The sequence below is a fragment of the Vibrio mytili genome (genome assembly GCF_000830505.1).
In the GTDB taxonomy this organism is placed as follows: domain Bacteria; phylum Pseudomonadota; class Gammaproteobacteria; order Enterobacterales; family Vibrionaceae; genus Vibrio; species Vibrio mytili.
Window position 1 is genome coordinate 1 of record NZ_JXOK01000042.1, and the last position, 57671, is coordinate 57671.

49 protein-coding genes and 7 pseudogenes (1 of these 56 running past the window's edge) are annotated in these 57671 nt (G+C 45.9%); 49 read left to right on the forward strand and 7 right to left on the reverse strand.

The genetic code is table 11. The features are described 5' to 3' along the window. Positions 1-300: 300 nt before the first annotated feature. From SU60_RS11600 to flhB, 23 genes and pseudogenes are all read left to right on the forward strand, one after another. A pseudogene (locus SU60_RS11600) lies at positions 301-1430 on the forward strand (flagellin). Between the two features lie 70 nt (positions 1431-1500). Beyond that, the gene (flaG, locus tag SU60_RS11605) at positions 1501-1935 is read left to right on the forward strand and encodes a flagellar protein FlaG (RefSeq protein ID WP_041155643.1); all 435 of its coding nucleotides are present in this window, start codon (positions 1501-1503) and stop codon (positions 1933-1935) included. Between the two features lie 20 nt (positions 1936-1955). Then, positions 1956-3943, forward strand: a pseudogene (gene fliD, locus SU60_RS11610) (flagellar filament capping protein FliD). Positions 3944-3946: 3 nt separating this feature from the next. Beyond that, the gene (locus SU60_RS11615; RefSeq protein ID WP_041155644.1) at positions 3947-4252 is read left to right on the forward strand and encodes a flagellar protein FliT; all 306 of its coding nucleotides are present in this window, start codon (positions 3947-3949) and stop codon (positions 4250-4252) included. A 12-nt stretch (positions 4253-4264) separates the two neighbouring features. Beyond that, positions 4265-4675 carry a flagellar export chaperone FliS gene (gene fliS / locus SU60_RS11620; protein WP_041155645.1) on the forward strand — a complete coding sequence of 137 codons (411 nt, stop codon included), beginning with the start codon at positions 4265-4267 and terminating at the stop codon, positions 4673-4675. 303 nt (positions 4676-4978) lie between these two features. Beyond that, entirely contained in the window at positions 4979-6445 is a 1467-nt protein-coding gene (locus tag SU60_RS11625) for a sigma-54 dependent transcriptional regulator (protein WP_041155646.1), read from the forward strand. A 138-nt stretch (positions 6446-6583) separates the two neighbouring features. Next, positions 6584-7615 carry a sensor histidine kinase gene (locus SU60_RS11630; protein WP_041155647.1) on the forward strand — a complete coding sequence of 344 codons (1032 nt, stop codon included), beginning with the start codon at positions 6584-6586 and terminating at the stop codon, positions 7613-7615. A 30-nt stretch (positions 7616-7645) separates the two neighbouring features. After that, positions 7646-9055 (forward strand): sigma-54-dependent transcriptional regulator, encoded by a 1410-nt coding sequence (locus SU60_RS11635; RefSeq protein ID WP_041155648.1) that lies wholly within the window; start codon positions 7646-7648, stop codon positions 9053-9055. Between the two features lie 126 nt (positions 9056-9181). After that, a complete protein-coding gene (gene fliE, locus SU60_RS11640; RefSeq protein WP_041155649.1) occupies positions 9182-9493 on the forward strand; it encodes a flagellar hook-basal body complex protein FliE in 312 nt (103 codons plus the stop codon). 16 nt (positions 9494-9509) lie between these two features. Then, positions 9510-11252 (forward strand): flagellar basal-body MS-ring/collar protein FliF, encoded by a 1743-nt coding sequence (fliF, locus tag SU60_RS11645; RefSeq protein WP_041155650.1) that lies wholly within the window; start codon positions 9510-9512, stop codon positions 11250-11252. Then, entirely contained in the window at positions 11245-12300 is a 1056-nt protein-coding gene (fliG, locus tag SU60_RS11650; protein ID WP_041155651.1) for a flagellar motor switch protein FliG, read from the forward strand. The genes fliF and fliG overlap by 8 nt, the downstream gene beginning before the upstream one ends. An 80-nt stretch (positions 12301-12380) precedes the next feature. Continuing rightward, positions 12381-13181, forward strand: a complete 801-nt coding sequence (gene fliH, locus SU60_RS11655; protein WP_041155652.1) for a flagellar assembly protein FliH — start codon at positions 12381-12383, stop codon at positions 13179-13181. A gap of 3 nt (positions 13182-13184) precedes the next feature. Next, positions 13185-14503, forward strand: a pseudogene (gene fliI, locus SU60_RS11660) (flagellar protein export ATPase FliI). A 30-nt stretch (positions 14504-14533) separates the two neighbouring features. Continuing rightward, a complete protein-coding gene (fliJ, locus tag SU60_RS11665) occupies positions 14534-14977 on the forward strand; it encodes a flagellar export protein FliJ (RefSeq protein WP_041155653.1) in 444 nt (147 codons plus the stop codon). 284 nt (positions 14978-15261) lie between these two features. Continuing rightward, a complete protein-coding gene (locus SU60_RS11670; RefSeq protein WP_041155654.1) occupies positions 15262-17334 on the forward strand; it encodes a flagellar hook-length control protein FliK in 2073 nt (690 codons plus the stop codon). 48 nt (positions 17335-17382) lie between these two features. Next, positions 17383-17883 (forward strand): flagellar basal body-associated protein FliL, encoded by a 501-nt coding sequence (fliL, locus tag SU60_RS11675; RefSeq protein WP_041155655.1) that lies wholly within the window; start codon positions 17383-17385, stop codon positions 17881-17883. 7 nt (positions 17884-17890) lie between these two features. Beyond that, on the forward strand, positions 17891-18937 hold the full coding sequence (gene fliM, locus SU60_RS11680) for a flagellar motor switch protein FliM (RefSeq protein ID WP_041155656.1): 1047 nt from the start codon (positions 17891-17893) through the stop codon (positions 18935-18937). A 45-nt stretch (positions 18938-18982) separates the two neighbouring features. Continuing rightward, positions 18983-19393 (forward strand): flagellar motor switch protein FliN, encoded by a 411-nt coding sequence (gene fliN, locus SU60_RS11685; RefSeq protein WP_005433003.1) that lies wholly within the window; start codon positions 18983-18985, stop codon positions 19391-19393. Positions 19394-19395: 2 nt separating this feature from the next. Further along, positions 19396-19826, forward strand: a pseudogene (gene fliO, locus SU60_RS11690) (flagellar biosynthetic protein FliO). Continuing rightward, on the forward strand, positions 19813-20682 hold the full coding sequence (fliP, locus tag SU60_RS11695; RefSeq protein WP_041155657.1) for a flagellar type III secretion system pore protein FliP: 870 nt from the start codon (positions 19813-19815) through the stop codon (positions 20680-20682). The pseudogene fliO and the gene fliP overlap by 14 nt, the downstream one beginning before the upstream one ends. 25 nt (positions 20683-20707) lie before the next feature. Then, complete coding sequence (gene fliQ / locus SU60_RS11700) at positions 20708-20977, forward strand: flagellar biosynthesis protein FliQ (RefSeq protein ID WP_041155658.1); 270 nt, start codon at positions 20708-20710, stop codon at positions 20975-20977. A gap of 8 nt (positions 20978-20985) precedes the next feature. Further along, a pseudogene (fliR, locus tag SU60_RS11705) lies at positions 20986-21767 on the forward strand (flagellar biosynthetic protein FliR). Between the two features lie 14 nt (positions 21768-21781). Next, a complete protein-coding gene (flhB, locus tag SU60_RS11710) occupies positions 21782-22912 on the forward strand; it encodes a flagellar biosynthesis protein FlhB (RefSeq protein ID WP_041155659.1) in 1131 nt (376 codons plus the stop codon). 152 nt (positions 22913-23064) lie between these two features. Here the strand turns inward: flhB and SU60_RS22380 are convergent, their stop codons facing one another. Then, on the reverse strand, positions 23065-23286 hold the full coding sequence (locus tag SU60_RS22380; protein ID WP_245228398.1) for a hypothetical protein: 222 nt from the start codon (positions 23284-23286) through the stop codon (positions 23065-23067). Here SU60_RS22380 and flhA point away from each other — a divergent pair. From flhA to SU60_RS11820, 22 genes and pseudogenes are all read left to right on the forward strand, one after another. After that, complete coding sequence (flhA, locus tag SU60_RS11715) at positions 23180-25249, forward strand: flagellar biosynthesis protein FlhA (RefSeq protein WP_280806717.1); 2070 nt, start codon at positions 23180-23182, stop codon at positions 25247-25249. The genes SU60_RS22380 and flhA overlap by 107 nt on opposite strands. A 73-nt stretch (positions 25250-25322) precedes the next feature. Continuing rightward, on the forward strand, positions 25323-26867 hold the full coding sequence (gene flhF / locus SU60_RS11720) for a flagellar biosynthesis GTPase FlhF (protein ID WP_041155661.1): 1545 nt from the start codon (positions 25323-25325) through the stop codon (positions 26865-26867). A 14-nt stretch (positions 26868-26881) separates the two neighbouring features. Beyond that, positions 26882-27768 (forward strand): annotated as a pseudogene (locus SU60_RS11725) (MinD/ParA family protein). Continuing rightward, a complete protein-coding gene (locus SU60_RS11730) occupies positions 27761-28495 on the forward strand; it encodes an RNA polymerase sigma factor FliA (RefSeq protein ID WP_041155662.1) in 735 nt (244 codons plus the stop codon). Before SU60_RS11725 ends, SU60_RS11730 begins: the two are co-directional and overlap by 8 nt. Positions 28496-28540: 45 nt before the next feature. After that, the gene (cheY, locus tag SU60_RS11735; RefSeq protein WP_017635949.1) at positions 28541-28909 is read left to right on the forward strand and encodes a chemotaxis response regulator CheY; all 369 of its coding nucleotides are present in this window, start codon (positions 28541-28543) and stop codon (positions 28907-28909) included. Positions 28910-29164: 255 nt separating this feature from the next. Beyond that, positions 29165-29908, forward strand: coding sequence for a protein phosphatase CheZ (locus SU60_RS11740; protein WP_041155663.1), 744 nt, complete (start codon positions 29165-29167; stop codon positions 29906-29908). A gap of 9 nt (positions 29909-29917) precedes the next feature. Beyond that, a pseudogene (locus tag SU60_RS11745) lies at positions 29918-32160 on the forward strand (chemotaxis protein CheA). Positions 32161-32252: 92 nt separating this feature from the next. Next, positions 32253-33371, forward strand: a complete 1119-nt coding sequence (locus tag SU60_RS11750; RefSeq protein ID WP_041155664.1) for a protein-glutamate methylesterase/protein-glutamine glutaminase — start codon at positions 32253-32255, stop codon at positions 33369-33371. Between the two features lie 8 nt (positions 33372-33379). Next, positions 33380-34159 (forward strand): ParA family protein, encoded by a 780-nt coding sequence (locus SU60_RS11755; protein ID WP_041155665.1) that lies wholly within the window; start codon positions 33380-33382, stop codon positions 34157-34159. Next, positions 34149-35204 carry a chemotaxis protein CheW gene (locus tag SU60_RS11760; protein ID WP_041155666.1) on the forward strand — a complete coding sequence of 352 codons (1056 nt, stop codon included), beginning with the start codon at positions 34149-34151 and terminating at the stop codon, positions 35202-35204. Before SU60_RS11755 ends, SU60_RS11760 begins: the two co-directional genes overlap by 11 nt. Before the next feature lie 35 nt (positions 35205-35239). Next, positions 35240-35734: a chemotaxis protein CheW gene (locus SU60_RS11765; protein WP_041155667.1), complete on the forward strand. Its 495-nt coding sequence runs from the start codon at positions 35240-35242 to the stop codon at positions 35732-35734. Positions 35735-35748: 14 nt separating this feature from the next. Continuing rightward, a complete protein-coding gene (locus SU60_RS11770; RefSeq protein ID WP_041155668.1) occupies positions 35749-36240 on the forward strand; it encodes a DUF2802 domain-containing protein in 492 nt (163 codons plus the stop codon). Positions 36241-36501: 261 nt separating this feature from the next. Then, complete coding sequence (gene ccmA / locus SU60_RS11775; protein ID WP_041155669.1) at positions 36502-37119, forward strand: cytochrome c biogenesis heme-transporting ATPase CcmA; 618 nt, start codon at positions 36502-36504, stop codon at positions 37117-37119. 1 nt (position 37120) lies between these two features. Then, positions 37121-37789 (forward strand): heme exporter protein CcmB, encoded by a 669-nt coding sequence (gene ccmB, locus SU60_RS11780; protein WP_041155670.1) that lies wholly within the window; start codon positions 37121-37123, stop codon positions 37787-37789. Positions 37790-37896: 107 nt separating this feature from the next. After that, positions 37897-38640, forward strand: coding sequence for a heme ABC transporter permease (locus SU60_RS11785; RefSeq protein WP_041155671.1), 744 nt, complete (start codon positions 37897-37899; stop codon positions 38638-38640). Positions 38641-38651: 11 nt separating this feature from the next. Further along, a complete protein-coding gene (gene ccmD / locus SU60_RS11790) occupies positions 38652-38858 on the forward strand; it encodes a heme exporter protein CcmD (RefSeq protein WP_041155672.1) in 207 nt (68 codons plus the stop codon). Then, positions 38855-39340: a cytochrome c maturation protein CcmE gene (gene ccmE, locus SU60_RS11795; protein ID WP_041155673.1), complete on the forward strand. Its 486-nt coding sequence runs from the start codon at positions 38855-38857 to the stop codon at positions 39338-39340. Before ccmD ends, ccmE begins: the two co-directional genes overlap by 4 nt. Next, positions 39337-41313, forward strand: a complete 1977-nt coding sequence (locus SU60_RS11800; RefSeq protein ID WP_041155674.1) for a heme lyase CcmF/NrfE family subunit — start codon at positions 39337-39339, stop codon at positions 41311-41313. Before ccmE ends, SU60_RS11800 begins: the two co-directional genes overlap by 4 nt. Before the next feature lies 1 nt (position 41314). Beyond that, on the forward strand, positions 41315-41869 hold the full coding sequence (locus SU60_RS11805; protein ID WP_041155675.1) for a DsbE family thiol:disulfide interchange protein: 555 nt from the start codon (positions 41315-41317) through the stop codon (positions 41867-41869). Then, on the forward strand, positions 41866-42351 hold the full coding sequence (locus SU60_RS11810) for a cytochrome c-type biogenesis protein (RefSeq protein ID WP_041155676.1): 486 nt from the start codon (positions 41866-41868) through the stop codon (positions 42349-42351). Before SU60_RS11805 ends, SU60_RS11810 begins: the two co-directional genes overlap by 4 nt. After that, positions 42351-43568, forward strand: coding sequence for a c-type cytochrome biogenesis protein CcmI (ccmI, locus tag SU60_RS11815; RefSeq protein ID WP_041155677.1), 1218 nt, complete (start codon positions 42351-42353; stop codon positions 43566-43568). Before SU60_RS11810 ends, ccmI begins: the two co-directional genes overlap by 1 nt. Positions 43569-43833: 265 nt before the next feature. Further along, a complete protein-coding gene (locus SU60_RS11820; protein WP_041155678.1) occupies positions 43834-44610 on the forward strand; it encodes an MlaA family lipoprotein in 777 nt (258 codons plus the stop codon). A gap of 123 nt (positions 44611-44733) precedes the next feature. Here SU60_RS11820 and SU60_RS11825 read toward each other — a convergent pair whose 3' ends face one another. The 4 genes from SU60_RS11825 to SU60_RS11840 form a co-directional block, all read right to left on the reverse strand. Next, positions 44734-46044: an outer membrane protein transport protein gene (locus tag SU60_RS11825; protein ID WP_041155679.1), complete on the reverse strand. Its 1311-nt coding sequence runs from the start codon at positions 46042-46044 to the stop codon at positions 44734-44736. Between the two features lie 310 nt (positions 46045-46354). Continuing rightward, positions 46355-47596 carry an outer membrane protein transport protein gene (locus SU60_RS11830; protein ID WP_041155680.1) on the reverse strand — a complete coding sequence of 414 codons (1242 nt, stop codon included), beginning with the start codon at positions 47594-47596 and terminating at the stop codon, positions 46355-46357. Between the two features lie 275 nt (positions 47597-47871). Beyond that, positions 47872-48603, reverse strand: coding sequence for a DUF3379 domain-containing protein (locus SU60_RS11835; protein WP_041155681.1), 732 nt, complete (start codon positions 48601-48603; stop codon positions 47872-47874). Next, on the reverse strand, positions 48596-49171 hold the full coding sequence (locus tag SU60_RS11840; protein WP_128814665.1) for a sigma-70 family RNA polymerase sigma factor: 576 nt from the start codon (positions 49169-49171) through the stop codon (positions 48596-48598). The genes SU60_RS11835 and SU60_RS11840 overlap by 8 nt, the downstream gene beginning before the upstream one ends. Before the next feature lie 543 nt (positions 49172-49714). Between SU60_RS11840 and fadI the strand changes: the two genes are divergently transcribed. Together fadI and fadJ are read left to right on the forward strand one after the other, a co-directional pair. Further along, positions 49715-51022, forward strand: a complete 1308-nt coding sequence (gene fadI, locus SU60_RS11845; RefSeq protein WP_041155683.1) for an acetyl-CoA C-acyltransferase FadI — start codon at positions 49715-49717, stop codon at positions 51020-51022. Further along, complete coding sequence (gene fadJ, locus SU60_RS11850; RefSeq protein ID WP_041155684.1) at positions 51022-53130, forward strand: fatty acid oxidation complex subunit alpha FadJ; 2109 nt, start codon at positions 51022-51024, stop codon at positions 53128-53130. The genes fadI and fadJ overlap by 1 nt, the downstream gene beginning before the upstream one ends. 131 nt (positions 53131-53261) lie before the next feature. Here fadJ and SU60_RS11855 read toward each other — a convergent pair whose 3' ends face one another. Beyond that, a complete protein-coding gene (locus SU60_RS11855) occupies positions 53262-56045 on the reverse strand; it encodes an insulinase family protein (RefSeq protein WP_041155685.1) in 2784 nt (927 codons plus the stop codon). Positions 56046-56419: 374 nt separating this feature from the next. Between SU60_RS11855 and sixA the strand changes: the two genes are divergently transcribed. After that, entirely contained in the window at positions 56420-56884 is a 465-nt protein-coding gene (gene sixA / locus SU60_RS11860; protein ID WP_041155686.1) for a phosphohistidine phosphatase SixA, read from the forward strand. A 124-nt stretch (positions 56885-57008) separates the two neighbouring features. On the opposite strand, the gene smrB is transcribed toward sixA, so the two are convergent. Continuing rightward, the gene (gene smrB, locus SU60_RS11865; protein ID WP_041155687.1) at positions 57009-57539 is read right to left on the reverse strand and encodes an endonuclease SmrB; all 531 of its coding nucleotides are present in this window, start codon (positions 57537-57539) and stop codon (positions 57009-57011) included. A gap of 62 nt (positions 57540-57601) precedes the next feature. Here smrB and prmB point away from each other — a divergent pair, with 62 nt between their 5' ends. Beyond that, positions 57602-57671, forward strand: the start of a protein-coding gene (gene prmB, locus SU60_RS11870; RefSeq protein ID WP_041155688.1) for a 50S ribosomal protein L3 N(5)-glutamine methyltransferase. Its footprint extends 863 nt past the window's final position; 70 of the gene's 933 nt are visible here — the first part of the coding sequence; it begins with the start codon at positions 57602-57604; its stop codon lies beyond the right edge, outside the window.

A 57671-nucleotide genomic window follows, 5' to 3' on the forward strand; every position in this document is an offset into this window, starting at 1 on the left:
AGGTTAAGCCTTAACAGACCCTAGAACCCCATTGGCTCGTGGTGAGAGATGAGCGACTAAAACCCAGCTTCGGCTGGGTTTTTTATTGGGTCGGAGATTAATCGGTGTTCATGGCCAGAGATGAGGGCGAATTTACAACGATCACATTTTTGTAAGTCAAAGAAAAAAATCGAAAAAACTCAAAAAATCTCCTAAAGGATATTCGTCGGGCGCCGTTAAAGGGACTGAGAGAAATGAGATGTACCTAAGTGAGGTGAGAGACACGACGGTACATTCACTACAGCCTTAAGGAGATCAATTATGGCGATTAACGTTAATACTAACGTTTCTGCGATGACCGCACAGCGTTACCTAAACCAAGCCGCTGAAGGTCAGCAAAAATCTATGGAGCGTTTGTCTTCGGGTTATAAAATCAATAACGCGAAAGATGACGCGGCAGGTCTACAAATTTCAAACCGTTTGACTGCACAAAGCCGTGGTTTAGACATGGCGGTGAAAAATGCAAACGACGGTATTTCTATTGCACAAGTTGCTGAAGGTGCGATGAATGAGTCGACTAATATCCTACAGCGTATGCGTGATCTATCGCTTCAATCTGCGAATGGTTCTAACTCAAAAGCTGAGCGCGTTGCGATTCAAGAAGAAGTGACTGCACTTAATGACGAGCTAAACCGTATCGCTGAGACTACGTCGTTTGGTGGTAACAAGCTTCTTAATGGTACCTACGGTACACAATCTTTCCAAATCGGTGCCGACTCTGGTGAAGCAGTGATGCTTTCTATGGGTAACTTACGCTCTGATACTACAGCGATGGGTGGCAAAAGCTACGCTGCTGAAGAAGGTAAAGATGCATCTTGGGCTGTTGGTGATAACACTGAACTTACATTGAGTTACACCAACAAACAAGGTGAAGAGCAAGAGATCAAGATCAACGCGAAACAGGGCGATGATATTGAGCAGCTTGCCACGTACATCAACGGTCAAAACGAAGATGTAAAAGCCTCAGTGGGTGAAGATGGCAAGCTACAAGTTTTTGCTTCATCACAGAAAGTAACTGGCGATGTTGAGTTCTCAGGCAACCTCGCTGGTGAAATCGGTTTTGGTGACGCAAAAGACGTGACAGTTAAAGATATTGACGTGACATCGGTAGCGGGTTCTCAAGAGGCGGTTGCGGTTATTGATGGCGCATTGAAGTCTGTAGATAGCAACGAGCATCTCTTGGTGCTTTCCAAAACCGTTTCAACCATGCCATTAGCAACTTAGACAACATTAACGAAAACGTTAATGCTTCTAAGAGCCGCATTAAAGATACGGATTACGCGAAGGAAACCACCGCGATGACTAAGTCGCAAATCCTTCAACAAGCCAGTACTTCTATCTTAGCTCAAGCTAAGCAGTCACCTTCTGCCGCGCTTAGCTTGTTAGGCTAATTAGGTAAACCGTATAGGTCATTTAGGTGATAGTTTCTGTCACTGACCCTAAGGTTCAAGGGAGATTGTAATGGATATATCCTCCTATACATCGAACATCCAGCCTTACGGTACACCTAATGGCACAAATGTTGCTTTCAAAAATGACATAGGCATAGGCGCGCCTAACACAGCAACTTCAAACGAGGGGGGAGCGTCTCAGCGAACCGAAGACCTCGGACACGACTTCTCTGTAAAAGCTGCGATTAAGATGGCAGAAAGCCGTCAGGAGCTAAACAGAGAAGAGCGTGAAAAAATGGTCGCACAAATGAATGAATTTGTGAGTTCCATAAACAAAGGACTGGCGTTTCGCGTGGATGAAGAATCCGGCAAAGACGTCGTGACGATTTACGAAGCCAGAACCGGTGACGTAATTCGTCAAATTCCTGATGAAGAAATGCTTGTGGTACTGCGTCGCTTAGCTGAACACACAGCCAACAGCGGTTTGTTAGTTGATAAAGTGTAGTTGTTTTTTGAGGTGATTTGATGAGTTTAGGCCCTTTGGGGATGTCTGGTGGCATGGATATCAATTCCATGGTCAGCAAAATTGTCAATGCGGAGCGTGTGCCAAAGCAGCAACGCATCGACAACGAGCGAATGACGATTGACGCCAGTATCAGTGCTTACGGGCGACTCAGAGAATCGTTAGATACGATGAAAAACTTGATGATGAATTTTCGTCAGGAGAAAGCGTTCGCTGTTCGGACCGTAGATACCACGGACGAGAATATCGTATCAGCCTCAGCAACGACGGATGCCATAGCTGGTAAGTATGCTATCGATGTATTGCAGCTTGCACAGAGCCATAAAGTTGCGTCTGATGTTTTACCTGAAGACGCAAAGTTTGGTCCTGGTAAGCTGCAGATTTCGATGGGTGATGACAGCTTTGATGTTAATGTTCGTTCCAATGCCAAGCTTGTTGATATCGTTCGTGGCATTAATGGCGACAAACATAACCCCGGCGTGCGAGCTCCCTCATCAATGATGTCAATGGACCACGTCTTATTCTTGCCTCGAATCTTTCGGGTAAAGACCATCAGCTCAAAGTCAGTGTGGATGCCGAAAAGGGTAACCCACTAAAATATTTTGAATTCCAAACCCTAGAAGATCGTGCTAATGCACTTGCTGAAGCCCGTGCGGCGGCTGAAGAAGTGTTGGGGCCATTGCAAGCACCGGAGCAATCTGATTCGTCTACAATCCGTGATGCCGACGGCAATATTATACCTCCTCTAGCGGAAAAAGCGGCAGATAGCGGATCGAGTGCGCCGATCTCTTCAGCTGGTGCTGAAGCGGCAAAAGCTGGGCAAGAGGCGTTAGATGCAGCGAAAGAGCGTGCAAGTTGGCGTCCTGAAGACCGTATTCCAGGCTGGACCGAAACCGCATCCGGTACATTACTCGATTCTTATGAAGAGCCGGAATTAGAACTGGATGAAAAAGCGATCGAGAAAGCGCCAGACGTGCCTGGATGGAACAATTCAGCCTCCGGTACTTTAACGGATTCGTATGTGACCAGCCAAGAAGCAAAGCAGCGTCTTGAACAAGAAAAAGCCGAAATAGAAAGTAAGATCGCGGAAGAAAAACAAGCGCTGGATGCAAGAGTCGCGAAGGGTGAACTGACCGAAGCGCAAGCCAAGACGATTCAACGCGCTAAGCTCGAGCCTAAAGAGCGTGAACGGTTAGAAAAGATCGACGCAGCAGAAGCAAAAATTGCTCTCGCTCAAACAATGTTTGATGGCTATCGAGGCATGAGCGAAGTCCAAGCTGGCCAAGATTCGATGGTTTTATTAGATGGTGTGGCGAAGTTATCAAGCCACAATAATGTCATTGAAGACGCTATTGAAGGTGTGGATCTTACCTTAAAAGGGAAATCAGAACCGAATAAGCCACCCGCAGAGATCGGTGTTGAATATGACCGTCAAAGTGTGCGTAGCGATATCGAGAGCTTCGTACAGGCTTACAACGCGTTCTATCAAACGTCCAAAGCGCTTTCTGGTGTTGACCCAGTAACAGGGCAAAAAGGACCATTAGCTGGAGACAGTACGGTACGTAGTGCGGATACCCGATTAAAATCGGTTTTCTCTAGCAGGATTGAGAACGCGCCAGAAGACCTCAAGTCCCTAACGGAGTTTGGTATCACTACCACGCGTCAAGGAACCCTAGAAATCAATTACGATATGCTCGATCGTCAGTTGAACAACAACTTTAATGAGTTGGAAAAGTTTTTTGGTGGCAATGCCGGTTTCGCTAAGCGCGTGGAAGATGCTATTCATGGCATTACGGGTATCACAGGTAGTATCCGCACCAGAGAAAAAAGCCTTACCGAACAAAATTATCGTTTAAACGATGATCAGGTGGCACTGGATCGCCGCATGGACAGTTTAGAGCAGCGCACGCACGATAAATTTGCCGCGATGCAAGATGCGACAGGCAAAATGCAAGGTCAGCTTGGTGCATTGATGAGTGCTTTGGGGTGATAAATGCACGCTGAACTGAAAGAGATTAACGACCTAGATCAATTAATTACTCAAGAATTAGAAAAAGAAGTGGTCAACACTGAAGAAATTCTTCGCTTGGTCGATATTAGGGAACAGTTATTGCAAAACCTGTTGCCATTAATTCAACAAAACCCTTTGGTAAAGCAGGATGCAGAGTGGCAGAACTTGCTTACTCGAACCAAAAATATTGTCCAGCTGATGCAATCAGAAACGTCTAAAGTCGGAAAAGAGCTGCACAAGTTTCGTTATGGTCAGCGTTCGCTTCAGCAGTACAAAAAATTTACATAAAAGAGGATTACTATGCGCGGTTCATTGCAAGCATACAAAAAGGTATCAGTCGACAGCCAGCTAAGCGCGGCTTCTCCGCACAAAGTCATTCAAATGCTTATGGCAGGAGCCATCGAGCGCCTGATTCAAGGTAAAGCTGCCATGCAAGCCGGCAACATTCCCGCAAAAGGGGAGCGCCTAGGTAAAGCATTGGATATTGTCATCGCATTGCGCAGTTGTTTATCTATGGATGATGGTGGTGATGTGGCAACGAATCTGGATGCGCTGTACGAGTTTATGATTACGCAAATTTCAGCGGCAAATCACCAGAATGATCCACAACCAATCGACGATGTGATCGAGATCATCCGCGAGATAAAATCTGCTTGGGATCAAATTCCTACGGAATATCACAACCTAACCGCAACCGAAGTCGGAATATAACTTATTTACGTTTATTTTATATTTAAAACAGGATGTTACAGTTGTTATTGGTATAAACGTTAATTGCGCAACTAATTGTGCATCAAGGTCACAATCAAACATAGTGCTTTGCATTGCTTGGTTGCCTTATTTATAGAATTAAATAAAATAGAAGCCATTAGTAGCCCTAATGGCTTTTTTGTTGCCGCTGTTCTTATTTTTTGTCGTGTTTGAATGTTGTCGATTCTCCCTAATAAACACTCTCAAAGCACAGTATCAAATTTGGCTGCAACGCACCTAAAATAAAGGCGATCAATCTAACTTATGCAAGGTTTGGCAAAGCTGCTTGTAATTGATGATGACGCAACGAGTCGTTTGAATCTGAGCAATATATTGGAGTTTGTTGGAGAAAGCTGCGAGGCCGTTAGCTCCGATCAACTGATCGAATTAGATTGGTCTGGTTTGTGGTCTGGCTGTATCGTGGGCAATATAGAGGTTGGCTCAGCCTCTACCAACGTGGTGACTCATCTTAGTCGTGCCAACCATATCCCACTTCTTTTAATGGGCGACTTTCCGTTGTCTGTGGATCACTTACCAAACTTTGTTGGAGAGCTGGATCTTCCTTTAAATTACCCGCAGTTAAGCGATGCATTACGTCACTGCAAAAACTTCCTTGGTCGCAAAGGCGTAAATGTTGTGCCTAGTACGCGAGACAATACGCTGTTTCGTAGCTTAGTAGGTCAAAGCGGCGGCATTCAAGAAGTTAGACACCTTATCGAACAAGTCTCAGGAACCGAGGCTAATGTATTGATTCTTGGCGAATCGGGAACGGGTAAAGAAGTGGTGGCACGTAATATTCATTATCACTCCGCTTTTCGTGATGGGCCGTTTGTGCCGATAAACTGTGGAGCCATTCCTGCAGAGCTGTTAGAAAGTGAATTATTTGGCCACGAAAAAGGCGCATTTACTGGTGCACTGACAGCGCGTAAAGGGCGGTTTGAGCTTGCTGAAGGTGGTACAATATTCCTTGATGAAATTGGCGATATGCCAATGCCAATGCAAGTGAAGTTGTTGCGTGTCCTTCAAGAGCGCTGTTTTGAGCGAGTGGGCGGTAATAACACCATCAAAGTGAATGTTCGTGTGGTCGCAGCGACGCACCGCAACCTAGAAAGTATGATTGAAGCAGGGACATTCCGTGAAGACCTGTTCTATCGCCTCAATGTGTTTCCAATCGAAATGCCTGGCTTAAAAGATCGCAAAGAAGACATTCCTCTCTTGCTGAGAGAGCTGATGGCTCGCTTGGAAGCGGAGGGTGGACTCCCAATCAGTTTCACGCCGCGTGCAATCAATTCTTTGATGGAACATTCCTGGCCTGGCAACGTACGTGAATTGGCGAACCTAGTTGAGCGTATGGTCATTTTGTATCCCAATAGCCTGGTGGACGTGAATCATTTGCCGACAAAATACCGTTATAGCGATATCCCAGAGTTCCAACCAGAAGACAATGCCTTCGCTTCCATTGAAGAACAAGAGCGTGATGTATTCCAAGATATTTTCTCTGGGACTTTCTCTCTCGAAGAGCAAAGCGAGATCGTACACAACGTAGATGCTCCAAAAGAGCTACCCCCAGAAGGCGTAAACTTAAAAGAGTTGTTAGCTGATATGGAAGTGAATTTGATCAGCCAAGCGCTTGAAGCGCAAGCGGGTGTCGTGGCGAGAGCGGCAGACATGCTTGGTATGCGTCGTACCACTTTGGTTGAGAAAATGCGTAAATATAATCTACAACGTTAAGCTTTTGTTCCTTCCTCGTTCTGTGTCAACTTCTTGTCACCATATTAATGTGTTGATTACTAACAAAAAATAGCTTGGTACGCTTATTGCTTGCTAAGCTATTTTAGTTTTTAACGGCGATATTCCGACAGGCAGTGAATGGACACCAACACGAATCAATCCCATTTAGACTCAGTAGAAAACCAAGTCGAACGCTACAAGCAGGTGTTAGACGTCATGCCTGCTGGAGTTATTCTTCTGGATACGCACGGAATCGTTCGTGAGGCCAATCCAGAAGCGCATCGAATCCTAGAAGTTCAATTGGTCGATGAAAAGTGGTTTAACATCATTCAAACCGTGTTTGATCCACGGGAAGACGACGGTCATGAAATTTCCTTACGCAATGGTCGTAAAGTTCGTTTAGCCATTTCCGCTTCCGCGACAGGTCAACTTATCTTGATTACGGATCTAACCGAAACACGCTTGTTGCAATCTCGAGTCAGTGATTTGCAACGCTTGTCATCACTCGGTCGAATGGTGGCGTCACTCGCTCATCAAGTCAGAACTCCGTTATCGAGTGCGATGCTTTACGCGTCAAACTTGTCTGCACCTAATTTACCTTCTGCGACACGCGACCGCTTTCAGAACAAGTTAATGGATCGATTGCACGATCTAGAAAAGCAGGTCAACGATATGCTGTTGTTTGCAAAAGGCGGGGACAACAAAGTCATCCAACCTTTTACGATTGCTCAGCTCGTTGCAGAGTACCAACCTATGGTTGAGACCGCGTTAAAAAATAATAACATCGACTACTTTCTCGAAGTGGAACAAGAGCACACTGAGTTGATGGGAAATTCGAATGCTGTTGCCTCAGCACTGAGCAACCTCGTCATGAACGCTATTCAGATAGCTGGCAAAGCATCACAAATTGATGTTTTTTTCCGTCCAGTCAACGGCGAATTACGTATCTCTGTGCAAGACAGCGGTCCGGGCGTTCCGAAAGAGTTGCAAGCCAAGATCATGGAGCCGTTTTTTACCACGCGCTCTCAAGGTACTGGGCTTGGTCTTGCTGTGGTTCAAATGGTATGTCGTGCCCATGACGGTCGAGTGGAGCTCATTTCAGAGCAGGGCGATGGGGCCTGCTTCACCATGTGCATTCCGCTAGAGCGAATGCAAGCAAAAGCGCAATAAGCGGCTTTTGCCAATAACAGGAGAATCATAATGGCGCAAAGCAAAGTGCTGATCGTAGAAGACGATGAAGGTCTTCGTGAAGCCCTAGTCGATACTCTAGCTCTAGCAGGCTATGAGTGGTTGGAGGCCGATTGTGCGGAAGACGCTTTACTGAAACTGAAGGCGAACTGCGTTGACATAGTCGTGTCTGATGTGCAAATGGCCGGAATGGGTGGTTTAGCGCTGCTCAAGAACATTAAACAGAATTGGCCGAATTTACCCGTCCTGCTTATGACAGCGTATGCCAATATTGAAGACGCGGTATCAGCCATGAAAGATGGTGCGATTGACTATATGGCAAAACCATTTGCACCAGAGGTGTTGCTCAATATGGTCAGCCGATACGCACCAATAAAAACGGATGATAATGGTGATGCTGTTGTTGCTGATGAAAAGAGCCTACGTTTGCTGGCGCTCGCAGACAAAGTAGCAAAAACCGATGCAAATGTGATGGTTCTGGGGCCAAGTGGTTCAGGTAAAGAAGTCATGTCGCGTTACATTCACAATGCTTCAAACCGTAAAGATGGTCCATTCGTTGCCATTAACTGTGCTGCGATTCCTGACAATATGCTTGAGGCGACATTATTCGGCTATGAGAAAGGTGCGTTCACTGGTGCCGTTCAAGCGTGTCCAGGTAAGTTCGAACAAGCTCAAGGTGGGACAATTTTGCTGGATGAAATCAGTGAAATGGACTTAAGCCTACAAGCTAAATTGCTGCGTGTTTTACAAGAGCGCGAAGTGGAGCGTCTGGGCAGCAGAAAAAGCATCAAATTAGACGTTCGCGTACTAGCAACGAGTAACCGAGACCTGAAGCAATACGTCTCAGAAGGTAATTTCCGAGAAGACTTATACTACCGTTTAAACGTATTTCCGATCACATGGCCAGCACTGACTGAGCGTAAAGGTGATATTGAACCGCTCGCCAAACACCTTGTTGAGCGTCATTGCAGTAAGATGGGGATGCCTGTTCCTCAAGTTTCTGCGTCTGCGATTGCCAAACTATTGCAGTACCCGTGGCCAGGTAATGTCCGTGAGTTAGACAATGTTATTCAACGGGCGCTGATCTTAAGCAGTAATAGCCACATTGACGCTGAACACATTTTACTAGAAGGTTTAGATTGGCAAGATGCCAATAGCCTTCAAGCTGCTGTGCAGAACACGGAATCCCTGGTGCCAGATGTTAAGCCTGTCGCTCAAGCTGAAACAATGAATCGCAACGTGTCTGCTGGCGAAGGGTTAGGTGGAGAGTTGCGCGATCAGGAGTATGCCATCATCTTAGAAACGTTGACTGCTTGTCAGGGTCGGCGCAAGGATATGGCAGAAAAATTGGGGATTAGCCCAAGAACGCTACGCTATAAGCTCGCCAAAATGCGTGATGCCGGAATCGATATTCCTAATTAAACACAGCTCTTGTCTCGACACGAAAAAGGTAAAAGCATTGAGCTTTTATCTTTTTTTTATGGCATATAAATTGCTACATAAATAAACAATTTTATTAATAGTCAAAGTTTTGGCTTCGAGGTAGTAATGAGAGTTGATGGTATTCAGGCAGAAATGCGCACCATGATGGTAGAAGCAACCAATACCGCACCGGCAGCAACGGGTGCAAAAGTTGGCGCGGATTTTGGTGAACTCCTTACGAGCGCTATCAACAACGTTAACTCATTACAAAAAGCCTCTGGCGATCTACAAACCCGATTCGACCGCGGTGACGCGGATGTCTCGCTCTCTGACGTGATGATCGCTCGTAACAAATCCAGTGTCGCATTCGATGCGACTGTACAAATCCGCAATAAGCTCGTTGAGGCCTACAAAGACCTCATGAACATGCCAGTGTAATTTTAGGTAATTAATTGTGGCAGACAAGTCTACAGATTTAACCGTTACTGACGGTGGTTCAGATGCTGCTTTAGTCGCGAATTCTGATTTGGATATGGAAAGTCAAAATCCAGATCTCGAAGAGCGCAGTGCATCAAAATTTGACATGGCAGTAGGTGACCTCGATTTACTTCGACAGGTTGTACTTGTTCTGTCGATTTCAATCTGCGTTGCATTGATTGTGATGTTATTTTTTTGGGTCAAAGAGCCAGAAATGCGCCCTCTTGGCGCTTATCAAACTGAAGAACTCATCCCCGTTCTAGACTATCTTGATCAACAAAAAATCAATTACAAGCTCGACGGCAATACCGTTTCCGTTGAGGCGAATGATTACAACTCAATCAAACTGGGCATGGTTCGTGCTGGGGTTAACCAAGCAACCGCTGCGGGTGACGACATCTTACTACAAGATATGGGATTCGGAGTCTCACAGCGTCTTGAACAGGAGCGTCTTAAGCTCAGTCGTGAACGTCAGCTCGGTCAAGCCATTGAAGAAATGAAGCAAGTTCGCAAAGCCCGCGTCTTATTAGCATTACCGAAACAAAGCGTGTTTGTGCGTCATAACCAAGAAGCATCGGCCTCGGTTTCGCTTACGCTTTCTACAGGAGCAAACCTCAAGCAGCAAGAGGTGGATTCCATCGTCGATATGGTTGCGAGTGCGGTGCCAGGGATGAAAACCTCACGCATTACTGTCACTGATCAGCATGGGCGTTTGCTGAGCTCTGGTTCTCAAGATCCAGCCTCTGCCGCTCGTCGTAAAGAGCAAGAGCTGGAACGCAATCAAGAGCAGGCTCTGCGTGAAAAAATCGATTCTGTATTGTTACCTATTCTCGGATATGGCAATTATACTGCCCAAGTTGACATCCAAATGGATTTCAGTGCCGTTGAGCAAACGCGCAAGCGCTTTGATCCTAATACACCGGCAACGCGAAGCGAATACGCCCTTGAAGATTACAACAATGGCAATATGGTTGCTGGTATCCCAGGAGCGCTAAGTAACCAACCGCCATCAGACGCCTCGATTCCTCAAGATGTCGCACAAATGAAGGATGGTTCACTGACTGGTCAGGGTTCCGTGCGCAAAGAGTCAACACGCAACTTTGAACTCGATACTACGATCAGTCATGAACGTAAACAGACCGGTACGGTTGCACGTCAAACGGTTTCGGTTGCAATTAAAGATCACCGTGCGGTTAACCCAGATACTGGCGAAGTGACTTATACCCCCATGTCCGAGTCACAAATCAATTCGATTAGAGAAGTATTGATTGGAGCCGTCGGTTACGATCAATCTCGTGGTGATCTGCTGAATGTATTGAGTGTGAAGTTTGCAGAGCCAGAACAAGAGCTTCTTGTCGAACAACCGATTTGGGAGCATCCAAACTTTAATGATTGGGTGCGCTGGTTTGCCAGTGCGCTAGTGATCATTGTTGTGATACTCGTACTGGTGCGGCCAGCGATGAAGAAACTGCTTAACCCAGCGAGTGATGATGGCGAAGAAATGTACGGGCCAGATGGATTACCAATTGGCGCCGATGGTGAAACCAGCTTACTTGGCAGTGACATAGAAAGTGGTGAGCTATTTGAATTTGGCTCAAGTATTGACTTACCGAACCTGCATAAAGATGAAGACGTGTTAAAAGCGGTTCGTGCACTGGTAGCAAATGAACCTGAGCTTGCCGCTCAAGTTGTGAAAAACTGGATGAATGATAATGGCTAACGATATCGTACCTCAAGATGATAATGGCGCTGGCTTGCCAGTTGAGTTTGACGCTTCAACCATTACCGGTGAAGAAAAAGCGGCAATTCTGTTGTTGAGCTTAAATGAGCAAGATGCAGCAGGCATCATTCGTCACTTGGAGCCAAAGCAGGTTCAACGTGTGGGTAGTGCGATGGCTCGTGCCAAAGATTTGAGTCAGGACAAAGTGTCTGCCGTCCATCGTGCCTTTTTAGAAGACATTCAGAAGTACACCAATATCGGCATGGGCAGCGAAGACTTTATGCGAAATGCGCTGGTTGCTGCGCTGGGTGAAGACAAAGCGAATAACCTGGTTGACCAAATTTTGTTGGGGACCGGATCAAAAGGTTTGGATTCACTGAAATGGATGGACCCGCGTCAAGTCGCCAGTATTATCATAAACGAGCACCCGCAGATCCAAACCATTGTTCTCTCTTACCTAGAAGCGGATCAATCGGCAGAGATACTGTCCCAATTCCCAGAGCGTGTACGTTTGGATTTGATGATGCGAATAGCCAACCTAGAAGAAGTTCAGCCATCAGCATTAGCCGAGCTAAATGAAATCATGGAGAAACAGTTTGCGGGTCAAGCTGGGGCGCAAGCGGCCAAAATTGGCGGCTTGAAGGCGGCGGCAGAGATCATGAACTACCTAGACAACAACGTCGAAGGTATTTTGATGGATCAAATTCGCGATCAAGACGAAGACATGGCAACTCAGATTCAAGATTTGATGTTCGTTTTCGAGAACTTGGCCGAAGTCGACGACCAAGGTATTCAGAAGCTGCTGCGTGACGTTCCACAAGACGTGTTGCAGCGAGCGCTCAAAGGTGCGGATGATTCACTGCGTGAGAAAGTCTTCAAGAACATGTCTAAGCGTGCCGCTGAGATGATGCGTGATGACATAGAAGCAATGCCACCAGTGCGTGTCGCCGATGTGGAAGCGGCGCAAAAAGAAATTTTGGCGATTGCACGTCGTATGGCCGATGCTGGGGATCTCATGCTGTCTGGCGGCGCCGACGAATTCCTATAATTTCATTGCAACTACCATAGCCTTGCCAAATTTGTGGCAAGGTCCCTTCATTCCAAACTTGAATACACAGTAGGTAACCCATGACTGGCGAGAGAAAACGTGGATTTATCCGTCCTGATGAAGACGATCAGATGGTCGAAGCACAGCGCTGGGGATTACCGGACTATGGCAATCCCAAAACTAAACAAGCTAAATCGACAGCATTCAACTACGATCCCAGCTGGGTACCTGATTTTGAAGAAACGGAAGAAGAGCCTGCGCTTGCATTAACAGAAGAACAGATTGAATTGATTAAGCAAGGTGCTTATCAAGAAGGTCTGTACCAGGGTCAGGAAGCCGGTTTTAAACAAGGTTACGAAAAAGGTAAGGAAGAAGGGTTACAAGCCGGGCATGAAGAAGGCCTAGAACAAGGCAAAGCAGAAGGTGTCACTGCAGGACAAGAATACATTCAGCAACAGGTTGAAGTATTTATGAATCTTGCAAATCAGTTTGCTCAGCCACTGGAGCTTATGAATGCTCAAGTTGAGAAACAGTTGGTGGACATGGTGCTGTGTTTGGTCAAAGAAGTGGTGCATATTGAGGTTCAAACCAACCCTCAAATTATTCTTGATACGGTGAAGCAATCGGTGGAGGCGTTGCCGATTTCGGGTCATCCCATCACGCTACACCTCAATCCCGAAGATGTCACCATCATCCGCTCTTCTTATGGCGAAGAGGATCTTGAAGGACGAAACTGGACGTTAGTTGCAGAGCCGTCATTAAACCGAGGTGATGTCCAAATCGAAGCCGGGGAATCAAGTATTCATTACCGCATGGAAGAACGCATCAAAAATGTCCTGCACAGTTTTTGTGGTGCCAATCGTCATCAAGAGGGCGAATAATCCATGCAAGCGCTCGCTGATCGTTTAAAAAATTACAAAGTAGAAGGCTTAACAACGCGACCTGTTGCCTCTGGCAAATTGGTGCGAGTCGTTGGCTTGACGCTAGAAGCGACAGGATGTCGTGCGCCCATCGGCAGTTTGTGTTTGGTGGAAACCATGTCTGGTCAAATGGAAGCCGAAGTGGTTGGTTTCTCTGGTGACAATCTGTTTTTGATGCCGAGTGAACAAATTACCGGAATTTTACCTGGCGCGAAGGTAACGCCTCTGACCAGTGATGCAGGTTTGCCAGTTGGTATGGAGCTGCTGGGGCGCGTGATTGATGGTGTCGGTAACCCGCTTGATGGGCTTGGTCCACTTTATACAGAGCACCGTGCATCATTTAGTGCAGATCCGATCAATCCGCTCTCCCGCAAGCCGATTTCTGAACCGCTTGATGTTGCTTGAAAGCCATTAACGGTTTATTGACGGTGGGGAAAGGACAACGTATTGGACTGTTTGCGGGCTCAGGCGTCGGTAAGTCGGTGACACTGGGTATGATGACTCGTGGTACGACCGCGCAAGTGGTGGTGGTCGGGCTTATTGGTGAGCGTGGACGGGAAGTCAAAGAATTTATTGAAGAAATACTCGGTGAAGATGGACGACGTCGTTCCGTTGTTGTTGCCGCGCCAGCGGACTCTTCGCCTTTAATGCGTTTAAAAGGCTGTCAAACCGCCTTAACCATTGCGGAGTATTTTCGCGATCAGGGTTTGGATGTATTGTTACTGATGGACTCGTTAACGCGTTTTGCGCAGGCGCAGCGTGAAATTGCGCTGTCGGTAGGCGAGCCGCCTGCAACCAAAGGTTACCCGCCATCGGTATTTGCAAAACTGCCAGCGCTAGTAGAGCGTGCAGGGAATGGTGGGGCAGAACAAGGCTCGATAACTGCATTTTTTACTGTTCTGACCGAAGGGGACGATCTGCAAGATCCTATCGCGGATGCTTCCCGAGCTATACTTGATGGCCACATTGTATTATCCCGTGAAATGGCGGATGCGGGTCATTACCCTGCGATTGATGTAGAGAAGTCAGTTAGCCGTGTCATGCCACAAATTACCACCGAAGAACACGTACTAATGTCCAAAGCCGTACGTCAAGTATTGTCGATTTGTCGTAAAAACCAAGACCTAGTTTCTATTGGCGCATATAAACCTGGAACCGACCCTGCTATTGATGGTGCGTTTACCATTAAGCCGAAGCTGGATGAATACTTGCAACAGACAATGAAAGAATCCGTGCCTTACGACATGTGTGTCAACATGTTGAAAAGCATCTTAAGTGGTTAAGACGTGATTAGATAAGGTGGTTAGTTAATCATGGAAAATGCAATGGACTTCCTGCTCGAACAGGCGAAAGAGCGAGAAGATCAAGCGGTATTGGCCTTAAGCAAAGCACGCGCTGAGTTAGAAGGTTATTACCAACAAGTTGAGCAAATCGAGAAGTATCGTCTCGACTATTGCCAGCAGTTGGTGGACCGAGGTCAAGCGGGTTTAACCGCCAGCCAATACGGCCACTTAAATCGTTTCCTGACTCAGCTTGATGAAACCTTATCCAAACAGAAACAAGCTGAAAACCATTTCAAAGAACAAGTGGAGAACTGCCAACAATATTGGCTCAACGTGCGTAAAGAACGTCAATCCTACCAATGGATGATGGAAAAACGAGCGAAAGAAAAACAGTTGGCTGAGTCAAAGCGAGACCAGAAGCTGATGGATGAGTTCTCTACACTGCTCTATAGCAGAAAACCAAAACGTTTTTAAAGCGAGGCATTTTTTATAGCGAGGCATTGTTGACGCCTACCTTTACATTCCGTCTATTTCCGTCAGGAATTTTACTTTTTTATTGGCGTAATTTTTGCAAGGTAACTGCATGGTAAGTGTGTTGCAAGGGCGTGAAAATCAAATTCGAACCTTAGCAATGTGGTTTATACCAATCTGGATAAGTCAGTGATCATGTACTTATTTAAGCAGTCATTTTACGGTTTATGCCTCTATCGCGCTATTCGTATGCAACGTGATGCGCGCTATGAACGAGAAGGTTTTCTATGAATGTGAATTTGTCTGGTGCTTCTGCAACTCCTAAAGGCTCAGTGTCCGAGTCTTCGTCAAAAGCGTCTGCAGAAAGCTCAGAGAAACAAGGTTTTTTGCAAACCTTATCTGAAGTATTTACTGATGCGCAAAAGCCAGCACAATCAAATGCTAAGTTAGATGCCGCGGCTAAAAACTCTGACGATTCACAAGAAACGCTTACGGCCCAGGGCGCAGCGAAAACTGGTGAAAGTAACGACTCTTCATCTCGTCAAACCATTTCATCCAACCAAGAAACGCCGTCCGATGGTAAAGGCAAACATGCCTCGCAATCAGCAGATGTACTGTTGACTCAAGACGCACCTGAATCCGTTCAAGATTCAACCTCAAATTCAGCCACAACCTCAAATTCAGTTGCAACCCCAACGGCTAAAGACGAGGTCAATGGCAGTGACAACGTTGTCGCTAGCGTTGACGCCGACACAGGCCACCTGAATGCCTCTGCAAAGGTCAAAACTCACACTCAAGAACCTGATGTTGATGCTCACAGCGTTGCTGATGCTATGGGTGAGGGACAACAGTTGCTTGGCCGCATATCGCAAGCAAACCAAACCCTTCAGGCGAAAGAAATGAGTCACTCTCGCGCTGAAAACTTTGCTTCTACTTCACCAGAGTCTAAAAGTGTTGATATCACGGATTTAGGTGTTGCTATGTCTGGCTCTGAGGGTGTGGCCATTGGTGACATGGCACAAAAGCATGGCAATAATTTGCCCCTTGATGCGAATACCCAGTTAACCCAAGCAAATAATGGGACCCAAGCAAATAGTGGGCTTACTTCTGATGGTACTACGCCGATGCCTGAACAAAGTAGTGCGAACTCTGAATCACAAGCATTCGTCAAACCTGTGTTAGATTCAGACGGGAACCCGATTGAGATGACTGAACGGCAAGTTAAGTCATCTCCAATTGAGTGGCAAATGAGCGATGTACAAGACGTACATCAGGTTAAGCCAAGCGCCCAGACAGTGACCATGCCAATTGATGCGGTATCAAGTGAATTCAATCCTGTACAATTCGTGCAGACAGTGCCGTTACAAATGCTGGATTTGATTGATACCAAACTAGCGCAAGGTCAACCTCTGACCTCGCAAGAAATAGACGTCATTGAAGGTTTAAAGACAGGTGAATTAGTCGCGGATATTCCTGAACAGGAGTTGGCGCAGTTTGCTGCCTTGCCTAATGAGCTAAAAGTAGCAATTTCAGAACATAATGCAGCACGTTTGGATCAGCCTGCAGTACGCTCTTCCTCTCATGCAGCGGTGGCGCAAGCGGCTTCACAATTCGTATCACAAGATGTGAAGCAAGCCGCTTTACAGATACCAGTAAACAATATAGAAAAATCAGCGTTATCTGCCATGCCGGATGCATTAGTGGCCGCAAACGTCCATTCAGCCGCTCAAATGGTGAGCCATAATGATGACAGTCGCGCAGCATTAACGGCAACAGCGGGCATGTTGAAAGCGGCGACGGAGAAGCAAGACAAAATTGAACCACAGCATGGTCTAGCCGGACAACTTCAAGCGGCTACGGGCCAGCAAGGAGTGGCGACATCTCAACAAGCGCGTGTGGATTTCGCTCAACAAGCGCAACTCCCATTGCAATTGACGAAAGAGCTTGCCAATGACCAAGTTGCGGAAAAAGTCCAAATGATGATGTCGAAGAACCTAAAAAATCTTGATATTCGTCTTGACCCACCCGAGCTAGGTCGTATGCAGATCCGTATGACCATGAATAACGACTTAGCTAACGTACATTTTACGGTAACCAACCCACAAGCACGAGATATGATCGAACAGACACTGCCGCGTTTGCGAGAAATGCTTGCCCAGCAGGGGATGCAATTAGCAGACTCCTCGGTCCAGCAACAAAGTAGTGGTCAGCAGCAAAGTGGGTATGCGGCATCGCATCGAAGTGGTCAAGGTAGCTCAGAGCAAGGCTTTTCGGGCGTTGCTGATGAAAGTGTCGATGGCGGCGTTAATCTTGATTTGAAAGTTGCGCAAAAGCGTGATGGGATCAGCTTTTACGCATAACACGTTGTATTATAACTACAAGTTTAGAGAACAAAAAAAGAGACAATAATGGCAGAACAACAGCTACAAGGTGAGGAAGCCCCAAAAGGTAAAGGTAAGCTCATAATTATCATTATCGCGCTAGTAGTATTACTGGGCGGCGGCGGTGCAGCGGCGTTCTTCTTTATGAACTCAGACGATACGGAGCAAGCCGCGTCAGTTGAGAACACTCAACAAAATGAGGTGGCAAAGCCCATCGCGTATGTCAATCTTGCTCAGCCTTTTGTGTTTAATGTCACTGGAGATTCGCGCTCAAGGTTAGTTCAAATCAAAGCGCAACTGATGGTGCGTGGCAGCGAAAACGAGCAGTTGGCCCGTTACCACTCCCCATTGATTGAGAGCGCCCTAATATCCACGTTCGCGACCGCTACCGTTGAACAATTGCGTGCTCCTAACGGGCGTGTGGAGTTACGCGATCGAGCAACCGAAGACATTAAAGCAGCACTCAATGCAGCAGTCGGTAAGCCCGTCATTGAGAAAGTACTGTTCACTGATTTTGTAATTCAATAGGTAAAACGTGACTGATCTATTAAGCCAAGACGAAATTGATGCACTCTTGCACGGCGTTGACGATGTTGATGACGTTGATGAGCCGGTAGAAAACGAGACGGAAGGCGCGATTAATTTTGATTTCTCGTCTCAAGACCGAATTGTACGTGGTCGAATGCCGACGCTCGAGCTTATTAACGAACGTTTTGCGCGACATATGCGTATTAGCCTGTTTAACATGCTGAGAAAAACAGCGGAAGTGTCGATTAATGGCGTACAGATGATGAAGTTTGGTGAATACCAGAATACTCTGTATGTTCCTACCAGTCTGAATATGGTGCGCTTTAGACCGTTAAAAGGCACGGCGTTGATTACCATGGAAGCACGGTTAGTGTTTATTCTGGTAGAAAACTTTTTTGGTGGGGATGGTCGGTTCCATGCCAAAATCGAAGGTCGAGAGTTCACTCCAACAGAACGTCGTATCATTCAGTTACTGCTCAAAGTGGTTTTTGAAGATTACAAAGAAGCCTGGTCACCCGTGATGGGCGTCGAGTTTGAATATCTCGATTCAGAAGTGAATCCAAGTATGGCCAACATCGTCAGCCCAACGGAAGTCATTGTTGTGAGCTCTTTCCATATCGAAGTAGATGGTGGTGGCGGTGATTTCCATGTGGTAATGCCTTACTCTATGGTTGAGCCCATTCGAGAACTGCTGGATGCCGGTGTACAGTCGGACAAGATGGAAACAGACGTTCGCTGGAGCTCTGCGCTGCGCGAAGAGATCATGGATTGTCCGGTAAACTTCCGCGTCAACTTACTGGAAAAAAACATCTCGCTACGGGATCTAATGGAACTGCAAACGGGTGATGTGATTCCAATCGTAATGCCTGAACATGCGACCATGTTCGTCGAAGATTTACCGACATATCGCGTCAAAATGGGGCGTTCTGACGAAAAGTTAGCCGTGCAAATATCGGAAGAAATTGAACGTCCTCACGTAGTAAAAACTGATTTAGCTTTTTTAGGTAAGGACATCATGTCTGAACTTGAAAAAGACGACGAAACTGAAGATTAAGACGCCTTACTGAGTTTGGGCCTAGAAGAAACACAGGATAAAACAATGGAACCAAGTGACGACCAAAAGCTAGCAGATGAATGGGCAGCCGCTCTTGGCGAAGATCCCTCTGCGCCTTCAATTGATGTGGATGAAGTGTTGGCAGCCCCGCTTGAGGAACTAAAAGATACATCAAGCCCTATTACTGATGACGAGCGGCGTAAGCTTGATACCATCATGGATATCCCAGTGACGATATCCATGGAAGTGGGGCGCTCACAGATCAGTATTCGAAACTTATTGCAACTGAACCAAGGTTCAGTGGTTGAACTTGACCGTCTTGCGGGGGAATCGTTGGACGTGCTGGTTAACGGAACGCTGATTGCCCATGGTGAAGTGGTGGTGGTAAACGACAAATTTGGTATTCGTTTAACCGACGTGATCAGCCAAACCGAACGCATTAAAAAGTTGCGTTAACGATGAGCCGAATTTTGCGTGTCATACCGATAAACACCGTTGGATCACTGAGTTTAATACTCAGTGCTTTTTCTGCTTCTGCGTTTGCAACTCAATCTCCGTCGGCACCAAGTAGCTTTGATTTAGTGGCAACGCTCGGTTCGCTGGTCTTGGTTATTGGCGTCATTCTTTTGCTTGCTTGGTTACTCAAGCGCATGCAAGTGCCAGCATGGGAGGCAACAAAGGGTTACGTATTGTAAGTCAGCTTCCCGTCGGGACAAAAGAGCGCATCGCGGTGGTTCAGGTTGGGGAGGAACAGTTTTTGGTCGGTATTACCCCACACTCGATTCAAACCTTAGCGAAATTAGAACAGCCATTGAAAGAGGAAGCGTTGGCGACAAGTGCTTTTGCGAGTCAATTTAGCCAACTGATAAAGAAAAATGACAAAGGATAGTTCAATCCGGCTGCTTTTTAGCACCGTTGTGTTGCTGGTGGGCTTGCTGTTTTCATCTCTCTCTTTTGCTCAGGCAGAAGAGTCTACTTTGCCTGATAACTTGGCTGAGGGGAGCAGTGTAACCGTACAGGCGATGGAAAGTGATACGGGTGCAAGTCGTGCTATGTCAGTCGGTAATGGTGGTGGAATTCCCGCGTTTACCATGACAACCAATCCGGACGGCAGTGAAGATTATTCGGTTACGTTACAGATTCTTGCCTTGATGACTATGCTTGGCTTTTTGCCGGCAATGGTTATTTTGATGACATCATTTACGCGAATTGTCGTCGTGATGTCGATTTTGCGTCAGGCGATGGGGTTACAACAAACACCGTCGAACCAAGTGATCATTGGTATTGCGTTGTTTTTGACTTTTTTCATCATGTCACCTGTGCTTAATGAGATCAACGATACCGCGATTCAGCCTTATTTGAGTGAACAAGTGACGGCACGTGAGGCGTTTGATAATGCGCAAGTACCGATGAAAGCCTTCATGCTAAAGCAGACTCGAATCAAGGATTTGGAGACCTTTGTTGAAATGTCGGGGGAGCAAGTTGACAACCCCGAAGATGTTTCGATGGCCGTATTGATTCCGGCCTTCATTACCTCTGAGCTCAAAACAGCTTTCCAAATTGGCTTTATGTTGTTTTTGCCGTTTCTGATTATTGACCTTGTTGTTGCCTCCGTACTGATGGCGATGGGTATGATGATGCTATCACCGATGATCGTTTCACTGCCATTTAAGTTGATGCTGTTCGTCCTAGTCGATGGCTGGAACTTGATCTTGTCGACACTCGCGGGCAGTTTTGCCCTTTAGATAGCGCAGAGAGAAGAGGAGAAACATGACTCCAGAATTGTTTGTCGAGCTTTTCCGTGATGCACTGTGGATGGTGTTGGTCATGGTTTGTGCCATCATTATTCCGAGTTTGTTGATTGGTCTTGTCGTCGCTATTTTCCAAGCTGCCACTTCAATCAACGAACAGACGTTAAGTTTCTTACCCCGTTTAATTGTTACCTTGCTTGCGTTAATGTTGTTTGGCCATTGGATGACGCAAATGTTGATGGAGTATTTTTTCGGCTTGATTGAACGTCTGCCACAAGTGCTTTATTAGGGCTTGGTATGGAGTATCCGACCCAAATTATTTTAGACTGGATAGCCAATTACTTTTGGCCCTATGTACGAATCTCTTCCATGTTAATGGTTATGACGGTCACAGGGGCACGTTTTGTTTCGCCTCGCATTCGTCTTTATCTTGGCCTGGCGATTACTTTTGCGTGATGCCTGCGATTCCCGCCGTCCCACAAGATATTGAGTTAGTCTCATTTCGTGGTTTTATTACTATCGCAGAGCAGATGATCATTGGGGTGGCGATGGGCATGGTGACGCAATTTATGATTCAAACCTTTGTTTTGCTCGGACAAATCCTCGGCATGCAATCGAGTTTGGGTTTCGCATCCATGGTCGACCCCGCTAATGGTCAAAGTACGCCCTTGCTGGGTCAACTTTTTATGTTCCTTACCACGATGTTTTTTCTTGCGACCGATGGGCATTTAAAAATGCTGCAACTGGTGGTATTCAGTTTCAAAACTTTGCCGATAGGCTCTGGCACGATCGCTACTGCCGACTTTCGGGAGATGGCCAGTTGGTTAGGCATTATGTTTAAAACTGCACTGAGTATGTCGCTGTCGGGCATCATTGCCCTGTTGACCATTAACTTGTCGTTTGGTGTCATGACCCGCGCTGCACCGCAGTTAAACATTTTTTCACTTGGCTTTGCCTTTGCGCTGATGGTGGGGTTATTAATTTGTTGGTACATATTGGCTGGGCTTTACAGTCACTATGAACTGTACTGGGCGGTGGGCGAACAGCAGATTTGTCGCCTCATCCGCTTGGATTGTTAAGCTAGGAGACAGCATTGGCAGAGTCAGACGGTCAGGAACGCACCGAAGACGCCACGCCCCGAAGGCTGCAACAGGCCAAAGAAAAGGGGCAGGTCGCTCGGTCTAAAGAGCTTGCTTCCGCTTCAGTGTTGATCGTTGGTGCGATTTCACTGATGTGGTTTGGTGAGTCTTTGGCACGTTCTTTGTTCTCTATCATGAGCCGCTTGTTTGATCTGCAACGCGACGAGATTTTCGATTCCGCGAAATTGTTTGATATTGCTCTGGGTGCTATGACAGATTTGCTGTTCCCGCTGTTTCTTGTTCTTGCCACCTTGTTTGTTGCCGCTATGATCGGCGCTGCCGGGGTAGGCGGTATCAGTTTTTCCGCCCAAGCCGCTGCGCCCAAGCTTTCCAAAATGAACCCACTGAGCGGCTTGAAGCGCATGGTTGGCATGCAAAGTTTAGTTGAACTGCTAAAGTCAATTCTTAAGATTTTGCTCGTCACCGGAGTCGCAATATATCTGATTCAGGCTTCTCAAGCTGACTTGATTCAACTCAGCATGGATGTTTATCCACAAAACATCTTCCATGCGCTGGACACCTTGCTCAATTTTGTTCTGCTGATCAGTTGTTCTTTACTGATTGTTGTCGCCATCGATATCCCATTCCAAATTTGGCAACACGCTGACAAGCTCAAAATGACTAAGCAAGAGATCAAGGACGAATACAAAGAGACAGAAGGTAAACCTGAGGTCAAAGGCCGTATCCGGATGTTGCAAAGAGAGGCGGCTCAGCGACGCATGATGGCCGATGTGCCACAAGCGGATGTTATCGTCACTAACCCAGAGCACTTCTCTGTCGCTTTACGCTATAAGCAGAAAACCGACCGCGCGCCAGTTGTTATTGCTAAAGGGACCGACCATATGGCGATGAAAATCAGAGAGGTGGCTCGTGAACATGATATCGCCATTGTGCCCGCGCCACCTTTAGCAAGGGCACTGTATCATTCTACTGAACTTGAGCAGGAAATCCCTGATGGTCTATTTACCGCAGTTGCCCAGGTATTGGCGTTTGTTTTCCAGCTCAAGCAGTATCGAAAAAGAGGTGGGCAGCGACCAAAACTTCAAGATTACGACTTGCCTATTCCAACTGAACATCGCCACTAAAATGTACCGACTGATTGCGGTGTGTTGTCATTTTTCTTCATATAAATCATTACTCTGTGCCTAGTTTATCGGCTAGTCATTATTTTGGCGTAAATTCTGGTACGTAGATTGCTTAAATTGCTCTAATTATCAACAGTACCTAAGTTGTTAGGTCAAGCGAACACGTAGATAGCCCCAACGATACGCACCAAATCGATACTTACGTGCCGCTCACATTCGATCGAGATATCCAGCAGTATGAAGTTAAGCCTGCCCTTTGCCGACAAATTGCCACGAATTCCCCAGCGAGAAATACCAGCCATTGGTGCGCCAGTCATGGTTTTGGCCACGTTGGCGATGGTGGTATTACCGATTCCGGCGTTCCTGCTGGACATGTTTTTCACGTTTAATATTGCCTTAGCGATGGTGGTCCTGTTAGTGACGGTTTACACACGCCGGCCACTAGACTTTGCCGCTTTTCCGACAGTATTGCTTATCGCAACGTTATTACGTCTAGCACTTAACGTTGCTTCGACGCGTGTCGTGCTGCTTAACGGTCATGAAGGGGGTAACGCTGCGGGTAATGTCATCGAAGCATTTGGTAACGTGGTCATCGGTGGTAACTACGCTGTCGGCTTGGTGGTATTTTTGATTTTGATGATCATTAATTTCATGGTCGTTACTAAAGGTGCTGGTCGTATCTCAGAGGTGAGTGCTCGCTTTACACTTGATGCATTGCCTGGTAAGCAAATGGCTATTGATGCTGACTTAAACGCAGGGTTGATTGACCAAGAACAAGCGCGTATTCGACGTTTTGAAGTTACCAAAGAAGCCGACTTTTATGGCTCTATGGATGGTGCGTCGAAGTTTGTTAAAGGGGATGCGATTGCGGGGATTCTCATCCTGTTTATTAACATTATTGGTGGTCTTTCTATCGGTATGGCCCAGTATGATCTTGGCTTTGGTGAAGCGATTGAGATCTACACTTTGCTAACGATTGGTGATGGTCTTGTTGCCCAAATTCCGTCACTACTGTTATCGATTGCTGCAGCGATGATGGTGACTCGTCAAAATACCGATGAGGACATGGGTGAACAACTGGTGTTCCAGTTGTTCGATAACCCCAAAGCGTTGATGATCACAGCAGCGATACTTGGCGTTATGGGGATTGTCCCTGGTATGCCACATTTTGCCTTTCTCAGTTTGGCTCTGATCGCGGGTGTGACCGCGTACTTCATTAGTAAGCGTCAAAAACAGAAAGCGAGTGAGCCAGCACTTCCCGTCAAAGCGGAAGGTGGTGAGGAGTCAGGGTCTCAGCGAGAACTATCTTGGGATGATGTCCAGCCAGTAGATATTATCGGTTTGGAAGTGGGCTACCGTTTGATCCCACTAGTGGATCGCGACCAAGGTGGAGAACTGCTTGAGCGGGTAAAAGGGGTACGAAAAAAGTTATCTCAAGACTTCGGTTTCTTAATCCCTGCGGTACACATCCGTGACAATCTTGAATTAACCCCAAACAGTTACCGCATTACTTTAATGGGTGTGGCGGTGGGCGAAGCCGAGATTCGTCCCGATTTAGAGTTGGCCATCAATCCCGGCCAAGTTTACGGCATGATTGATGGCGAGCCGACGATGGATCCAGCGTTTGGCTTAGAAGCGGTCTGGATCAGAGAAGAGCAGCGTGAACATGCTCAAGCCTTAGGTTATACCGTGGTGGATTCATCAACTGTACTGGCGACACATTTGAGCCAGTTGCTGACTAATAATGCGTCACAGCTACTTGGCCACGAAGAAGTACAGAACCTGCTGGAAATGTTGAGCCGTAGCGCGCCTAAACTCGTGGAAGATTTTGTACCTGACCAGCTTGCACTTGGCGTGGTGGTGAAAGTGCTACAAAACTTGCTTAACGAAGCGATACCAATTCGCGATATACGAACAATAGTGCAAACTCTGTCCGAGTACTCGAGTAAGAGTCAAGAACCTGACATTTTGACTGCCGCCGCGCGGATCAGTTTAAAACGACTTATTGTTCAAGAAATCAATGGTATAGAGCCTGAGTTGCCTGTTATCACCCTAATTCCTGAGTTGGAACAGATATTGCATCAAACAATGCAAGCTTCAGGTGGTGAATCGGCGGGCATTGAGCCGGGACTCGCGGAACGATTGCAGTCTTCATTGAGTCAAGCAACGCAAGAGCAAGAGCTTAAAGGTGAACCAGCGGTGCTTCTAACGTCTGGCGTATTGCGCTCAACGCTGGCTAAATTTGTCAAGAATACGATACCGAATCTCCGGGTTCTGTCTTATCAAGAAATTCCGGATGAAAAACAGATAAGAATTGTACAAGCGGTGGGTAACTAAGCCCGCCCCAAAGAACAAAAAGTAACAAAGGTCAGTAGACCCTAACTTCACGCATTTTTAGTGGATTCATAGTTTGAAAATAAAGCGATTTTTTGCCAAAGACATGCGAACGGCGCTGCTCCAAGTAAAAGAGGAGCTCGGCGCGGAAGCGGTGATCATGTCGAATAAAAAAGTAGCGGGTGGTGTAGCCATCGTCGCTGCGATCGATAATGAATCCAATCCGTCAGCCGCAAGTGCGTCTGCACAAAAGGGTCGCAATGCATCTCAGGCAAATGGTTACAATGAAAATCGTCAGATGTCCTCTTCTTCGGCTGAGCGCTACCAGCATCGCAATTTAGACGAAGACAAAATTAGTCTAAATAGTGAACGTTCGCAGCGTTACGGCCAACAGGGAGCGAGCAGCAGCGACAAATCGGGGTCGATGACAAAGCGGTTCGCGAATATGCTCAAGCAATACAGTGTTGGCGCGAGTACTGAAGACGACTATACCGCTGAAAATGAAGATTCATTGTCAGCGTTACTTCAACGCCAAGACAAGCATCGCGATGGCTATCAGCAAGATAAACCAGCACCTTATCAACCGGACTCTCCTCTGGCGAAACTCATCGCTCAAGATGAACGTTTTGATCGCCCGACACCAAAATTAGATCCAACACGTTATGATCGTCGCCGGCCTTCAGATGAGCGAACTGAATCGGTTGATGAACTAGAAAATATGCGTGAAGAAATGGTTTCGATTCGTCGCTTGCTAGAGCACCAAGTTTCCGGGTTAATGTGGCAAGAAGTTGAACGTCGTGAACCGCTAAGAGCAATGTTGATCAAACGTTTAGAGCGGATGGGAATCTCTCCAGAACTCGCCGATCAAATGGCGTGCTATATTCCTGAAGAAACGCAACCAGCGCGAGCATGGAGAGCGCTACTTTCCCTTGTGGCAGACCAAATAACGGTGCCAAAGAAGGATATTTTGAAACGTGGTGGTGTTGTAGCATTGCTTGGGCCGACAGGCGTTGGTAAAACGACAACGGTCGCGAAACTCGCCGCTCGAGCCGCCATGGAATATGGTGCAGACAACGTAGCGCTTGTAACAACGGATACGTATCGTATCGGTGCGCATGAGCAATTGTCAATTTATGGCCGAATTATGGGTTGTCCCGTAAAAGTTGCTAAAGATTCTAATGAGTTAGCCGATGTTATATATCAGCTACGAAACAGAAAGTTAATTTTGGTCGATACCGCTGGAATGGGCCAACGAGATGTTCGGTTAACGGAACAGCTTGATACCTTAATGCAAGACAGCGGTGAAGTGATTCACAGCTACCTTGTATTACCCGCTACAGCGCAACGTCGTGTTTTACAAGAAACCTTAGATCATTTTAGGCGTATTCCTTTATCAGGTTGTATTATGACCAAACTTGATGAATCACTGAGTTTAGGTGAGTTCATCAGTGTGGTGATTCAAAATGCATTGCCTGTGGCCTACATCGCTAATGGTCAGCGGGTACCAGAAGACATTGTAATGGCTCAACCCAAATATATGCTTGCGAAAGCGAATGAACTGTTAGAGAAGTCGACAGAGAACGAACCTCACTTTTGGAACAGTGACAACGAAGGACTCTAGGGCGGCGGACTACTATGACTGATAATATGATAAACGATCAAGCAAGCGGCCTCCGTCGCTTAACACAACCATCGTTGACGAAAGTAATTGCGGTTACAGGCGGCAAAGGCGGTGTGGGTAAATCAAACGTAACATTGGGTTTGGCGATTTGTATGGCTCGTCAAGGCAAGAAGGTAATGGTTCTTGATGCTGACCTAGGCTTAGCAAATGTGGATGTCATGCTCGGTATTCGCGCTAAGCGCAACTTAGGGCATGTCCTCTCTGGCGAGTGTGAATTGAAAGATGCGGTTGTCGAGGGGCCATACGGGATAAAAATCATCCCTGCGACATCAGGTACGCAAAGTATGACGGAGTTGTCTCACGCGCAACATGCGGGTCTCATTCGGGCATTTGGAAGCTTAGAAGAAGAGATGGACGTGTTGCTCATTGATACCGCCGCAGGCATTTCTGACATGGTCATCAGCTTTTCACGTGCCGCTCAAGATGTCGTTGTCGTCGTCTGTGACGAGCCAACGTCGATCACTGATGCATATGCATTAATGAAGCTACTCAGTAAGGAACACCAAGTTCAGCGCTTCAAAGTCGTTGCAAATATGGTCAGAAGCTACCGAGAAGGTCGAGAATTATTTGCAAAGTTGACGTTGGTCACAGAGCGCTTCTTGAACGTAGGCCTAGAACTCGTAGCATGTATTCCACTTGATGATAATGTACGTCAGGCAGTAAAAAGACAGAAAATTGTCGTTGATGCGTTTCCACGTTCACCGGCAGCTTGGCGATTAGCTCGCTGGCAAACAAAGCATTGACGTGGCCATTGCCAAATACCCCAAGTGGGCACTTGGAGTTTTTTGTCGAAAGGCTACTAAACCGCACAGAATACGCAGAGGGCACTTTTGGTGAGTAAAGCGATAACCTATGACCAACATGGCAAATTTAACAGCCAGCAAGCGTTCATTGAGCGCTACTCAGTGTTGGTTAAGCGTATTGCTCATCACCTATTAGGACGCTTACCACCGAGCGTTCAAGTCGATGACTTAATACAGGCCGGTATGATTGGCCTTATCGAAGCTCAGCAGAATTATGATGGTTCTAAAGGCGCAAGCTTTGAAACCTACGCAGGTATCCGGATTCGTGGTGCCATGCTCGATGACATGCGTAAAGGCGACTGGGTGCCGCGATCCGTTCATAAGAATAACCGCGAGATCAATCAAGCCATTGCCGAGTTGGAAGGAAAGCTAAACCGCGACCCTACCGATGCGGAAATTGCCGCGCACCTAGAAATGACATTGAATCAATATCACAGCGCATTAACCGATATTAACAGTTCCAAAATTGTTGGTATTGAGGATTTAGGTGTCTCTGATGATGTGATATCGCCTGTGGATGAGAGTGACAACAATAACCCATTTAAAGGGGTTGCTGATGAGTCATTCCGAAAAGCGCTGGTTGATTCAATAAAACAACTGCCAGAGCGGGAAGCTTTGGTACTTTCGCTTTACTATGACGAAGAACTGAATTTAAAAGAGATTGGCGATGTGTTGGGCGTAAGCGAATCTCGCGTAAGTCAAATACTGAGTCAATCGATGCAACGTTTACGTACCAAGCTCAGTGCGTGGACACAAAATGACTAAAAACACTGACTTTACGATTCAGTGGAGGCAATTTTGAATAAAAACATGAAGATCCTTATTGTTGATGATTTCTCAACGATGCGCCGTATTGTTAAAAACCTGCTTCGTGATTTGGGTTTCAATAACACTCAAGAGGCGGATGATGGTTTAACGGCATTACCAATGTTGAAAAAAGGTGACTTCGATTTTGTAGTAACTGACTGGAATATGCCAGGTATGCAAGGCATCGATTTGCTAAAACACATTCGAGCAGACGCAGAACTAAAGCACCTTCCGGTTCTTATGATCACTGCGGAAGCAAAACGTGAGCAGATCATCGAGGCAGCTCAAGCCGGGGTTAATGGTTACATTGTTAAACCATTTACGGCTGCAACATTAAAAGAAAAATTAGACAAAATTTTTGAGCGTTTATAACCCTAGCCATCTTAGTTATTCGAGTCGTTCATACTAATTATTACCCACTTAAACAATGGCTCGTCTGGCGTTTTACAATGATAGGAAGAACTCATACCAACCCCAGTGATTACCACATCAATCTTGTTGGGAAAATGCGCGTGTCTTAGAAGTGAAAGCCACTCAAAACGCTTTTCCGCTCTCGGTAATTGTTCTGTGCACTTTTCTGCAATGGAATGACCGGAATTGGTATAAACGTAAAAGGATCTATTCAGAATGATCTCACTAGAGCAAGCCAAATCGCTCGTGCAGATGCTAGAAAAGGGGCAACAAGAGCAAGCAAATATGCTCGTTGCCTCTATATATGAAAGTGCGGGAAGTCCAATGCTGCAAGAGATTGGACTATTAACTCGTGACCTTCACGATTCGTTAAAGCATTTCAATCTCGATCAACGTATGACGGAAATCGCAAAAGATGAAATCCCAGATGCCAGGGATCGTCTTAACTACGTCATCGAAAAAACTGAGCTCGCGGCAAACAAGACAATGGATGCGGTGGACTGCTGCTTTCCCATTGCTGATAACTTGAATGACTGCCTACAACAAGTTCGTCCCCAATGGAACGAGTTGATGCATGGCCGTATCGAATTAAGTGAATTCAAAGCACTTTGCCACCGTATCGATGAATTATTGGTTCAGGTGGAAGGGGATAGCACAGAACTACGCGGCCAACTGACAGAAATTCTTATGGCGCAAGACTTTCAAGACTTAACGGGACAAATTATTCGCCGAGTTATTACACTCGTGGAAGAAGTTGAAGGCCGTTTAGTGGAAATTCTTACCGTATTTTCTGGTAACAAAAGTGATGACCAGTCTCAAGTTTTACCAGAATCAGCAGATAAAAAGACTAAACCATCATCAAGCGAAGCTGAAGGCCCTATTCTTCATCCGGAACAAAGAGAAGATGCGGTTTCATCGCAGGACGAAGTCGACGACTTGCTGTCCAGTCTTGGATTTTAAAGGTAACGTATGAGCTACGATTTAGACGAAGATATTCTTCAGGATTTTCTTATTGAAGCTGGAGAAATTCTCGAACTGCTCTCTGAGCAGTTGGTTGAATTGGAAAATAACCCAGAAGACAAAGATTTACTTAATGCGATTTTCCGCGGCTTCCACACGGTTAAAGGTGGTGCGGGCTTCCTGTCTTTAGCTGAACTAGTGGATACCTGTCATGGCGCCGAAAACGTGTTTGACGTATTGAGAAACGGGCAACGCACGGTGACTCAAAGCCTGATGGACACCATGCTCAGAGCACTTGATACGGTGAATACTCAATTCCAAGCCGTTCAAGAGCGTGAAACTCTGCAAGCTGCGGATCCCGCTTTGCTCGAAGAACTTCATCGCTTATGTAAGCCAGAGTCGGCTGAAGAAGCAGCGGAGGCCGTGAATGACACGCCTGTTGCAGCTCAAGAGCCTGTCGTCGAAGAACCTGTAGCGGCCGAACCTGCTGAACAAGCATCTGTAGCCACATCCAACGTGGGTTCTGTGGATGAAATTACACAGGACGAATTCGAAAAATTGCTTGATGAACTGCACGGGAAAGGTTCAGCGCCCGGTGCTCCAGTTTCTACGCCAGTAACATCGCAGCAAAGCAGCGCTTCTCCAACGGAAAGCGGTGATATCACCGATGACGAATTCGAAAAACTATTAGATGAGTTACATGGAGTAGGAAAAAGCCCGACAGCGTCTACTTCTCAGCCTGTTGAGCCCGCAAAGCCAGAAACGCCTTCAGCGTCGACTTCGGTACCGTTGTCAGCAAATAACAGTGACAGCGACTTGATGACTGACGAAGAGTTCGAAAAGCTACTTGATGAGCTGCATGGCACCGGCAAAGGCCCTACGCTTGAAGAGCTAGAAGCTGCAACCAAGCCTGCCGCTGCAAATAGTGCACCTCCGAGTACGCCGACAAGCGAGCCAAAACAACCGATAACGACGCCGAAAGCAGAAGCGCCTAAGCAAGAAAAAGCACAATCTCAACCTGTTGCGGTCAAAGAAGAAGCGAAAGCTGCTGCGCCTGTGGTGAAAAAACCGCAAGCAGAAGCGACAGTTCGTGTCGATACATCAACGCTTGATACCATCATGAATATGGTTGGCGAGTTGGTGCTGGTGCGTAACCGACTGTTAAGCCTTGGCTTAAATAGTAACGACGAAGAAATGTCGAAAGCGGTCTCGAACCTAGATGTCGTTACCGCGGATCTTCAGGGTGCGGTGATGAAAACACGCATGCAGCCAATCAAAAAAGTGTTCGGCCGCTTCCCGCGTGTCGTACGTGACCTCGCTCGTAACTTAAATAAAGACATTGTGCTCGAAATGCGCGGTGAAGAAACCGACTTAGATAAAAACCTTGTGGAAGCATTGGCCGATCCTTTGATTCACTTGGTGCGTAACTCAGTCGATCATGCATTGAAATGCCAGAAGCGCGATTAGAAGCCGGAAAGTCACGCACTGGTAAGGTTATTCTTGCTGCGTCTCAAGAGGGTGATCATATTGAACTTTCTATCGTCGATGATGGCGGTGGTATGGATCCAAACAAACTTCGTGGTATTGCGGTAAAACGTGGAATGATGGACGAAGATGCTGCTGCTCGTCTGACGGATAAAGAGTGTTTCAATCTGATTTTTGCACCGGGTTTCTCGAGCAAAGATAAAATTTCAGATATCTCGGGCCGTGGTGTCGGTATGGATGTGGTGAAAACGGCAATCAATACTCTAAATGGCTCGATAGATATTGACTCTGAGTTAGGTAAAGGCACCAAGATTACCATCAAAGTTCCGCTTACCTTGGCCATCTTACCGACCTTAATGGTGGGCGTTGGTGGTCATCCGTTTGCGCTGCCTCTAGCATCCGTAAACGAGATTTTCCATTTGGATTTAAGCCGCACGAACGTGGTGGATGGTCAATTGACGATTATTGTCCGTGATAAGTCGATTCCACTGTTCTATTTACAAAACTGGTTATCAAATAAACCGAAAAATGTTGAGCAACGTACAGGTCATGGTCACGTCGTGATTGTGCAACTTGGCAGTCAACGTGTTGGTTTTGTTGTCGATACACTGATCGGTCAGGAAGAGGTGGTGATAAAACCATTGGACAAGTTGCTGCAAGGCACTCCTGGCATGGCTGGTGCAACGATTACCAGTGATGGACACATCGCATTGATTTTAGATGTGCCAGATTTATTGACTCGATACGCGTCCGCTTCACGCATATAAGTGGTTGTTTATACAAGCGTGTAGTTATTTATACAAGCCTGTACTTATATAAGCGTATAGTTATATAAGCGTATAGTTATAAAAGGAATAAAATGGCGATTAAAGTACTGGTAGTTGATGATTCGAGCTTTTTCCGACGCCGTGTTAGTGAAATCATTAACTCTGAAACGCGCTTGGAAGTGATCGATGTTGCGGTCAACGGTCGAGAGGCTGTAGAGAAAGCTAAGTCTCTTAAGCCAGACGTCATTACGATGGACATCGAAATGCCAGTGATGGATGGCATCACGGCTGTACGTGAGATCATGGCAGCTTGTCCAACACCGATCCTAATGTTTTCTTCTTTGACGCATGATGGAGCGAAAGCAACGTTAGATGCGCTAGATGCTGGCGCATTGGATTTCTTGCCTAAAAAGTTTGAAGACATCGCACGTAACCGTGACGAAGCCGTTTCGTTACTTCAACAACGCGTTATTCAAATTGCCTCTAAACGTGCATTTTTGCGCCGACCAATGGCAAGGACAGCAACATCACCTTTAGCATCGTCGACGAAACTGAGCTCAAGTCGTGTCGCTGTCTCAGCACCTGTCACCTCCGCGGCTCGTGCGGTTGCGACTAAGTTTCGTGCCTCGGGTAAAAAGTATCAGTTGACGGCGATCGGTACCTCCACGGGCGGTCCCGTGGCTTTGCAAAAGATTTTGACTCGCTTGCCGATGAATTACCCTCATCCCATCGTGCTGATTCAACACATGCCTGCAACCTTTACTGCCGCGTTTGCTAGTCGTTTGAATTCTTTGTGTAAAATACAAGTGAAAGAAGCGCAAGATGGCGATGTGCTCAAGCCTGGTGTGGCTTATTTGGCGCCCGGTGGTAAGCAGATGATGGTCGATGGCCGTGCCGGTGCGGCTAGATTACGTATCATTGACGGTGGTGAGCGTATGAACTACAAGCCATGCGTTGATGTTACGTTTGGCTCGGCCGCCAAAGTATACGGCGATAAAGTCCTTTCGATGGTGCTTACTGGTATGGGAGCAGATGGTCGAGAAGGTGCACGCATGTTGAAATCTGCTGGCTCAACGATTTGGGCGCAAGACGAAGAAAGCTGTGTTGTCTATGGTATGCCGCAGGCGGTTGCAAAGGCAGGGATCTCTAGCGAAGATTTGCCACTTGAGCGTATTGCTGAGCGTATCTTGATCGAAGTAGGTTTGGCGTAGGAATAATCATGATTGTTTGGAGTGTAGCTAACCAAAAAGGCGGGGTGGGCAAAACCACATCCACAGTGACCCTTGCAGGGCTACTGAGCCAACAAGGTCATCGTGTACTCTTGGTCGACACCGATCCTCACGCTTCGCTAACGACCTACCTTGGTTACGACCCTGACGGCGTGACGTCGAGCTTATTTGATCTGTTTCAGCTAAAAGCATTTTCCCGAGAGGTAGTGAAGCCACTGATATTAGAGACTGACATCGAGCGGATTGACATGATTCCAGCTCATATGTCGCTCGCGACCCTAGATCGTGTTATGGGTAACCGTAATGGTATGGGTTTGATATTAAAGCGCGCGCTCAAAGCGGTCTCGCAAGATTATGACTATGTATTGATTGATTGCCCCCCTATTCTGGGAGTAATGATGGTTAATGCCTTGGCGGCTAGCGATCGTATTTTGATTCCTGTTCAAACAGAATTCCTAGCGATGAAAGGCTTAGAGCGCATGATGCGTACGTTAACCATCATGCAGAAGTCACGTCCGGGTGGATTTAAAGTGACGATTGTTCCGACCATGTACGATAAGCGAACTCGTGCGTCATTGCAGACGTTAACTCAGTTGAAGCGAGATTATCCGAATCAAGTCTGGGCGTCTGCGGTACCGATCGACACTAAGTTTCGAGACGCAAGCTTAAAACGTTTACCTGCCTCTCATTTTGCTTCAGGTAGTCGAGGTGTGTTTGCTTACAAACAACTGTTGATTTACTTGGAGAGGTTAGCGTTAGATGAGCAGTAACAACGTACTTTCCGGTGAGCAAGCGCTGGATGATTACTTTAACGCGCTGCTTGGCGAAGAAATGACGCTGACGGAAGATGACCAATCACTTAACGTTGTAGAGAGTGTGTCATCATCTGTAGAGCCAGAGCCAGAGCCAGAGCCAGAGCCAGAGCCAGAGCCAGAGCCAGAGGTGCAGTTGCAATATGCTGAACCTGCGCGATACCCGCTGCAAGTGCCACCACCAGAGTTGGAAGCCCCTAACCTGGAAGATGTGCAGAGGTTACTGAGCCAGTTGGAGTCGACCAATGTGGTTGCTGAGTTGGATATTGATGACATCTTTCATCAAAACACCATCGACATCGCCCCAGAGACTAAACCAGCTGAGCCAGACGTTGTTAGCTTGGTTGACGTCGAAGAGTGTAACGATGAAATCCAAGATTGGGTCATCGAAGAGCCTGCAGTTGCAACGATATCGACTCAGGTTGCTGACCTTGAGCCAGTCAAAGAACAAGAAATCGACACCGAACAACATACGGAAGTTGAACTCGAGGCACAAGTTGAACTCGAGACACAAGCGGGCAGTGAGATTCCAATTGGCTGGGAAAGCACTGCAAGAAATACAGACTTTCAAGTCCTTTATTTCGATGTGAATAATGTAACGTTTGCTGTGCCACTAGATGAGCTAGGGGGCATTCATCGTATCAGTGAATTGAATCACTTGATCGGAAAACCCGCTTGGTATCTTGGGCTACAAACCAGTCGCGAACAGAAATTTGATGTTGTCGATACTGCAAAGTGGGTGATGGCAGACAAATTGCTAGATGAACATTATAAAGAGAGCTACCAGTACGTTGTCATGCTTGGAGAAAGCATGTGGGGATTAGCTAGCCATCAGTTGATGGGAACGGAAACCCTAAACGTCGACAAAGTTCGTTGGCGGGAACTGCCTGGCAAACGCCCTTGGCTTGCGGGTATGGTGAAAGAAAAGATGTGTGCTTTGATTCATGTTCAAGCACTGATTGACATGCTAAACGCAGGTTTAGACGTCAAATCAATGAATTAGATTTTGGTCGGGAACGACATTAACGAGGATTAACTATGTCTCAAGCTTTTGAAGTAGAAGTAAAGAAAGATGCATCGACTGACGAAGTTCTTCAGTGGGTGACGTTCCAGTTAGAGGAAGAAACTTACGGCATCAATGTGATGCAAGTGCGTGAGGTGCTTCGCTACACAGAAATTGCGCCCGTTCCAGGTGCTCCAGATTATGTACTGGGAATTATTAACCTACGTGGTAACGTGGTTACGGTTATTGATACCCGGTCACGATTTGGCTTAATGGAAGGTGAAGTAACGGACAATACGCGCATTATCGTTATTGAGTCGGAGCGTCAAGTTATTGGCATCTTAGTTGATAGTGTTGCTGAGGTTGTTTACCTACGCTCTTCTGAAATAGATACGACACCTTCTGTCGGTACCGATGAAAGTGCTAAATTTATCCAGGGTGTGAGCAACCGTGACGGTAAGTTGCTGATCTTAGTTGACTTGAATAAGCTTCTAAGTGACGATGAGTGGGATGAAATGGCTCACCTTTAATTGGCTGAATAAACATGGCTGAACAAATCTTGCAGTCACTACCATTCATTGCGGGTGGTATTGCTTTTATATTGTTGGTTTTGGTTGTTGTGCAGATGCGCTCTCGCTCAGTTTTGCAAAGGCAACTTGATCAACAGCGAAAGCATGCACGAAATGCAGACAAAGAAGTCGAAAAGCTAACTAAGCAGTTGCTTGAAGTTCGCTCAGTGGTGGTTGGCTTAGGCCAAAAGGTCACAGAGCAGCAAGACATTCTGAAACACCTCAATGAACGAATCCGCGAGTTGGAGCATGCTGATACGGACGGCCGTTTGTATAGCCGAGCGTCCAAGATGGTTCAACTAGGTGCAGATATCAATGAACTGATTGAAGAGTGTGAGTTACCCAAGGCCGAAGCTGAGTTAATGCTCTCACTGCAAAAGAAATTAGCGGGGCAAGAAAAAGTTCCGCCATTGAGTGGTCAGCCTACGGAGAGCGCCAGCCAGACAGGTCGTGGTCGACGACGTTAAAAATTAAAAAGAAGCTTAGGCTTCTTTTTTTGTGCCTTGCATTTTCTAGATGCTATCCCTAACGAGAAGCGTTCTGATCCTACTACTGTCCTGAACAAGTCATTATGTCTAGAGGTAGCCAATTGTGGTTATTTTTATAAAAATGTGATGATAAGTTAACAAAAATACAGGAACTTACGATTCTGTCTTGCCCATAATCCTGTTTCGTAGCAAGTAAGCTGTGATACTATTGCAGCCCGTTTGTTTTTTAGTTGATCCCCTATGTTAGAAGTCTCTCACCTGACCGCGATTCGTGATGAAAGGGTATTGTTTGAAAACCTAGAATTTAACATTAAGCCGGGTGAATTAGTCCAGATCGAAGGGCGTAATGGTACAGGTAAAACCACTTTGCTTCGCATCATAACCGGAATAGGAGACAGAGAAGAAGGCTTCATCAAATGGAAAGGCGAAAAGATTGAAAAATCACGTGATATTTTCCATCAAGATTTGCTTTTTCTTGGGCATCAAACAGGCATTAAACGAGAACTCACCGCGTTAGAAAACCTCCGTTTCTATCAATCGATTCAAAATAACAGCGCCTCTGATGAAGAGATTTTTTCGGCGTTAACGCAAGTCGGGCTGGCTGGGCGAGAAGAAGTGCCTGTTGCAAAACTATCCGCTGGTCAACAAAGACGAGTCGCCTTAGCAAGATTGTGGTTGAGTAAACAAATTTTATGGATTTTAGATGAACCACTCACGGCAATTGATAAGCAAGGTGTTAAGGTTCTTGAAACCTTATTCATGCGTCATGTTGATAATGGGGGCATCGTGATATTAACCACGCACCAAGACATGTTTGCGGACAGTCCAAAGCTTAGAAAAATCAAATTGGGTGATTGATATGATTGCATCGATGACCACCATCATTCGCCGCGAATTGTTAATCGCGTTTCGTCGTCAGGCCGATATTTTAAACCCACTGTGGTTTTTTATTATTGTCATTACCTTGTTTCCTCTCAGTATTGGGCCTGAACCAAATTTGTTAGCACGTATTGCAGCGGGCATTGTTTGGGTTGCCGCATTACTATCTGCCTTATTATCATTGGAGCGCCTGTTTCGTGATGATTTTCAAGATGGTGCATTGGAACAGATGATGTTAATGCCAATGCCATTGCAACTAGTAGTGGTTTCAAAGGTCATAGCACATTGGTTATTAACGGGATTGCCTCTTATCCTGATTAGCCCATTATTGGCGGTGTTACTTTCGCTCGATTTCAATACTTGGCTATCGGTTGTGTTGACTTTGATGATCGGTACTCCGACGCTAAGTTTTATTGGGGCGATTGGTGTTGCCCTAACAGTTGGGTTACAAAAGGGTGGCGTACTGTTAAGTTTGCTTATTCTTCCGCTCTATATCCCAATTTTGATTTTTGCAACATCGGCAATTGATGCTGCTGCACTCGGTATGGCGTATAACGGTCAATTAGCAATATTAGGTGCGATGCTTATGGGCGCGATGACATTAACGCCTTTTGCTATCAGTGCCGCACTACGAGTTAGTGTTAATTAACTCATTTAAGCACCAGCGAATCGGTGTTCGATCAAAGAATTATTATTAAAGCACTGCTACGGTCCAACCTTTAGACAGTGTCCCTGAAGTAAGAGTGAGAACAAAACATGTGGAAATGGCTACATCCTTACGCCAAGCCAGAAGCAGCTTACCATTTGAGCGGTAAGTTTCTGCCTTGGTTTTCTGTATTGGCCCTCGTATGCTTATCGGTTGGTACGGTTTGGGGACTGGCATTTGCGCCTTCCGACTACCAACAAGGTGACAGCTTCCGAATCATCTACATCCATGTCCCTGCTGCGATTTGGTCAATGGGCATATATATGTCGATGGCAATTGCCGCATTCATTGGCTTAGTATGGCAGGTACGTCTGTCTGACATGGCGGCACTTGCGATGGCGCCGATTGGTGCGGTGTTTACCTTTATCGCTCTTCTCACTGGTGCTGTTTGGGGCAAACCGATGTGGGGGACTTGGTGGGTCTGGGATGCCCGTCTTACCTCAGAATTGATTCTTCTATTTCTTTACCTTGGTGTTATTGCGTTGTATCACGCATTTGACGATCAAAAAACAGCAGCCAAAGCCGCGGGTATTCTAGCGATTGTTGGCGTTGTGAATTTACCTATCATTCACTTTTCCGTTGAGTGGTGGAATACCTTGCACCAAGGTGCGACGATTACGAAATTTGAACAACCTTCTATCTCATCCGACATGCTTTGGCCGTTATTGCTGAACATTTTTGGTTTTGCATTTTTCTTTGGCGCAGTGACTATGGTGCGTTTTCGCAACGAAATCATCAGTAAAGAGAGTCACCGTCCTTGGGTGCGTAAACTTGCAACAGAACACACTCAGTGAGGTAATTGATTATGCATTTTGAATCTCTGAGCGACTTTTTTGCCATGGGCGGCTATGCATCATACGTATGGAGCGCGTTTAGTATTACTTTCTTATCCATGCTGATTCTTCTGATCACCAGCCTTCGTCGCGGTGATGCATTATTGAAAGAAGTGAAAGCAAAAATTGAGCGCCAAGCACGTATTGACGCAGCAAAGAATATGGAGAACACCCTATGAATCCGAGACGTAAAAAGAGGCTGGGAATTGTCTTGGCAATCTTTATCGGTATCAGTGCGACCATCGGTTTAATTATCTACGCACTCAACCAGAACATGGACTTGTTCTACACGCCAACAGAACTGGTCAATGGTAAGCCTGATGGTACGAAACCGGAAGTTGGTCAGCGTTTGCGCATTGGTGGCATGGTGGTAAAAGGTTCGGTGCGTCGCGACCCTAACTCTCTTAAAGTCAGCTTTGACCTACATGATATTGGCCCTAAAGTCACGGTGACCTACGATGGTATTCTGCCGGATTTGTTCCGTGAAGGTCAGGGGATTGTTGCACAAGGTGTACTCAAAGATGCCACCACCATCGAAGCTTTCGAGGTGTTAGCCAAGCATGACGAAGAATACATGCCTCCAGAAATTGCAGAAGCGATGAAAAAAACGCATGAGCCTTTGCAATACACAACTGAACAGACACAAGGAAGCGGTCAATGATTGCTGAAATCGGTCACTTTGCCCTCATTTTATCACTCGCGATGGCCGCATTGCTGAGTATATTACCGTTGTGGGGAGCATCGAATAACAATACCATGCTGATGAACACTGCAAGACCGTTATCTTGGTCCATGTTTCTTATGCTGTTGTTCTCTTTTGCCATTTTATGTTGGGCATTTTATACCAACGACTTTACGCTTCAGTACGTTGCGAGCAACTCCAATAGCCAGCTTCCTTGGTACTACCGCATAACCGCGGTTTGGGGGGCGCACGAAGGCTCGTTGTTGCTTTGGGTGCTGATTCAAGCCGCGTGGACGGTCGCGGTTGCAACATTCAGTCGTGGTATGCCACAGGAATCGGTAGCACGTGTATTAGCGGTGATGGGGATGATTTCCGTCGGCTTTCTGATGTTTATCATTTTCACCTCTAGCCCATTTTTGCGTACGTTGCCTTTCTTCCCCGTTGATGGCCGTGATTTGAACCCACTACTTCAAGATCCAGGGCTAATCGTACATCCCCCTATGCTATATATGGGATACGTTGGATTTTCTGTTGCTTTTTCTTTCGCTATCGCGTCATTAATGACAGGGCGTCTTGATACCGCATGGGCTCGTTGGTCTCGTCCTTGGACGACGGCAGCTTGGGTATTTCTAACGTTAGGCATCGCACTCGGCTCTTGGTGGGCATACTACGAGCTTGGCTGGGGTGGCTGGTGGTTCTGGGATCCAGTAGAAAACGCATCATTTATGCCGTGGTTGGCCGGTACCGCGTTAATGCACTCGCTTGCGGTAACTGAAAAGCGCGGGACATTTAAAGCTTGGACGGTATTGCTGGCAATCTCTGCTTTTTCTCTCAGTTTGCTTGGCACCTTCTTGGTTCGTTCCGGTATTTTAGTGTCGGTACACGCGTTTGCTTCTGATCCGTCACGCGGTATGTTTATCCTCGGCTTCCTTGTATTTGTTATCGGTGGCTCGTTACTGCTCTTTGCTTTAAAAGGCGCGTCGGTCAGAGTCAGAGGCAACTTCGAGTTAGTCTCTCGTGAAAACGTGTTGCTGGGGAATAACGTCTTATTGATTGCGGCACTTGTTGTGGTGCTGGTGGGCACACTGTTGCCACTGGTTCACAAACAGATAGGTCTCGGCTCTGTGTCAATCGGCGCACCGTTTTTCGATATGTTGTTTGCATGGTTGATGATGCCATTTGCTTTCTTACTTGGCATTGGTCCTTTGATTCGCTGGAAGCGAGATCAGTTATCATCCATTGTTAAGCCAATGATTGTTTCCGGTGTCACTTCTTTTGTTCTGGGCGCTATTTGTGTCTACCTGTTTGCTGATTACTTCTCAACCATGGCTTACATCGGGTGGGTGATGGCCATTTGGATTATCGCAATGCATGGGTTTGAACTGCATGAGCGCGCGACACACCGTCATACCTTCATTGATGGCGTTCGCAAGCTGCAACGCAGTCACTGGGCGATGATGTGCGGACATATTGGTCTGGCTGTTACCATTATTGGTATTGCAATGGTGCAAAACTACAGTATCGAACGCGACGTACGTTTGGCACCGGGGGAGCACTTCCAAATCCAAGGCTATGATTTTTATTTCTCAGGCTTACGTGATAAAGACGGTCCGAACTACGATGGTTACATTGCAGACTTTGAAGTGACTCATGATGGGCAATACATCAATACCCTGCACGCGGAGAAGCGCTTCTACCGAACCGCAAAATCCATGATGACAGAAGCGGCAATCGATCGCGGCGTGACGCGTGATCTCTACATTGCGATGGGTGAGCGTCTAGATGATAACCGTTCTTGGGCTGTCCGTATTTACTACAAGCCGTTCGTACGTTGGATCTGGGCAGGCGCGCTGATCATGGCGATTGGTGGTGGGCTTGCTATCTCTGACAAACGTTATCGATTCCGTAAGTCGTCGAAGTTAAGTGATAAGACAAAGGAGCAAGTGGCCTAGTATGAATAAGAAAGTCTTATTTATTCCGTTAGTCGCTTTTTTGCTACTAGCGGGGATATTTGCAACCCAGTTAATTCGTAACCAAGACGGCGATGACCCAACCAAATTAGAGTCGGTCCTAGTTGATAAGCCTGTACCCAAATTTCATCTCGAAGACTTAGCTGAACCAGGAAAGCAATACGATCAATCGATCTTTACTGGTGAACCGTTGCTACTCAATGTATGGGCAACTTGGTGCCCGACCTGTTATGCCGAGCATAAGTACCTAAATGAGTTGGCTGGTAAGGGCGTTAAGATCATCGGTATGAATTACAAAGATGATCGTAATAAAGCGATTGGTTGGTTGAACGATTTAGGCAACCCTTACTTGATTAGCTTGTTTGATGGCAGCGGTATGCTTGGGCTCGACCTTGGCGTATATGGCGCACCCGAAACATTCGTTATAGATGCCAATGGAGTGATTCGATACCGTCATGTGGGAGACGTTAACCCGCGTAATTGGTCAGAAAAACTAGAGCCGCTATACAACCAATTGGTTGAGGAGGCGAAGCAATGAGAAAGCAGATTCTCGCCGTATTGGCTGCCATGACATTATCTCTTGCTGCTCATGCAGCGATTGAAGTGTATGAGTTTGATAACCTTGAGCAAGAACAACAGTTCAAAGAGTTGAGTCATACGCTTCGTTGTCCTAAGTGTCAGAACAACACGATTTCAGACTCTAACGCCGCGTTGGCACAGGACTTACGTCATAAAGTGTATGAAATGACCAAAGAGGGTAAGTCGAAGCAAGAAATCGTTGACTATATGGTGGCGAGGTATGGCAATTTTGTAACTTACAATCCGCCTTTCACCGTGGCAACTTCAATTTTGTGGCTTGGTCCGTTGGCCGTGGTATTGATGGGGTTTGGCTTGATTGTACTGCGAAGCAGAAAGTCTAAAGCTAAATCAGAGACAGACAGTGAGGAACAATGGGACGAGCAGAAAGAGGCTCGCTTAAAAGCACTGCTTGATGATGAGAATAACGGAGATAAGAAGTAATGATGCTATTTTGGATTTCCACTGTTGCTCTTACGCTGATTGCATGTGTTTTGGTGGCTTTGCCACTGCTTAAACAGAAAGCGAATAATGATGATGTTCTTCGTGATGAGCTAAATAAAGCATTTTATAAAGACCGTTTATCAGAATTGCATGAAGAAACCGATGAAGGCCTTGTCGAAAGTGAAGAAGACTTAATTTCGGATTTAAAACAGTCGCTACTTGATGATATACCTGGTTCAAACGAGTCTAAGCAGACCCAAATTTCTCCGATGGTCGTACTCATTCCGTCCGTGATTCTGACTGTTGTATTGAGCTATGGCTTGTACTTTAAGTTTGGTGCGTCTTCAGAGGTCGAAAATTGGCAACAAGTTTCAGCCAACTTACCCACACTGTCAAAAAAACTGATGTCGGGAACCGCGGAGCCACTCAGCGATGACGACATGGCAGATTTGACGCTTGCGTTGCGCACGCGCTTGCATTATCAGCCTGAAGATTCAACAGGTTGGCTGCTACTAGGGCGTATTGCTTTAGCGAATCGTGATGTAGCGACTGCTATTGATGCGATGGAAAAGTCATACCAGTTGGAGCCTAATGATGATGACGTGAAGTTAGGTTATGCCCAAGCATTAATGCTCTCCCAAGACGAAATGGAACAATCGACAGCGCGTTCGCTCCTAGGTGAATTAATGCAGCAAGACCGAGTGGACATCCGTGTTTTCTCATTGCTTGCGTTTGATGCTTTCGAACGAAATGATTTTCCGGCGGCCATTAAATACTGGGGAATCATGCAGCAAATGATTGGGCCAGAAGACAGCCGCTATGAAATGTTGTCGCGAAGTATTGAAAGTGCTCGTAAGCAAATGGGTGAGGCAGTGTCGCCAGAGAAAAGTGTTGCTGTCACCATCAATGTAGCGCCGGATATCGATCTCGATCCAAATGCGGTATTGATTGTTTCAGTCCACCACGCGAATGGCGCGCCAATGCCAGTTGCTGCCGCTCGTTATCCACTAGGTACATTTCCTCGTACAGTGATTCTGGATGATGGCAATGCAATGATGCAGGGACAAAAGCTTTCTTCGCTCGAACAGCTGATTGTACGTGTAAGGGTTGATACAGATGGTAACGTTGCAACCCGTGATCACGATTGGCATGGAGAAAGTGGTGTGGTTGATTTTGGACAGCCCGTCGAAGTGACGATTGATAAACAGTATCAATAGTTCGGTTTGCCTCTTAGGCCTGTGGATCATACGAGAGACATGTTGTCTCGAATCTTGAAGCAGGCCGATTGTCATTTCCTGATAGTGGTATGACTTAAAACGATCGAGTAGAATACCTGAGGCCAGCATTCGCTGGCCTTTATTTATATGTCTAATAATTATAGATCGAGTATTTACATACCCAAGTAGCTTTTGGGCGGCAAACGCTCTATACCTTGAGATAAAGGGTATTTGGGTATATTAATAGTCGTTATGGAACAAAAAAATGTATAACAAGGGTAAGTCCCTTTTCCTATTATTGTTGGCGGTTGGACTGGTTGGCTGTTCAAGTGCGCCAGATGAAGCAGTAGATGAAAAAGCGGAAACAAATCAAACGACTTCTGATGTGTATGATCCGTTAGAAGGCTTTAACCGTGCAATGTGGGATATCAACTACGATTATTTAGATCCGTATTTGGTTCGTCCAGTATCACTTGCGTACGTTGATTACACCCCTAAGCTGGTTCGTACTGGTATTGCCAACTTTTTGGCTAACTTAGATGAGCCTTCAAGTATGATAAACAACCTGATTATGGGCAATGGTAGCAAAGCGCTGGATCACTTCAATCGGTTTTTAATTAACTCAACGTTTGGTATCTTCGGGCTGGTAGACCTTGCCACCGAAGCGGGTATTACCAAATATGATGATAAAGCCTTTGGTGATGCGATTGGGCATTATGGCGTTGGCCATGGACCTTATTTTATGGTGCCTGGATATGGTCCGGTAACATTACGTGAAGCGGCGGACACCGTTGATGATATGTATCTTCCTTTATCTTACTTAAACTTCTGGGCAAGCTTGGGTAAATGGGCATTTGAAGGGATGGAAAAACGTGCCATGCTCGTTTCTCAAGAAGTACAGTTAGAAAACTCGCCAGATCCTTATGTACTGAGTCGAGATGTTTACATTCAACGTCTCGATTTCAAAGCGGAAGTTGAGAAGGTTAACGAGGTGAACGAAGAAGAAGAAGCGTACCTAGATGAATATCTAGAAGATTTCTAATTCTCAAGCTCTTATCTAATTTCTAATCTAAGAAAAAGGCTTAGCGTTCATATGGCTAAGCCTTTTTGCTTTTTATTGTACAGAATCGATTTTCGAGAAACTTGGAACGTTAAAGGCGATAGGTTAGAAGTGATAGTTCGCTTGAATGCCAATCAACCAAACATTACCGGTTGTTTCTCCGACGAACTGACCACCCACCGCTTCAGCAGTATCGTCAGATGCGTATCCACGTGATTCAGTGATAGGGGCGTCTTTTGCAAAAATATAAGTAAAACCTGCGTCCAAACTAAAGTCATTTGTCCAATCATACGTTGCACCAACGCTTAACCAAGTACGATCCGTTTCAGGAATCGTAATAGTACGGTTTTTGTCGCTTACCGCAGAGGTATCGTAGGCAACTCCCGTTCTTAGCGCTAATTTAGGTTGTAACTGATACGTCGCACCCACTGCGAATCGGTAGTTGTCTTGCCAGTTTTCAACTTTTACCATATGTGAACCGGTATTGTTAAGTTGGGCCTGTAACTTTTCAAATGCGCTCCAATCCGTCCAGTTGAAACTTGCGTGCAAAGCAAGTAGCTCGGTGAGTTGATGGAAGCTTGCCAGTTCTGCAGTTGCGGGAAGCGATAGGTTCATATAGCCGTTTTCTTTACCCGCAATACCAAAACCAAGCCCTTCAGCATGACCTTCTAATTTTAAATCAACTTCGGATTTGTACGTGAAGCCAATACGATGGTTAGCGTTGATCTGCCATGCAGTTCCCACTTGCCATCCCCAAGCAGTATCATCACCTTCCATGTATTTGAGAGTCGTGCCTTGAGGGGCTGGGATCGGTTGACCTGTTCCAGGATGTTGGCCAATGACGTTATTTTGTGGTGCTGTGGCACCAAAGCTTCCTTCACCAAGAACGTAACGCAAACCACCACCAATACTGATGGCTTGATTAAGTTTATAAGCCGCATTTAAGTTTGCTTCCATGGTGGTGACGCTGGCCTCGTTACCGAAATGGGATGCACCAAAACTTTTACCTAGATCGGTTTCCATACCGTAGTTAGTGCCAAAAGCGAGACCGACAGAAAACTGGTTATTATATTGGTGGGACAGATAAAAGCTCGGGACTATAGCGTCATTAGCGAAGTCATCAGAAGAGGCGGATGAACTTTGCCCATAAAAATGAACATCACCTTCAACGTCGACATTGGGGTTAACGTAAATACCACCAAGAGACACCTGAGTGCCTGGTAAATAGGTCAGCATGGCAGGGTTTCGCCATTGAGCACTTGCATTGTCGGCCATTGCAGCCTCGCCAGCATAGGCTCGACCTAAGCCTGTTACCGAGTATTCTGCCAATTGGAAACCCGCAGCATGGGTGATGGTAGAAGTGCCGAGTAGGCTAAATGCGACGGCTGTAGATAGAAGGGTCTTGTTGGTTTTCATTCTTACGTTCGCTGAATTATTGAAAAGTAAGGCGAAATTCTAAAGATAGAGTGATTACTTTAAAAATCAAAACCCTTAAAGCGTACGCATTTGGAATTTTATATTAATATTTTAACGAAATTGGTTGTATATACTGGCTTGTTAAGGGGAGGGCATGAGTGTTTAGCGAACAAGTGTGAGTCCTAACCTTGCTTTTATGCTACAAGTGTTCACTCAAATTCAGCGAACACTTTGTTCTGCTGGATCAAAAAAAGGCTGGAAATCCAGCCTTTTATATAACGTGTTAATTTATGCGTCTAGCGCGACTAGCTTAGAAGCTGCGGCTGTATTGTAAGCCGAATAGTATAGCGTTAGCACGAGTCGTAGCGTTGAGAGTGCCCACGCCAGTATCTTCAGTTACTTTAACGTCTTTACCTAATAAGTACGTGAAACCTGCATCAATACTTGAGTTAGTATCGATGTGATATGTTGCACCTGCTGAAAACCATTGGCGATCAGAATCAGGGACTGAAACGGACTTTTTATTATCTTGAGCGCTGGTGTCATACATGTAACCAGTGCGTAGAGTCCAGTCCGAATTCATGTAGTAGGTACCACCAATAGCGTAGTGCCAACCATCTTTCCACTGATATTCATTGAATGTGTGGCTGTTACCATTTACTGTACCATCTAACTTATCAAATGTGCTCCAACCAATCCATTGGACACTGTAGTGGACCGCAAATTGAGTATCTTCAATTTTATGGTAGCCAGAAAACTCAGCCATATCAGGTAGAGGCAAGTTTAACTTTCCGTTTGAGTCCTTCTCGCCAGCGAAAATATAATTGATATCACCTTCAGCTTCAATTTCTGGACTGTGGCGGTAGGATAGACCGAATCGGTTATTTTCATTCAATTCAAATACCGTACCTAAGTTATAACCAACACCAAACCCTTCAGCATCAGCGTCAAGCAACGTATTTTTTGTGCCACCGATAGATGTAGTCCGTTTTAGCTTACCAGTACCATAAATAAAATCGATGCCTGCACCGAAGCTCCATTGTTCGTTTAAACGGTAAGAGCCCGCAAGACCTAGATTGACACTTTTTACATCGGTTAGACCACCGTATTCAGACCAAGTCAGACTATCTTTGAATTCTGTTTTAGTACCGAAATTTGAGTAGGCGTTGACACCCCAAGCAAATTGCTCATTTACAGGTACGATAAGGTGAATATTGGGAGCAACAGATGTACTGCCGGCATCATCGTAAGATGTATTGTCTGAAATGAAACCATTCGCTGCACTGTAGTTGACATCTTTCGCTGAGATATCAGTCGAAAGGGTTTCAAAACCGAGCGATAGTTCCATTTTGTCAAACAGAGCCATCGCGGCTGGGTTACGAGCCATTACTGAGGCATTGTCTGCGATTACGGCATCACCCGCAAACGCACGACCGATACCTGTCGCCGATTGGGCATTAAGTTGGAAGCCCGCTGCCATGGTTTGGCCTGAGGCAAAAGCGACGGTCACTGCTAAGAGAGTCTTTTTAAACAGACGCGTGTTCTGTGTCATTTGTTTTTCCTTATTAGATTCGTCTCTTTGGACGATAATTTGAGCTTTTGCTCAGTGGCGCAGATAGTAGTCATTAGATGGCTTCAAACATATCCGACCATTGGTCTAAAATGGATAAAAATTGGAGAAATGATGCCTAAATGTAGGGAAAATGCGGTTAAAATGCATAAATTAGAGCTTTAGCTCTAACTGAGCATTGCTGTGGTGAATGGTTGGGTGTTAATTGATAAGGAAATGCTGCTAAATAAAGCTATTTAGCAGCATTTATCGACTTTTTATGACATGGGCTTAATCAAAGGAACCAGAGTATTCGCTAATGATTCGGTATCTTCATCGTGTTCACCGATTAAGATCATGCTGACATTCCCCATCGGCACTATCGAACCATTCATACCATCTTCTTTAAAGGTGACTTGCTGATCACTCGTAATTGCGGTCATAAACAAAGTGACTTTACCTTTATTTCCCTGAAAAACCATATGCACTGCATTGGATTTACCAAAGCCGCAATGGTTTAAGTAATACACATGGTAAGGGAATTGGTCGATAAAGTGATATTGGAAAGGAAGCATTTTCGCGTTTATTTGCGAATTTGGTACATTCTCGTCTATATGGCGAACAAATGCCTCTTCATTTACGACATGCTTGATTGCCGTCTCCGCTAATGATGCATGAGCTGGTGGTAGTAAAACATTCCCCCAGTTTACCTGACCGACTAAAAGACCAGCAGTGAAGGCAATAGATGCCGCCAGCGCTAGAGCTTTACGAGCGAACATCGGCTTATGGACTTTCTCGTGATGGCTGGCTGAAGATTGAGTAAACAAAATCTTATCGGCAAGATCTTCTGGTACATCAATACTCATTGCTTGGTTTATTTTTGCATCGAGATCTAAAACGTCATCGACAAATTTACGGTTTGTCTCGTTATCTTTTAACGATTGCAGGGTTTCTTTGTCCAAATGTTTAGGATCCGACAAAATACGACGACGAAATTCTAAATCATCCATTTTTTTGTCCTCTCTTTGTATCTTGAGAATCCAACATCTCTTTTAGTTGATTGCGGGCGCGGAACAAACGCGTCATCACGGTATTTTTGTTGAGACCGAGGATGTCGCCAATCTCTTCTCCACTGAAACCTGCGACTACCTGTAATAATAACGGCTCTCTATACTCAATATCTAACTTCATGATTTGTTCGTGAAGCCATTGTTGTTGGTGATGAGTATCATCACTAAATTTGGCCTCATTGCTGTACTCTTCAATATCGACTAGATCAAATTGTTTGCGTTCAAATCGACGCGCGTTTTCTCTTCTTAGAATGGTAATCAGCCAAGATTTAGCCGCCTTTTCATCGAGAAGGCTGTCGAGTGATTTCCACGCACGCATGCAGGTTTCTTGCACCAAATCTTCCGCGATGGCCTTGTCTTTACACAGCCAGTAAGCGTAACGATACAGATCGCGATGATAGCCGCGAACGAGCGCTTCGTATTTTCTTTGTTTGTCCATATCAGAATCGACCGGACGATTGGTTTTTTTCTTTCCAAATATTTTTATAATTGGCACAAAAGCCTCTATTCTTACTCTGCGCCGCCAATACTTGAGCGACTGGAGTGATTTGAAGATAATCACTATAAAATTGATCTATTTCAAAATTTAAAGTTCGCGAGCGGTTATAGTAGACCCTGTCATCTCGTTAGTCCTTGTGGCTAACATGTTGAGCAAGATGACACTTCCTTTTGAAGGCTGACTTTACTTTCTCCTAATCAGGAAACTGATTATTTTCAATTGGCGTAAGTTAATTGCTTTATAGATATTCCGACCACACAGTTTTGTGTGGTTTTTTTTTGCTCAAATTTTTCATCTGAATCATTTCAATCCGTACTAAGTCTCTTTTTCTTTTGATCACATATCTCACTTACCTGTAGGTTGTTGCGAGGCGCTACGCGCAATTAAATCTACTGCCCTGCGTCGTGCTACCCTGATGAGGTTAATGACATCAGTTTATTGAATTATAGTCATTGATCAACAAGCGTCACGTTTTATGCAAACACGTGTTTGAAAATTTTAACAACCTGATTACAATGGCGAGGTCAGACCTCTTGTGATTAAGGAGAAACAATGGGCAAGCAAGAAGTAAAAACACGCCAAGGTGAGCGTGTAGCTATCGTCGCGGGGCTTCGAACTCCCTTTGCTCGTCAAAGCACAGAATTTAGCCAAGTACCAGCAGTGGATTTGGGCAAAATGGTAGTAAGCGAGATGCTTGCTCGTACCGATATCGACCCGACGTTAATAGAACAAGTGGTGTTTGGACAAGTAGTACAAATGCCAGAGGCTCCTAATATTGCGCGTGAAATCGTCTTGGGGACAGGAATGAATGTCCATACTGATGCCTACAGTGTGACACGTGCGTGTGCAACCAGTTTTCAAGCAGCGGTCAATGTTACTGAAAGCATCATGGCAGGGTCAATTGATATTGGCATTGCTGGTGGTGCTGACTCTTCATCTGTTTTGCCTATTGGTGTTTCAAAAAAGTTAGCATCAAACTTATTAGCCTTGAGTAAAACCAAAACGCTTGGACAAAAACTTAATATTCTTAAGCGCTTAAGTTTTAAAGATCTGATGCCGGTTCCGCCTGCGGTTGCTGAGTACTCTACGGGGCTTTCAATGGGGCAAACAGCAGAGCAGATGGCCAAAACACATGGTATCTCACGCGCTGAACAAGATGCTCTAGCTCATCGCTCGCATACCTTAGCGTCTCAGGCATGGAAAGAAGGAAAAATTCAGGGCGAAGTGATGACCGCTTTCCCTGAACCCTACAAGAAATGGCTCTCCGAAGATAACAACGTTCGTCATGATTCGACGTTAGAAGGGTACGCAAAACTTCGTCCTGCGTTTGATCGACAGTACGGCAGCGTGACTGCGGCAAACAGCACGCCATTAACCGATGGTGGTGCCGCTGTCATGTTGATGCGTGAAGGTAAGGCAAAAGAGCTAGGTATGGATATTTTGGGGTATATCAGAGGGTATGCATTTTCCGCGATCGGCGTACAAACCGATATGTTGATGGGGCCTTCGTATGCAACGGCGAAAGTACTGGAAAATACCGGACTCGAGCTATCCGACTTAACGTTGATCGACATGCATGAAGCATTTGCTGCCCAAACGCTGGCGAACGTTAAAATGTTTGCCTCGGACAAATTTGCTCAACAACATCTTGGCCGCGCGCAAGCAATTGGTGAGATTGACATGGACAAGTTTAATGTATTAGGTGGCTCGATTGCTTATGGCCATCCGTTTGCGGCGACAGGCGCAAGAATGATGACGCAAACATTACGTGAGTTAAAGCGTCGTGGTGGCGGAATTGCGCTTAACACTGCTTGTGCAGCGGGTGGTCTTGGTGCAGCGATGATTTTGGAGGTCGAATAATGAGCGAACAGAAAGCATTTAATCTTAACATCGACGAACAAAATATCGCGTGGCTAGCGATTGATGTTCCGAACGAAAAAATGAACACGCTGCAGGCGGCTTTTGCGCAAGAGATGAATGGTATTTTCACTCAGCTAAACGAAGCTAGTGGCATAAAAGGGATGATCATTCACTCTCTTAAACCTGATAATTTCGTTGCTGGTGCCGACGTTCGTATGTTGGAAGCGTGTACCACCGCTAGTGAAGCAGAAGCGTTAGCCAAGCAAGGGCAGGAGCTATTCCAGCAGTTATCTGAATTGCCTTATCCAGTCGTCGCTGCGATTCATGGTCCTTGTTTAGGGGGGGGATTGGAGCTTGCGCTCGCTTGTGATTATCGCGTTTGTACGAATTCGGATAAAACACGTCTGGGACTGCCAGAAGTTCAATTGGGCCTATTGCCAGGATCGGGTGGCACACAACGTCTGCCAAGGCTCATCGGTCTATTGCCTTCGCTGGATATCATCCTTACTGGCAAACAGCTTCGCGCGAATAAAGCGAAGAAGTTAGGCATTGTGGATGATTGCGTGCCAGAAACCATACTGCTCGACGTTGCTCAGCAGTTTTTGGACAAAGGTAAAAACAAAGGTAAAAAACACTCAGCCAAAGAAAAATTGATGTCTGGGAGCGGTTTAGGGCGCAAGTTCATTTTTGAGCAGGCTGCGAAAAAGACTCACCAGAAAACTCGAGGCAACTATCCAGCAGCAGAAGCGATTCTCGAAGTTATCCAACATGGTCTAGAAAAAGGCTTTGTCAAAGGGCAAGAGCTAGAAGCGAAGCGTTTTGGCGAGTTGGTGATGAGCTCGGAATCGAAAGCGTTGCGTTCGATCTTTTTTGCGACCACAGAGATGAAAAAAGAGCATGGGTCAGACGCGAAACCTGCGAATGTTAAAAGAGTGGGCGTATTAGGTGGCGGCTTAATGGGGGCTGGGATTAGCCATGTTTCAGTGGCAAAAGCAAAGGTCCCAGTGCGTATTAAAGACGTGAGTAATGATGGTGTATTGAATGCGTTACATCATAACTATCAGTTGTTTGAAAAGCAGCGCAAACGTCGCATCCTATCGAAAGCTGAGTTACAGGCAAACATGTTGCAACTGTCGGGTGGTGTTGACTTTACCAGCTATAACCATATTGATGTGGTTATCGAAGCGGTGTTTGAAGATCTCGACTTGAAGCAGCAGATGGTTGCTGACATTGAAGCTAACGCGAAACCAGAAACCATTTTCGCTACGAATACCTCGTCCCTGCCTATTGGTAAGATTGCTGAAAAAGCCCAGCGGCCAGAAAATATCGTCGGTCTACATTATTTTAGTCCGGTCGAGAAAATGCCTTTAGTTGAAGTGATCCCACACGAAACAACATCGGATGAGACGATCTCTACTGTGGTAGCTTTGGCTAAGAAACAAGGCAAAACGCCGATTGTTGTAAAAGATAAGGCGGGCTTTTACGTCAACCGTATTCTTGCTCCCTATATGAATGAAGCGGCGCATATCTTATTGGCTAACGAGCCTATTGAGAAAATTGATGGGGCATTACTTGATTTTGGGTTTCCGGTTGGACCGATAACGCTGCTTGATGAAGTCGGTATTGATATTGGCGCGAAGATCATGCCGATACTTGTCAATGAACTGGGTGAGAGATTCAAAGGTCCTGATGTATTCGATACCTTGCTCAACGATGGTCGAAAAGGTCGGAAAAGTGGTAAAGGTTTTTATACCTACAAAGGGAAAAAGAAGGACGTCGATAAGTCAGTATATAAACTGTTAAAGCTCGATCCAGAGTCGAAATTGAGTGATAACGATATAGTACTTCGTTGTGTGCTGCCGCTGCTTAATGAAGCGGTCCGATGCTTGGATGACGGTATCATTCGTTCAGCACGTGACGGAGATATTGGTGCCATCTTCGGTATTGGTTTCCCGCCATTTTTAGGAGGCCCATTCCGTTATATGGATCAATTCGGAATCAAAGAGCTGGTAGAAAAAATGAATGAGTTTGCGTCGAAATACGGCGATCGCTACGCGCCATGTGATGGCTTGCTGACTCGCGCTGGTGAGGGAACGAAGTTTTACTAGTCTGGTAATGTGAAAAGGCTTGCACATGCAAGCCTATTTACATAAGAAGATCAACGTTATTTCTTCTTATCCTTTTTATTTTTGTGTCCTTGACCAGGGTTGTCATCACCGTGGACACTGGCATTGCCTTTCTAACCTAATGCACAATCTTTGGGTCTTAACTGAAACTCTTCAATCGAGCCTATCTCTTGTCCTAGGTGGATACGAGGCTCATCCATATGCGCCAACCCCTGAGAATGCATGACTAAGCGATTGGCGGTGCGAGGTTTGAGCTCATTAACAACGAAGCGAATCATGTCGGTTCGAGTTAATTTTTTGAGCTCATCCAATACTTTTTCTCTTTGGTTAAATTCGGTATCTTTGTTGCCAATTGCGACCCATAAACGCTGTGCTCGTCCCCGCAAGGTGGTGTCTGGCGTCGAGATTTGATTCCACAGTCCGCGTTTACTGCTTTGCCACTGATATTCGTTGAGTTCTAATAACACCATGTAAAACGCATTGAGGAACTCATCAATAGAAGTGACCAACTCAGCTGGCGCGGCATTCGGTGATTGAACATAGAGAACAATACCGGGGTGACGATTTAGAGGCATGTTGCCAGTACCTACCATGTATCCAAGTTGTTGTTTGGTTCGAATTTCATGGAAAAAGGTCGCGGACATCAAGTGGTTTGCTAATGTATACAAAGCAATATTGCGCGGTTCAATGTCTTCACATTGGTGATAAATCAAAACCGCAGAGTCTTGTTGGTTACACTGAATCTCACGTTGGAAGCTGCCATTTTTGCCTAGCATCACAAGGGGACGAAGTGCTTCCTCGTAACGCTGTTCTTTGACTCTTAGGGCATCTTTTAACGTGGTGGCCATCTCATGGGCTTGCTGGCGTTGCCAATCTCCATATACAAACATTTCCACGTGTAATTCTGCCAAAATAGATTCAACGAATATTGCTAAATCCTCTACCTGGATATTTTCCAGTGCGTCTAGTAAGACTGAAAATGGTGGGTTATTGGGTTGCAACAAACCGGTCAGACCATTGAATAACTGGGAAATAGGGCGGTCTTGCGCTGCGTTACGCCAATTTCTCAATAACTGTTGCTTAATGGTTTCGAATCGCTCTACGCTAAATTCCCGCGCGGTGAACCGATGTAAAATCATCTCCAATAACTGAGGTAATTTTTGGCTGAAACCAGAAAGGGTTAGGGTTACGCCTCCCTGGTGCGCATACATGTTGTAGCCCATACCAGCGATTTCGGCTTGGTAGGTTCTTTTCGCCAGTGAATCAAGGAACATCTCAACACACAGACGCGTCTTAACGATGTTTTTGGGTGAAGCAACAGCATGCGAGCTATCGATCGCAACATAAACGACCCCCTTAGGAACTCGAAACTCGTCATCTTGCAAATGCCATAGACGGAAGCCGTCAATGTTTTCGATCATTTCAGGCAGCGAGTTGCCTTGTTTATTTTCCAGTGGCATTGGGTCAAGATCGTAGCAGATGAATGGGTTTTTAGTCGGTAGTTCGAACTGCCAGTTTGGATCAGACAGCTCAAAGGTTTGTTTCTGCTCGTCTGACAGTGGGCTTACCGAGTAAGGTGTAAAATACCATTGGGCCGTACGGTCATATTCTTGCTCTTTCGCGACGACGGTGATGCGGACGTTATCGACGGTGAGGTATTGTAAGAAAGAGCGCTGGAGCTCTTCATCATAGCCAGACATCTTATAATCACCATAAATGGTATCCTCGGGTTGATAATGTTGCATATTCACAACGAGGTGACTGACTAGATCGAGAGGGCGGGAAGGCTCTTGAAATCGAAACGCCGATTCCAGCACAGCTTGCTTTTCGAGGTATCGCCATTCATCCAGTCCTTCTCGTTTAATTAAAGATAAGTATTGGAATATGGCCTGACAGATCGCGTCTACGTGATCGAGGCCTTCAGCTGTTAGCGTGCAACTGATGGTGAAGTCGCGGTAGTTGCTGCCACTTGCGCCTCCACCTGCTGAGAGTGAAGTTATCCAGCCTTTCTCTTTGAGGTTTAGCATTAAGCTACCTTCACCCTCATAGCCTAATAAGTGGGCAAAATAGGAGAGAGGTTTGATGCCATAATATTCATCCACACCTGGCATCGGGAACGTCAGAATCAAACGTCTAAACTCTTTCATCGGTTCGACCTTGATCAGGATACCGGTACTGCCTTTTGTCGTAATCGGCACATCAACGGTTTTACCCTGTAACCGGTGATCGGGAATGTCAGCAAACATCTGTTCTACCCATGTTTGTTGTTCATCTAGCGATTGTGGTCCAAAAAGGGTCAATGTCATCAGATCAGCTGAGTAGTGTTTATGGTGGAATTCGACAATTTCCTCGCGGATAGACTGACCGTCTTTGTCGCCCAGGGTATCAAGATTACCGACAGAAAATTTGGCGAAAGGGTGCGCTGGATTGACGATTTCTTTGTTTACTTGATACAGACGACGAGCATCATCATTAAGTTTTAACTTGTACTCTGAATCTACCGCTTGACGCTCTTTATCTAGCGCTTCCTCGTTAAACAGTGGTGCGGTAAAAAACTGACTGAAGCGATCTAAGGCATTGTTGAACGCGTTGGGAGCGATATCAAAGAAAAAGCACGTGTGCTCTGTACCTGTCCAAGCGTTATTCGTCCCACCATGTTGGTTAATATAGCTTTGAAACTCACCCACTTTAGGGTATTTTTCCGTACCCAAAAAAAGCATGTGCTCTAAGTAGTGAGCTAAACCTTGTCGATCATTCGGGTCGTCAAAGTGTCCGACATTCACTGCTAGCGCTGCCGCCGACTGTTGAGCAGTGTCGGAATGGATCAGCAATACGCGCAAGTTATTACTCAAGGTAAGGTAGCGGTATTGATTGGAATCGTTAGGACTTTGGTGCACGATGCGTCTCCAGATTTAGCATGACAGTCGTATACGCCTCCCTGAGGGATACGCATACGTTGTGTTTCGACAAATACTGCTTGCCGCATTTTTGTTGTATGTACGAGTACTGCATGACCCATTGCTCTGATGCAAGGGTAGGGCTGTTTGAAGGAATACACTGAGCTCATGGCCATGGTGAAATACTGTGATGAACTGAATGTATTCTTTTTAATAGATTGTTAAGAGTGTCGCTATCTTTCGTCAGCGAGTTGGTATAATGAACCGACAATTATATCAGTATTTTTGTTTCGTCATTATTAAAACTAGCCCCAGATTTATAATAAAGATAGCAGTTAACCTTTTGGTAGCGTTAGCTATCCATAGGAAATAGCATGAAAATATTCATCATGCGTCACGGAGAAGCGGAACATTTTGCGGACTCTGACGCAGCAAGACAACTGACCCAAAGAGGCAGAAAAGAATCAGAAGCGGTTGCCCGGGCGTGTACTGAGCAAGGCATCGCTCAATTCGATAAAGTATTGGTGAGTCCTTACATTCGAGCTCAACAAACTTGGCAAGAAATCAGTCAATACTTTTCAGCCAAAAGTATTGAAGTGAATGAAGAGATCACACCTTATGGTCAATCCGATAGTGTGTTTGACTATGCAAGTGCGCTGATTGAAGTTGAAAAGCTTGAGTCACTATTGTTCGTGTCACACCTGCCACTCGTCGGTTACCTTACCGCTGAGTTTGTTAAAGATATGACACCGCCGATGTTCCCAACCTCTGGCTTAATTTGTGTGGAGTACGAGCCTAGTACTCAAAGCGGTGAATTGCTCTGGCATATTACACCATAGCGAATGTCGGATAAGGCAGGTATCGAATAACCTGCCTAGTGTTTATCGCTTTTCCGTGCTCTTGACGGTTTCGGGTTGCTGGCATTGTAGAGTGATTAATTTCCGATTCGGTCTTGGGCGTTTTCTATTTATCAGGAATCGAAAGCAACACAAGCAAAGCGCCAGCACCGCCAAACTCTAAAGGGGCTTGGTGGAAAGCCATAACGTCTGGATGCTGCGCGAGCCAAAGTGGCGTTTTTTGCTTCAGAATGTGTTTGCCAATTCCGTGTTGCACACAGGCACAGTGAATTTCGTTTTTAACGCAGTACGTTATCATTGCCCCTAGTTCACGTTTTGCTTCTTGTTGAGTCATGCCATGCATGTCTAAGAAAACATCGGGGACATACACTCCGCGACGCAGACGTTTTACCTCATATGTAGAGACGTCATCGCGAGAATAACGAGTCGGTCCTTCTTCGTTTAATAGCGGGACAAACTCGTCGGAAAAGTAGAATTCAGAATCACTTGCCTCGCGAATTGAGCGCTTGATTTCTTTTTGCTTGGTATTTTTTTTTGGTTGCTGGATTATGGTATCCTGACGCAACTTTTTTACGCCCTGTACTGCTTCCTTAAACAAGGCGAAATCGTCATCATGTTCGGTGTCTTTTTTGCTCATTAGGATAATGGTTTCATTCAATAATGATATTGGCAGTATTGTAGCGCTTTTCGGAGGCAATTTTGGATAAGATTTTTGTAGAAGAAGCGGTATCAGAACTTCATACCCTTCAAGATATGATTCGTTGGACGG

Coding starts and splice junctions, on each gene's coding strand:
- flaG (WP_041155643.1), top strand. CDS start 1,501: ATGGATATATCCTCCTATACATCGAACATCCAGCCTTACGGTACACCT.
- fadI (WP_041155683.1), top strand. CDS start 49,715: ATGGGCAAGCAAGAAGTAAAAACACGCCAAGGTGAGCGTGTAGCTATC.
- SU60_RS11825 (WP_041155679.1), bottom strand. CDS start 46,044: ATGAAAACCAACAAGACCCTTCTATCTACAGCCGTCGCATTTAGCCTA.
- SU60_RS11830 (WP_041155680.1), bottom strand. CDS start 47,596: ATGACACAGAACACGCGTCTGTTTAAAAAGACTCTCTTAGCAGTGACC.
- ccmB (WP_041155670.1), top strand. CDS start 37,121: ATGATTGCATCGATGACCACCATCATTCGCCGCGAATTGTTAATCGCG.
- ccmE (WP_041155673.1), top strand. CDS start 38,855: ATGAATCCGAGACGTAAAAAGAGGCTGGGAATTGTCTTGGCAATCTTT.
- SU60_RS11615 (WP_041155644.1), top strand. CDS start 3,947: ATGCACGCTGAACTGAAAGAGATTAACGACCTAGATCAATTAATTACT.
- SU60_RS11765 (WP_041155667.1), top strand. CDS start 35,240: ATGTCTCAAGCTTTTGAAGTAGAAGTAAAGAAAGATGCATCGACTGAC.
- fliL (WP_041155655.1), top strand. CDS start 17,383: ATGGCAGAACAACAGCTACAAGGTGAGGAAGCCCCAAAAGGTAAAGGT.
- ccmA (WP_041155669.1), top strand. CDS start 36,502: ATGTTAGAAGTCTCTCACCTGACCGCGATTCGTGATGAAAGGGTATTG.
- SU60_RS11625 (WP_041155646.1), top strand. CDS start 4,979: ATGCAAGGTTTGGCAAAGCTGCTTGTAATTGATGATGACGCAACGAGT.
- SU60_RS11635 (WP_041155648.1), top strand. CDS start 7,646: ATGGCGCAAAGCAAAGTGCTGATCGTAGAAGACGATGAAGGTCTTCGT.
- SU60_RS11800 (WP_041155674.1), top strand. CDS start 39,337: ATGATTGCTGAAATCGGTCACTTTGCCCTCATTTTATCACTCGCGATG.
- SU60_RS22380 (WP_245228398.1), bottom strand. CDS start 23,286: ATGTCCAGCAGGAACGCCGGAATCGGTAATACCACCATCGCCAACGTG.
- fliS (WP_041155645.1), top strand. CDS start 4,265: ATGCGCGGTTCATTGCAAGCATACAAAAAGGTATCAGTCGACAGCCAG.
- fliH (WP_041155652.1), top strand. CDS start 12,381: ATGACTGGCGAGAGAAAACGTGGATTTATCCGTCCTGATGAAGACGAT.
- SU60_RS11805 (WP_041155675.1), top strand. CDS start 41,315: ATGAATAAGAAAGTCTTATTTATTCCGTTAGTCGCTTTTTTGCTACTA.
- fliP (WP_041155657.1), top strand. CDS start 19,813: ATGACAAAGGATAGTTCAATCCGGCTGCTTTTTAGCACCGTTGTGTTG.
- fliG (WP_041155651.1), top strand. CDS start 11,245: ATGGCTAACGATATCGTACCTCAAGATGATAATGGCGCTGGCTTGCCA.
- fadJ (WP_041155684.1), top strand. CDS start 51,022: ATGAGCGAACAGAAAGCATTTAATCTTAACATCGACGAACAAAATATC.
- ccmI (WP_041155677.1), top strand. CDS start 42,351: ATGATGCTATTTTGGATTTCCACTGTTGCTCTTACGCTGATTGCATGT.
- SU60_RS11770 (WP_041155668.1), top strand. CDS start 35,749: ATGGCTGAACAAATCTTGCAGTCACTACCATTCATTGCGGGTGGTATT.
- SU60_RS11835 (WP_041155681.1), bottom strand. CDS start 48,603: ATGGATGATTTAGAATTTCGTCGTCGTATTTTGTCGGATCCTAAACAT.
- sixA (WP_041155686.1), top strand. CDS start 56,420: ATGAAAATATTCATCATGCGTCACGGAGAAGCGGAACATTTTGCGGAC.
- smrB (WP_041155687.1), bottom strand. CDS start 57,539: ATGAGCAAAAAAGACACCGAACATGATGACGATTTCGCCTTGTTTAAG.
- SU60_RS11630 (WP_041155647.1), top strand. CDS start 6,584: ATGGACACCAACACGAATCAATCCCATTTAGACTCAGTAGAAAACCAA.
- SU60_RS11785 (WP_041155671.1), top strand. CDS start 37,897: ATGTGGAAATGGCTACATCCTTACGCCAAGCCAGAAGCAGCTTACCAT.
- fliE (WP_041155649.1), top strand. CDS start 9,182: ATGAGAGTTGATGGTATTCAGGCAGAAATGCGCACCATGATGGTAGAA.
- SU60_RS11760 (WP_041155666.1), top strand. CDS start 34,149: ATGAGCAGTAACAACGTACTTTCCGGTGAGCAAGCGCTGGATGATTAC.
- SU60_RS11755 (WP_041155665.1), top strand. CDS start 33,380: ATGATTGTTTGGAGTGTAGCTAACCAAAAAGGCGGGGTGGGCAAAACC.
- SU60_RS11670 (WP_041155654.1), top strand. CDS start 15,262: ATGAATGTGAATTTGTCTGGTGCTTCTGCAACTCCTAAAGGCTCAGTG.
- SU60_RS11810 (WP_041155676.1), top strand. CDS start 41,866: ATGAGAAAGCAGATTCTCGCCGTATTGGCTGCCATGACATTATCTCTT.
- SU60_RS11750 (WP_041155664.1), top strand. CDS start 32,253: ATGGCGATTAAAGTACTGGTAGTTGATGATTCGAGCTTTTTCCGACGC.
- fliJ (WP_041155653.1), top strand. CDS start 14,534: ATGGAAAATGCAATGGACTTCCTGCTCGAACAGGCGAAAGAGCGAGAA.
- SU60_RS11740 (WP_041155663.1), top strand. CDS start 29,165: ATGATCTCACTAGAGCAAGCCAAATCGCTCGTGCAGATGCTAGAAAAG.
- fliN (WP_005433003.1), top strand. CDS start 18,983: ATGGAACCAAGTGACGACCAAAAGCTAGCAGATGAATGGGCAGCCGCT.
- cheY (WP_017635949.1), top strand. CDS start 28,541: ATGAAGATCCTTATTGTTGATGATTTCTCAACGATGCGCCGTATTGTT.
- fliQ (WP_041155658.1), top strand. CDS start 20,708: ATGACTCCAGAATTGTTTGTCGAGCTTTTCCGTGATGCACTGTGGATG.
- SU60_RS11820 (WP_041155678.1), top strand. CDS start 43,834: ATGTATAACAAGGGTAAGTCCCTTTTCCTATTATTGTTGGCGGTTGGA.
- ccmD (WP_041155672.1), top strand. CDS start 38,652: ATGCATTTTGAATCTCTGAGCGACTTTTTTGCCATGGGCGGCTATGCA.